Origin of the sequence: Pseudomonas putida, from assembly GCF_028682175.1 — a bacterium.
In the GTDB taxonomy this organism is placed as follows: Bacteria; Pseudomonadota; Gammaproteobacteria; order Pseudomonadales; family Pseudomonadaceae; genus Aquipseudomonas; species Aquipseudomonas putida_AD.
The window spans coordinates 56080-113322 of sequence record NZ_JANHKS010000012.1 but is presented as its reverse complement, the minus strand read 5'-3'; the positions used below and the strand labels follow the sequence as shown (position 1 = coordinate 113322).

The 57243-nt window shown below is 58.1% G+C and carries 52 protein-coding genes (2 of these 52 cut by a window edge); 32 read left to right on the top strand and 20 right to left on the bottom strand.

The features are described 5' to 3' along the window. The 12 genes from NPS29_RS11245 to NPS29_RS11190 form a co-directional block, all read right to left on the bottom strand. Positions 1–109 carry the beginning of a hypothetical protein gene (locus NPS29_RS11245; protein WP_274132611.1) on the bottom strand. 314 nt of this gene lie to the left of the window's left edge, so the window shows 109 of its 423 coding nt (coding positions 1–109); its start codon is at positions 107–109; the stop codon falls past the left edge of the window. Positions 110–406: 297 nt separating this feature from the next. Beyond that, positions 407–811, bottom strand: a complete 405-nt coding sequence (locus tag NPS29_RS11240; RefSeq protein WP_274132610.1) for an anti-sigma regulatory factor — start codon at positions 809–811, stop codon at positions 407–409. A 459-nt stretch (positions 812–1270) separates the two neighbouring features. Next, on the bottom strand, positions 1271–1681 hold the full coding sequence (locus tag NPS29_RS11235; RefSeq protein WP_274132609.1) for a response regulator: 411 nt from the start codon (positions 1679–1681) through the stop codon (positions 1271–1273). Positions 1682–2421: 740 nt separating this feature from the next. After that, positions 2422–2616, bottom strand: coding sequence for a hypothetical protein (locus NPS29_RS11230; protein ID WP_274132608.1), 195 nt, complete (start codon positions 2614–2616; stop codon positions 2422–2424). A gap of 175 nt (positions 2617–2791) precedes the next feature. Beyond that, positions 2792–4711, bottom strand: a complete 1920-nt coding sequence (locus NPS29_RS11225; protein WP_274132607.1) for a UvrD-helicase domain-containing protein — start codon at positions 4709–4711, stop codon at positions 2792–2794. Positions 4712–5037: 326 nt separating this feature from the next. Beyond that, positions 5038–5886 carry a hypothetical protein gene (locus NPS29_RS11220; RefSeq protein WP_274132606.1) on the bottom strand — a complete coding sequence of 283 codons (849 nt, stop codon included), beginning with the start codon at positions 5884–5886 and terminating at the stop codon, positions 5038–5040. 498 nt (positions 5887–6384) lie between these two features. Continuing rightward, positions 6385–6765, bottom strand: a complete 381-nt coding sequence (locus tag NPS29_RS11215; protein ID WP_274132605.1) for a hypothetical protein — start codon at positions 6763–6765, stop codon at positions 6385–6387. Continuing rightward, positions 6758–7000 (bottom strand): hypothetical protein, encoded by a 243-nt coding sequence (locus tag NPS29_RS11210; RefSeq protein WP_274132604.1) that lies wholly within the window; start codon positions 6998–7000, stop codon positions 6758–6760. Before NPS29_RS11210 ends, NPS29_RS11215 begins: the two co-directional genes overlap by 8 nt. 128 nt (positions 7001–7128) lie before the next feature. After that, positions 7129–7809 (bottom strand): hypothetical protein, encoded by a 681-nt coding sequence (locus NPS29_RS11205; RefSeq protein WP_274132603.1) that lies wholly within the window; start codon positions 7807–7809, stop codon positions 7129–7131. Between the two features lie 12 nt (positions 7810–7821). Next, the gene (locus tag NPS29_RS11200) at positions 7822–11217 is read right to left on the bottom strand and encodes a hypothetical protein (protein ID WP_274132602.1); all 3396 of its coding nucleotides are present in this window, start codon (positions 11215–11217) and stop codon (positions 7822–7824) included. After that, positions 11214–12659 carry a site-specific integrase gene (locus tag NPS29_RS11195; protein ID WP_274132601.1) on the bottom strand — a complete coding sequence of 482 codons (1446 nt, stop codon included), beginning with the start codon at positions 12657–12659 and terminating at the stop codon, positions 11214–11216. The genes NPS29_RS11200 and NPS29_RS11195 overlap by 4 nt, the downstream gene beginning before the upstream one ends. Positions 12660–13294: 635 nt before the next feature. Continuing rightward, a complete protein-coding gene (locus NPS29_RS11190) occupies positions 13295–13993 on the bottom strand; it encodes a TetR/AcrR family transcriptional regulator (RefSeq protein WP_274132600.1) in 699 nt (232 codons plus the stop codon). Positions 13994–14673: 680 nt separating this feature from the next. Between NPS29_RS11190 and NPS29_RS11185 the strand changes: the two genes are divergently transcribed. The 5 genes from NPS29_RS11185 (at position 14674) to NPS29_RS11165 (ending at position 19036) form a co-directional block, all read left to right on the top strand. Beyond that, positions 14674–15210 carry a hypothetical protein gene (locus NPS29_RS11185; protein ID WP_274132599.1) on the top strand — a complete coding sequence of 179 codons (537 nt, stop codon included), beginning with the start codon at positions 14674–14676 and terminating at the stop codon, positions 15208–15210. 187 nt (positions 15211–15397) lie between these two features. After that, on the top strand, positions 15398–15847 hold the full coding sequence (locus NPS29_RS11180; RefSeq protein WP_274132598.1) for a hypothetical protein: 450 nt from the start codon (positions 15398–15400) through the stop codon (positions 15845–15847). Beyond that, positions 15816–16610 carry an ABC-three component system protein gene (locus NPS29_RS11175; RefSeq protein WP_337993889.1) on the top strand — a complete coding sequence of 265 codons (795 nt, stop codon included), beginning with the start codon at positions 15816–15818 and terminating at the stop codon, positions 16608–16610. The genes NPS29_RS11180 and NPS29_RS11175 overlap by 32 nt, the downstream gene beginning before the upstream one ends. A 3-nt stretch (positions 16611–16613) precedes the next feature. Further along, entirely contained in the window at positions 16614–17099 is a 486-nt protein-coding gene (locus NPS29_RS11170; protein WP_274132596.1) for a three component ABC system middle component, read from the top strand. Next, positions 17096–19036: a DUF3732 domain-containing protein gene (locus NPS29_RS11165; RefSeq protein WP_274132595.1), complete on the top strand. Its 1941-nt coding sequence runs from the start codon at positions 17096–17098 to the stop codon at positions 19034–19036. Before NPS29_RS11170 ends, NPS29_RS11165 begins: the two co-directional genes overlap by 4 nt. 419 nt (positions 19037–19455) lie before the next feature. Here NPS29_RS11165 and NPS29_RS11160 read toward each other — a convergent pair whose 3' ends face one another. The 3 genes from NPS29_RS11160 to NPS29_RS11150 form a co-directional block, all read right to left on the bottom strand. After that, a complete protein-coding gene (locus NPS29_RS11160; RefSeq protein WP_274132594.1) occupies positions 19456–19791 on the bottom strand; it encodes a type II toxin-antitoxin system YafQ family toxin in 336 nt (111 codons plus the stop codon). Then, the gene (locus NPS29_RS11155) at positions 19748–20047 is read right to left on the bottom strand and encodes a type II toxin-antitoxin system RelB/DinJ family antitoxin (protein WP_274132593.1); all 300 of its coding nucleotides are present in this window, start codon (positions 20045–20047) and stop codon (positions 19748–19750) included. The genes NPS29_RS11160 and NPS29_RS11155 overlap by 44 nt, the downstream gene beginning before the upstream one ends. 203 nt (positions 20048–20250) lie before the next feature. Then, positions 20251–20952, bottom strand: a complete 702-nt coding sequence (locus NPS29_RS11150) for a pirin family protein (protein ID WP_274132592.1) — start codon at positions 20950–20952, stop codon at positions 20251–20253. 345 nt (positions 20953–21297) lie between these two features. Between NPS29_RS11150 and NPS29_RS11145 the strand changes: the two genes are divergently transcribed. From NPS29_RS11145 to NPS29_RS11110, 8 genes are all read left to right on the top strand, one after another. Next, complete coding sequence (locus tag NPS29_RS11145; protein WP_274132591.1) at positions 21298–22227, top strand: LysR family transcriptional regulator; 930 nt, start codon at positions 21298–21300, stop codon at positions 22225–22227. Between the two features lie 126 nt (positions 22228–22353). Next, positions 22354–22848: a hydroxyquinol 1,2-dioxygenase gene (locus tag NPS29_RS11140; protein WP_274132590.1), complete on the top strand. Its 495-nt coding sequence runs from the start codon at positions 22354–22356 to the stop codon at positions 22846–22848. Between the two features lie 46 nt (positions 22849–22894). After that, complete coding sequence (locus NPS29_RS11135; RefSeq protein ID WP_274132589.1) at positions 22895–23914, top strand: hydroxyquinol 1,2-dioxygenase; 1020 nt, start codon at positions 22895–22897, stop codon at positions 23912–23914. A gap of 82 nt (positions 23915–23996) precedes the next feature. Further along, complete coding sequence (locus tag NPS29_RS11130; RefSeq protein ID WP_274132588.1) at positions 23997–25460, top strand: aldehyde dehydrogenase family protein; 1464 nt, start codon at positions 23997–23999, stop codon at positions 25458–25460. An 8-nt stretch (positions 25461–25468) separates the two neighbouring features. Next, the gene (locus NPS29_RS11125; protein WP_274132587.1) at positions 25469–26536 is read left to right on the top strand and encodes a maleylacetate reductase; all 1068 of its coding nucleotides are present in this window, start codon (positions 25469–25471) and stop codon (positions 26534–26536) included. 66 nt (positions 26537–26602) lie between these two features. Continuing rightward, complete coding sequence (locus tag NPS29_RS11120) at positions 26603–27475, top strand: intradiol ring-cleavage dioxygenase (protein ID WP_274132586.1); 873 nt, start codon at positions 26603–26605, stop codon at positions 27473–27475. A 3-nt stretch (positions 27476–27478) separates the two neighbouring features. Then, positions 27479–27796 (top strand): YciI family protein, encoded by a 318-nt coding sequence (locus tag NPS29_RS11115; protein ID WP_274132585.1) that lies wholly within the window; start codon positions 27479–27481, stop codon positions 27794–27796. Further along, a complete protein-coding gene (locus NPS29_RS11110; protein ID WP_274132584.1) occupies positions 27793–28134 on the top strand; it encodes a Rieske (2Fe-2S) protein in 342 nt (113 codons plus the stop codon). Before NPS29_RS11115 ends, NPS29_RS11110 begins: the two co-directional genes overlap by 4 nt. A 198-nt stretch (positions 28135–28332) precedes the next feature. Here the strand turns inward: NPS29_RS11110 and wrbA are convergent, their stop codons facing one another. Then, positions 28333–28959, bottom strand: coding sequence for an NAD(P)H:quinone oxidoreductase (gene wrbA, locus NPS29_RS11105; protein WP_274132583.1), 627 nt, complete (start codon positions 28957–28959; stop codon positions 28333–28335). A gap of 430 nt (positions 28960–29389) precedes the next feature. Here wrbA and NPS29_RS11100 point away from each other — a divergent pair, with 430 nt between their 5' ends. The 5 genes from NPS29_RS11100 to NPS29_RS11080 all read left to right on the top strand — a co-directional run bounded on the left by NPS29_RS11100 (position 29390) and on the right by NPS29_RS11080 (position 37558). Next, positions 29390–30622 carry an FAD-dependent oxidoreductase gene (locus NPS29_RS11100; RefSeq protein ID WP_274132582.1) on the top strand — a complete coding sequence of 411 codons (1233 nt, stop codon included), beginning with the start codon at positions 29390–29392 and terminating at the stop codon, positions 30620–30622. Between the two features lie 339 nt (positions 30623–30961). Next, positions 30962–32599, top strand: a complete 1638-nt coding sequence (locus tag NPS29_RS11095; RefSeq protein WP_274132581.1) for a DUF1302 domain-containing protein — start codon at positions 30962–30964, stop codon at positions 32597–32599. 19 nt (positions 32600–32618) lie between these two features. Continuing rightward, positions 32619–33968 (top strand): DUF1329 domain-containing protein, encoded by a 1350-nt coding sequence (locus NPS29_RS11090; protein WP_274132580.1) that lies wholly within the window; start codon positions 32619–32621, stop codon positions 33966–33968. Positions 33969–34028: 60 nt separating this feature from the next. Then, positions 34029–35147, top strand: coding sequence for a WD40/YVTN/BNR-like repeat-containing protein (locus NPS29_RS11085; RefSeq protein ID WP_274132579.1), 1119 nt, complete (start codon positions 34029–34031; stop codon positions 35145–35147). Next, positions 35144–37558, top strand: coding sequence for an efflux RND transporter permease subunit (locus tag NPS29_RS11080; RefSeq protein WP_274132578.1), 2415 nt, complete (start codon positions 35144–35146; stop codon positions 37556–37558). The genes NPS29_RS11085 and NPS29_RS11080 overlap by 4 nt, the downstream gene beginning before the upstream one ends. Positions 37559–37632: 74 nt before the next feature. Here the strand turns inward: NPS29_RS11080 and NPS29_RS11075 are convergent, their stop codons facing one another. Then, positions 37633–38589 (bottom strand): LysR family transcriptional regulator, encoded by a 957-nt coding sequence (locus NPS29_RS11075; RefSeq protein WP_274132577.1) that lies wholly within the window; start codon positions 38587–38589, stop codon positions 37633–37635. 370 nt (positions 38590–38959) lie between these two features. Here NPS29_RS11075 and NPS29_RS11070 point away from each other — a divergent pair, with 370 nt between their 5' ends. Further along, on the top strand, positions 38960–40303 hold the full coding sequence (locus NPS29_RS11070) for an FAD-dependent oxidoreductase (protein ID WP_274132576.1): 1344 nt from the start codon (positions 38960–38962) through the stop codon (positions 40301–40303). Positions 40304–40353: 50 nt separating this feature from the next. Here the strand turns inward: NPS29_RS11070 and NPS29_RS11065 are convergent, their stop codons facing one another. After that, positions 40354–41340, bottom strand: a complete 987-nt coding sequence (locus NPS29_RS11065; RefSeq protein WP_274132575.1) for an NADP-dependent oxidoreductase — start codon at positions 41338–41340, stop codon at positions 40354–40356. Between the two features lie 397 nt (positions 41341–41737). Here NPS29_RS11065 and NPS29_RS11060 point away from each other — a divergent pair, with 397 nt between their 5' ends. The 4 genes from NPS29_RS11060 to NPS29_RS11045 all read left to right on the top strand — a co-directional run bounded on the left by NPS29_RS11060 (position 41738) and on the right by NPS29_RS11045 (position 45440). Beyond that, on the top strand, positions 41738–42559 hold the full coding sequence (locus NPS29_RS11060) for a hypothetical protein (RefSeq protein ID WP_274132574.1): 822 nt from the start codon (positions 41738–41740) through the stop codon (positions 42557–42559). A gap of 184 nt (positions 42560–42743) precedes the next feature. Further along, complete coding sequence (locus NPS29_RS11055) at positions 42744–43922, top strand: GGDEF domain-containing protein (protein ID WP_274132573.1); 1179 nt, start codon at positions 42744–42746, stop codon at positions 43920–43922. 181 nt (positions 43923–44103) lie between these two features. Continuing rightward, positions 44104–44337, top strand: coding sequence for a hypothetical protein (locus NPS29_RS11050; protein ID WP_274132572.1), 234 nt, complete (start codon positions 44104–44106; stop codon positions 44335–44337). A gap of 104 nt (positions 44338–44441) precedes the next feature. Beyond that, on the top strand, positions 44442–45440 hold the full coding sequence (locus NPS29_RS11045) for a bile acid:sodium symporter family protein (protein WP_274132570.1): 999 nt from the start codon (positions 44442–44444) through the stop codon (positions 45438–45440). A 56-nt stretch (positions 45441–45496) separates the two neighbouring features. On the opposite strand, the gene NPS29_RS11040 is transcribed toward NPS29_RS11045, so the two are convergent. Beyond that, positions 45497–45940 (bottom strand): hemerythrin domain-containing protein, encoded by a 444-nt coding sequence (locus tag NPS29_RS11040; protein WP_274132568.1) that lies wholly within the window; start codon positions 45938–45940, stop codon positions 45497–45499. 185 nt (positions 45941–46125) lie between these two features. Between NPS29_RS11040 and NPS29_RS11035 the strand changes: the two genes are divergently transcribed. The 3 genes from NPS29_RS11035 to NPS29_RS11025 all read left to right on the top strand — a co-directional run bounded on the left by NPS29_RS11035 (position 46126) and on the right by NPS29_RS11025 (position 49385). Next, positions 46126–47067 carry an aliphatic sulfonate ABC transporter substrate-binding protein gene (locus tag NPS29_RS11035; RefSeq protein ID WP_274132564.1) on the top strand — a complete coding sequence of 314 codons (942 nt, stop codon included), beginning with the start codon at positions 46126–46128 and terminating at the stop codon, positions 47065–47067. A 15-nt stretch (positions 47068–47082) separates the two neighbouring features. Then, on the top strand, positions 47083–48408 hold the full coding sequence (locus tag NPS29_RS11030; protein WP_274132563.1) for an LLM class flavin-dependent oxidoreductase: 1326 nt from the start codon (positions 47083–47085) through the stop codon (positions 48406–48408). A 251-nt stretch (positions 48409–48659) separates the two neighbouring features. Then, the gene (locus tag NPS29_RS11025) at positions 48660–49385 is read left to right on the top strand and encodes an alpha/beta hydrolase (RefSeq protein WP_274132562.1); all 726 of its coding nucleotides are present in this window, start codon (positions 48660–48662) and stop codon (positions 49383–49385) included. A gap of 18 nt (positions 49386–49403) precedes the next feature. On the opposite strand, the gene NPS29_RS11020 is transcribed toward NPS29_RS11025, so the two are convergent. Next, positions 49404–50258, bottom strand: coding sequence for a LysR substrate-binding domain-containing protein (locus tag NPS29_RS11020; RefSeq protein WP_274132561.1), 855 nt, complete (start codon positions 50256–50258; stop codon positions 49404–49406). A 354-nt stretch (positions 50259–50612) separates the two neighbouring features. Between NPS29_RS11020 and NPS29_RS11015 the strand changes: the two genes are divergently transcribed. From NPS29_RS11015 to metC, 6 genes are all read left to right on the top strand, one after another. Next, positions 50613–51455: a transporter substrate-binding domain-containing protein gene (locus NPS29_RS11015; protein WP_274132559.1), complete on the top strand. Its 843-nt coding sequence runs from the start codon at positions 50613–50615 to the stop codon at positions 51453–51455. Then, on the top strand, positions 51452–52186 hold the full coding sequence (locus NPS29_RS11010; protein WP_274132558.1) for an amino acid ABC transporter permease: 735 nt from the start codon (positions 51452–51454) through the stop codon (positions 52184–52186). Before NPS29_RS11015 ends, NPS29_RS11010 begins: the two co-directional genes overlap by 4 nt. Then, positions 52176–52859, top strand: a complete 684-nt coding sequence (locus NPS29_RS11005; RefSeq protein ID WP_274132557.1) for an amino acid ABC transporter permease — start codon at positions 52176–52178, stop codon at positions 52857–52859. Before NPS29_RS11010 ends, NPS29_RS11005 begins: the two co-directional genes overlap by 11 nt. After that, positions 52846–53685 carry an amino acid ABC transporter ATP-binding protein gene (locus NPS29_RS11000; protein WP_274132556.1) on the top strand — a complete coding sequence of 280 codons (840 nt, stop codon included), beginning with the start codon at positions 52846–52848 and terminating at the stop codon, positions 53683–53685. Before NPS29_RS11005 ends, NPS29_RS11000 begins: the two co-directional genes overlap by 14 nt. Positions 53686–53830: 145 nt before the next feature. Continuing rightward, positions 53831–54427, top strand: coding sequence for a cysteine dioxygenase family protein (locus tag NPS29_RS10995; protein ID WP_274132555.1), 597 nt, complete (start codon positions 53831–53833; stop codon positions 54425–54427). Positions 54428–54587: 160 nt separating this feature from the next. Continuing rightward, positions 54588–57243 carry the 5' portion of a cystathionine beta-lyase gene (metC, locus tag NPS29_RS10990; protein ID WP_274132554.1) on the top strand. The gene runs 86 nt beyond the window's last position, so only the first 2656 of its 2742 coding nucleotides appear in the window; its start codon is at positions 54588–54590; the stop codon falls past the right edge of the window.

Genomic DNA, 57243 nt, shown 5'->3' with positions numbered 1-57243 from the left:
TGAGCCCGAGAATCATGCTCGCGAGGCCGCTCAGTTTATTCATGTAGCGGTATGCAGTCTGCATTTCGGGTGTGGTGATGCGAGGGTCGATGCCCGTTACCGGCGTCATTATGTCTTTGCTCCATTTTCCGTGGTTAATGCCGGAAGCCCGGCTTCACCAAAGTACTTGGGCTGTAGGATTTGGTTCTACTCAACTCGGTGTAGTTGCTTCTTATCGCGCGCTTCGGAGAGTGACTGGTGCAATCGGGTGCTTACTGGTCTGGCGGATTGATCGCCTCATGACTGGATCAGATATCACTCCGAGGACTTTGGAAGTCCTAGGGTGCGTCTGATTAGCGCTTTTCCCGCCACTGCCACCTCATGGGTAAGGGACGTTGCAGTTTCTCGCGTTGGAAATCAAAGACGGTCATGTCCACTTGCAAATCGTTACTCGCGTGCCTGCACCGGGCTTTGTATCAAGAGCGAAGTCATCGACGAGCCGTTTGGCACCGGTCAGGCCCAAACCCATGCCATTACCCGACGTCCAGCCATCTGTCATAGCCATTTTGACATTGGATATACCCGGGCCGTCGTCTCGAAACGTAAGGCGAACACCTGTGCGAATACCGTCTTCGACGATCTGCCAGTCCATGTCCCCACCCCTGCCATAAACGATCGTGTTGCTAGCCAGCTCGCTGACGGCGGTGACCAGTTTCGTCAGGTCGATCAGGCGCATCTCGCAACTCTCTGCGAGCCTCTTGGCATGCTGACGAGCCCGTACAACGTCATCTTTGGACTGGATGGGCTGGGTGCCGTTACTGCGTACCTTCATGAAAAAGTAGCTCACTCCTTACAGGTATTCGTCACGTAGAACTCAACTGGATATTCATTCGCAAACTTGTTTACTGGGCGCAGCCACAGGCGCACTTACGCTGGCTCGTTTTTGGAGTCAGTAGTCCCCAGATTTTGCCGATCATGAAAGGTGCTGAGAGCGTCGTTTACGCCAATAACCACGATCAAGGTGGTGGCTCATGGCCTCTATGCAGATTCGGACTGCAAGACGAGAGAAAAGTCCCATATTTTTTATGTGGTCAGAATCGTCCACCCCTGAAGTCGGCGGAGCTTGTCAGCAGGCGCGTTTGGCTGAACCGTGGCGCTCGGGTTGGATGCAGCGTATGAGTCATGCCCTCGATATCGAGGAATGCCTATCCACTGGTGAGGTGGGTGGCCGCTGCACCCACTTGGCAAAGAGGTAGCTCAGACGAGCGAGGGCGTTGTCATATCTGGGTGATCAGACGGGAATCGGGACGATACCTGGCTGAAGTAAACTCGCAATAGTTTGCACGAGCTTTCCTACTGGCCAAGGCTTGATTAGGAAGACAACGCCCTCTGGTAGATCGGACGATTCTTGCTCGTAGCCGCTGGTCAAAATAACTGGGATTTTCGGCCATTTGCTTCTGAACATCCGAGCGAGTTGGAGCCCAAGAATCTGACCTGGCACGCCGTGTTCGGCGAGAAGCAGCGAGCAGTGCCTATGGCTATCAAGGACGTGCATCAACGCATCGTCGGCCCGTTCGAAAAGCACTACCTTGGCGCGCATACCCATGAGGATATCTGCCATCAGTTGCCTCAAGACGTCATTGTCTTCAACCACGACGACTTCGCCGCTTATGGGAAGCATGCCTGCCCAGTCTGCAATCACGTTGGTAGCCCTTGCATATGAAGGTGCGCGGATGTTGCGGAGTGCCCAGCGTGACGGGGCCAGAGGTCGAGTAGACGCTTTTAGAGAAAGTCTGAATTAAGCGTCGGTCTGGAGGGGCGAGCCCAGGAGGGAACCTACGGGTACCACCCTACAGCATTCTATTGGCAGAGCGGCGAATCATTTTCAGGGGGTGAAATATCGATTCTCGGATAGGGTTGGACTAGCCATGGGCAGCGGAAGCCAACGCATGGAGGCAAACCTATTTTGAGGAAACCCGTCTACGTTTTGTGTTCAAAGCGACGGCAAATCGCGTCTAGGTCGTCCTAGGGTGCTCGCTTTTGCCCTGAATAACCGCATCCCGCAGAATGTTCGAATTGCGCACTGCGATCTGACTCGTGCTGCCGGGCCTGACACGTTCGGCAGACGACCACCCCCGCTGAGACGCGCCAGTGGGTGTTCCACTCAATCAGATCCTCATTCGCCGTCATCATCTAGAGATCCTCCTGTCCATACACCATTGATGGATAGGTCTTCAGCTGGTTCCGCCTTTGAAAAATTGGGATGACAGGTTGCTCAATCTGCGTCGTTCGGGTCGGAAATGCTAAGTAAGGGGGGCGGTAACGATGGCAAAAGATGCCGCTTGTTGAGGTCGACAGGATTGGCCAACTCATTCACCTTGCCGTCGACGTAGCCGATCAGCGATCTGATCGGGTCTCCGGTCTAGCCAGTCAGCAGGTTTGTCAGGCGTCGAGGTTCAGCGCTATCTGCCTGACCATTTCGAGTGGCTGCTTACTGTCGATTACAAAGTAGACGAGGTCGCGCTGACTGCGAGGAAGTTTTTTGACCACATTCTTGGCTGCGGCCCTGACGCCGGCATCTGTGCCATGGATCTTCGAGGCTAAAAGCAGGACGAGGGTGGCATGGGTGAGATTCATGGTGGGTTCTGGGTACTGGCTAGCATCTGGATGGGCTTTTTAAGCGGTGTAGGATTCTTGCTTTAATGTATTTGCGGTCAACTTAGGTTGAAGAGAATGTATGATGACTATTATTGGTGATTTGCCTGAGCAAGCAACTATCCGTATCGCTCGCTCAGGCTAAGCGTCCACTGGGTTAAAGATCCTGAATTTCAACCTGGCGGAGTGCGCCGCTTAACACTGCTTGGGAGAGGACGGGGGATATTCCGCCATGCTCCTCGGTTGAGTAAATTTCCAGAATTCGCTCAGCACGGCTTGCGCCGAGATAAATCTGTGATACGAATTTTCTTTGTGCCGCAGCTGCGTAAGCACCTTCAGGAACTTCATCTTTGTTTGCTTCGATTAGGTATACAGTATCAAACTGCAATCCTGCAACATACTCAGGCATGCTGAAGATAAACTTTCTGGTGCCTTTTATTGTGGCCATGGCATCGTCGCGTGACGATATGGTAACAAAATTTTCCCTGAAGGCAGAGTACTGAAGATACTTACCGAAGAGTTCATTGCTTGCGCACAAGATTGCAACTCGGCCTGACTTCCCTAGCTCGCGTTGCTTGTTTCGTGCACGGACGAATACGTCCCGATATACAGCGTTTGTTGATGGCATATTGCAAATGATAGGCACAGGCCCATCATCGGTCTTGGATATGCCTGTGTATTGTGGCCAATCGTCATCAAGATTTTGCCCAGGGAAAGATGCATCGATTCGTGAAAGCGCCTCTGCTATCTGAGGAGTATAACGGAATACGTCCACGAGCTCGATCTTCTCAACGTTGCCAAGTTTTGCATCTCTCCATAAATCAAGCTGTTTGGTCTCAATGCTGGGAAGCTTTAGGAAAGTGTCCCTTGGAGATTGCTTCGCATCATATGCCATAAATACTGAGGGAGCAGCGCTTGACGAACGCATAAGATTTCGGAACACCATCCGCTCCTGGCGATTAAATAAATGCAGTTCGTCCACAAATATTAGATCGTAGCCATCCTCCTCGCGAGTGGCTTCCCAACGGAAACTATCCAGATGGTTCAGGAAATCAGTAATCATCTGATCCGATCCAATTGCTTTCATCTCTCTGAGCTTTAGTCGAAAGGCGTCATAGAGGTTCAGCATGACGTCCCGCTCTTCTTTAGAGTTTAGAACCATCATCCACGCTTTTCGTTTCTCGCTCAGATAGGTCGCGCGCCGATCGCTTCCGCTTTTAACTCCTTCGGCATCTAAAACGCAAGCAAACTCGTTTAGCACTTCCCATAAAAAGAAACGGCGCTCCATTGAGTCCTCAGGAGCTTCAATATATTTTATGAATGGGGTGCTACACCCTGATTTGTATGCTATCCAATTTCCAGATTTGTATTCTCTAATCACGTCGTTGAGAACATCCGCCTGGAAGCTTTTTCCTTCATATCCGTCAATTGATACAGGGGTTAAGCCGTTTAGGTCATACCGCATTTGCATATCAGCTAGCGAGTAAAGCGTATTTACCATTAAAGCTGGTTTGTCTGATGCGAGCAGCTCAATTCCAAGGCCAGGTTCCAACTCTTGGATCAATTCCTCAACTGTCTGGGCGGTGTCGTAGGCGTTTGTTAAAAACAGAGCTCGTTTGGGTTGCCCGTCCGCAAGGCTTTTCTTGAGTTCTTTAATGCACTTTATAGCCATCGCGAGCGTTTTGCCCGTCCCTGCGGGCCCGACCAGGCGAACGCTATTAGTCAGCGGATGGTCAACAAACTTTCTCTGAGCCAGTGTCAGTCTTCGGTCATACCATTCTTCAGCTGTTAGAAAGTCTCTTGTGACATTTGGAAGTGCGGCATCCAGTTCGACCTCATTTTTGGCTAAGCGTTGTTGCTTGATCTCAACCTCTTCCGCCAACGCACCAGGAACTCCATCCAGCGCTGCGTGCCAAATTTCGCGAGGAGGTACTATCTCGGCTAGTTTTTTTGTGTTTTCTAAGTCTAATTGAAATGCGAATACATGATTGTTAGCGTGTTCGAGTATTATTCGGCCCGCGTTGGTCTTCCCACCTTCATCCTTGCGAATTTGCCTATCTGCTTGAAATACTAGCAAACTTTTGTGATGGAACGGTCTCCACTTAGGCGGAATCGATCGTGTTCTGCCTGTTATTATTCTGGTCGTGCACCGAATTAGCCTCCCAAGCGCTTCCTCTCGAACCTCACTTGTCATGCACGTCAAAGGCCCCTCTGAGGCCAACGATATAGTGAGAAGTGCGTCCTGAGGTTGGAATGCGGTTGATAAGATGTACCCATGATTGCTAAATGTTACGCACTTGTGCGTGTCGGTGGAAGTTGGCAATTCCAGGTTCGTGGAAAAAACACCTATGTCAAACTGCCCGGCGCATATCGCAAATAGCGATTTCTCATCAATAGTTAAAGTTAGCATTCAGTTTTCCATCCTTCACCTGTCAGTCCATTGATCGCTGTCTTTCGTCTGGTCTCATATTCAACTGACATACCTATCTTGGAGTATAATGATCCAAACGCTTGAGATACTGCATATTTTATTTCTGGCTTCAGGCGAGCAATTCGTAATAGGTGTAAGTTAAGTGTCGCGTCAGGAGCCTTTAAACGAATCATATTAGGATCTAGCCCGATGATTTCTCTGAGCAGAATTACTGCGCTATGTCCAGGGCGCTCAGGGATCTCAGGCAAAAAAAAAGCGTCATCCGGCAATGACTCTTTCTGTGCGGAGCTTACAGTGGTAGCGATAACTTCATTAACAGATATCCCCCCGCTGAGGGATTTGAATACTATATATTTTTCCAAGTCGGAAAGGCTAGCCTCTTTCTCCAACTTTCTAAAGGCTTCGTAAGAGGGTGTGAGTGAGTTTATAAAGCGCTCTTTACGATCCTCCTTCACATTAAGTTCATTGGCGACGGATTGGGGGCCGTCCCTCAAAAGCCAAGCTAGTGTGGCATCTTCTGTTAAACTGCTTTTCGCTTCGATCAGAATCGAATGCCATTTCACAATTTGTGAATGTAGCTTTGCTTTTTCATCACCAATTATTTTTAATAGTTTTTTTTCACCCCATATCTCTCTGAGATATTGATCATGGGTTATGACCTTCAAACCAGCTAGCTGGGCTCCGAATTTTTCCTTACTGATATCGCAGTCGGCAGTAATAACGAGAAAAGTCGATTCGATGCTACCGGTTTGTTGGTCACGGCAGATTAATATGTCTCCTTGCCGAACCGGTATTTCTGACCCGGGGGTCAACCATTCCATGATCTGTCCTTATGATCGTTGTTGATGGCACGATGCTATTGCTAAAACTACCCGTTCAGCAAGAATGCGTCCATACCTGACCGAGCTTATTTATCGGCCCTGTTGGTAGACCGTATCGCCTTGCTGAGAGAAGGTTGTCAGATATGCCTTTCAGCTACTTGCACAGGCCAGCGAAAGTAACTTCACCCCGCAGCGATCGAGCGAAGCGAGGAGTTCTGCACACACACACACAGCCATTTGGATAAGCATCTCAGTGATCTCCTCCTGCGAGAACCCCACGGGAGCCTACAGAATCAGGGGTCGAGGTTCAGCGCGATTTGCCAGACCATTTCGAGTGGCTGCTTGCTCTCGATGACCAGGTAGATCAGTTCGCGCTGACTGCGAGGGAGTTTTTTGGCCACATTCTTTGCTGCAGCCCTGACGCCCGCATCCGTGCCGTGGATCTCTGCGGCCAAAAGCAGGACGAGGGTGGGGCCTCAAACTAGGGGGAGCTTTAGCTTAGATGCCAAGATCCAGCGCAAATTTTGTGTCTCGTAGATGTGGTGGCACAAGCGTAGGTGGACACAAACCTAACGCTGCCGTGGTCAGGTGGTACCACACCGGCGTTTGAATATAGAACGCGTCCTGAGCGGCATTTTTGGCGGCCACACCCATCGGGCGCAACACGCGCATCAAGATCTTCATTATGCCGCGTGGGTAATCACCACGCCCGTTACAGTCCGACACCGCTTCAAACGAAAAGCAGCCCAAGTCAATTTTGTGGCTCGTCACGGTTCGAGTTATCCAGGCATGAACCTGCTTTTTGCTGTAGCACGCGGCAACAGTAGCCCATACCCATTCAACATCCCCGAGATCCCAGCCATCCGACAAATCAAGCATGGTTTGTGCTCGGCGCGATGGTGATTGGTGTCTGGGTCGCGAGTGCTCTGAGATTTAGGATGTCGAAACTCGCCGACTTGGCGTGCTCGACGCGCTGCGCAGTCCGCACGTTCAAGACCGTGAGTTCGGCCAAGGTCTCTTGTGACCACCGAAAGACCTCGCGCATTTTACGGATGAGCGCGGCGAGTTTTTCAAGGTTCAACTGGCGAGGTTGGCCAGACGTGGTGCTGTTCATTGTTTCGCTCCATCGGAAGGTTGGTAGGGCTCATGATGAAGAAGCTACCAATGACTGGACAGGAGCCCGACAGGCGCCTGGTCGAGCAGCCAGGCGCAATTTCCTCCTGGCTGGTATATGCCGACGACTTAAGCGTCGTCGGTTCTGGGCAGCTGACTCAGGAATTTCCGCCCATCCTCGATTTCATGTAACGCTTCTTTATCCGCGATCAAACCATAGGAGCTCCAAAGCCCAGGAATGTCTTTCGCCGGAACGTCAAATATCTTAGCCACTCCTTTGAACTGTTCGCGCATTGTGCGGTAGACCGCGAGCGTCGTGTTTAGATACAGACTTAGCTTTCTGATGGTCTCCTGGGCGTTTGCATCCACCAACGCATTCGACTGATCCCCCGTTTTGATGCTGCTTAGCCTGTCTTTCAACAAATTGATCTGAGCGTTGAGACTTGAAATCTTCAGCAATGCCTCTTCTGAAACCATTTCGGGTTGCTCAAGCGCCTCGCGGCTCTGATGGAAAGTCGCGTCGACCATGCGCCTATAGTCATCATTACGCAGCAGCGTGATGTAGCTGAATTTGCGCACTCGTTTGTTGTAAAAAGGCGTAGTGGGATCCCCGGCTTTAGCCTCGCGCACATCCGAGATGACAGCTGCCAAGGCTTTGCAATAGTCAGTAACGTTGCCGTACTTTTGAGCATCTACGTACCGCAAAGCCTGTTGGAGCATCTTCTCAATCTGAGCAGACCGGGCAGCTACATACTCATCGAACCTGGAGGGCTTCTTTGAGGGTTTGCCCTCACGATTATTCTTCTTCATTCGTAAGCCCTGTTACGCCACCATGTGCGTGAGTTGAAGCATAGAGTCAGCGCCTGAGACCAGTCGTTTGATGGTGTTGACATCGCCGGAGCTGGCAGCGAATACGTCGAATTCGCTGATAGCCCCTGACTTGACCATGCTACTGATCTGAGCTGCCAATCTGGTTGCGATTGGTTTCGCGCTGTCAGGATCCACCCCGAGAATTTTGGCAATGTCGCCTTCCTTCATTAGCAGGATGTGGCGCAGCTGAGCCAGTCTCATGCTCAGGTCTTCGGAGGATGTGTCCGGGAAGTTTTGGACGTCAATCAATCGCTTGAGCACTCGTGCCTCCTCCGGCAGGGACATATGCTCGTAGTGTTGTTGAACACCTTCGCGGTCTTTGACAATCAGCTCCTCGTCGAGGCCGTGCTCATGCATGTAAATGAGCTGGTTCTCGATAGCTTCCAGAAGACAAGCTTCGCGGGCGAATCGGTCGTTCTCGGCCTCAAGCTGATCGAGTTCCGTACTGATGCGCGCCGAGGGCTTGCGTGTCAGATACTGCTGGATAAGAGTCAGCGTGCTCGCCATCAACTCACGGTACTTGTCCTTCTTGGCGGAGATCGCTGGAAGGTGCATGACGCCCCTGATTGCAAAATGACACGCAGAGCAGCAATTGGGCTCGCCGAACAGGTCAAGCACCTCTTTTGGGCAGATGTTGCTGAAGGGACAAATGTGAGTGGTGTTGAACGCGAATTCGCTCACTTCTTTGGCGATGATCCGGTCAAGGCCAGTGTCAGACTCGCGTTTGACGCTCGATAGGCTCATCAGTCTGTGCTTGGCAATAGCGCCTGCCGGGTCAGCGGCAATGTCCTGCTGAAGCGTTTGGTTGAGCCTTGCGATTGTTGCTGCCAGGTCAGGGAAGTCACCTGCGGTGAGTTTGTCTTGATTGCTCATGAGTGACATGCAAAGCATCTGTTGATGCGTCATCCCGAGGTCGTTCTCATCGAAGATGGAGTAATAGGACACTAGCGCTTCAGACTGACCAGTGAGCCATTGGCCCACGATCGACGGAGGCAGGAACTTGATGGCCTCTGAGACGAATCCGGCACGCAGACCATGCGGCGTGTAGTCAGAAGTCAGGGTACTTGCGGTGATCGACGATAAGCTCTCTACAGTGTGGTTCGTGAGGTATTGACGCTCATCTGTCGAGTCTGCAGAGGGTTTGCACCACACGATGTCAGGGCAGCTTACGTCGCCCTGTTCGGCTTTGATGAAGTACTGCAGACAGAGCAGCAGGAGTCGGAAGGGGTCATAGTTCATCCAGTTCTTCGGGGTAGTCGCAAGTCTGAACAACGGACGAAGCCGACCAAATTTTGAGCCCTCGTTCTCGTTGTACCAAATCTGTTCTTGGAAGCTGGGGCAGGTGCACCGACGGTACCATGCGTTTTGCCTGTCCAGAATTTGAATGACGCGGTCTGAAACGATAGATGTCCATTCGCCATGAGCTTTGTCGGTACTCACCAACAGCGGCGCTAGAGGCCTCTTCATCTGGCGCTCCACGTAGTTCGCATAGCGGTCAAGATCCAGCCATAGCAAGTGTTGCTGACGGATGCCTGTCTCGCACATCAAAAGCGTGGAGCGAACATCATTCATGACGACGCGTGGCTGTACTTCACCGTTGATGTGCCTGTCGGAGATGCGATAGAAACGAGGGATATAGGTGAAAGGGCGAGGTTTGCCTTGAAAATAAAAGATAGGGGTATAATTCAAAGCCTTGAGGTCAACGCTCGCGCAGCTCATTTGGCCTGTACCCCAAAGTCCCGCCCATTCCGAGCTGTGGACAAGTTCGCTAAGATTTGGCCACTTGAGCTTTCCGGCGACAACACCTGGCTCGGTGCCGTCCGCCATGCAATTGAGGTGCATAGTCAGGTACTCAAGCGAGTACATCATGCTGATGAACGTCGAGAAATACATTCGAGGAATCGGCTTTTTTACCGTCCCCCACTTTTTGGACTGCGGCGGGTAGCAGTCGGCTGAGAAACTATTTCTGACTTTGTCAGCGTTCGGGATGACAGCGGATTGTCCGATGATGTATTCGAAGAATTTTTCGATGGGATAAATCTTGGCGTAGTGGGTGTCCGGTGTGTTCTGGTTGATGCCCACGATGGTGTTGATCATCGTCAGAAGCGTTTCTGGAAGCTCCTTCTCATAATTTCCGACCTCCTTTAACAGATCGGCATCGGCTGTGACGTAGATAGCGCAGGTAAAGTCGTTGAACGTAGTTGGGTATGCATCCAGGTTCCCATCACGATCCATAAAGAACTGATAGAGGTAGGGGCCGCAGTAGGCGATCATGTGGTACAGGGATGACCTGTGGTTCTTCTTGCTTTCAAGCCGTTTGGACTTGAGAAATGCCCGATAGGTCGCGTTGATCAGCCTGCAAAACTTGACGACCTTCTCGGGAAGCAGCTCCAGGCCCGGCGGCAGTGTGTCCACGCCGTCCATCCGAAAGGCGCGGTTTAGAGCATTAGCATCGGAGAATAGAGCTGCAAATGTTGGGATGCCATGCACCGAACCTTCCAAGTATGAACGAGTTTTCTCGACAAGCTGGGCGTGGTATCGGCTGACCTGATTCTGCTTGCCCGTCTCCTGTCCCTGCTTGCGTGCTTCGCGGGACTTATCGCGACTCTCGGCGAGAATGCGATCGACTTGCTCGCGCATCCAAGGGTTGTCCGATGCATCAGCGAAGAATACAGAGAAGTCATCTGTGTAGAATCGTGCGAGCTCGGACTTGTACCCGAAGCTACGCTCCTTCAGATCACGAGCGAGCTCTGCAGTGAAGCTTGCAGGGTTGTGCAGGTTGGAGGCAACCAGCAGCCTCAGCCACCCGGTCGACCTCAGCTCGCGATTTTTATCGCTCATGGTGCCGTTGAAAACGAGTGACGACTTGGGATTGAGCGCTCTGATCTTAAACAGCATCGGGCAGCGCTCTTTATTCTCCTCGATCAACTCATCCAGCAATCCGTCGCTGTTAATGGGGTTATTCCAACCTAGAGGGAGAACGACCTTTTTCTCGATCCAGAGACGCAGGAAAGTCATTTTCAGCATGGAGGTCAGCGGCGCGATCAAAGAGGCGACCACCGAGGCCGGCATATCTGGAATGGCCGTTTTGATGATCTCTTCGCGCTCTCGGGTTCCCGAAAAGCAGCAGATGAGCAACTGCTCGACCTGGGCACGGCGGATTGCAAAGAAAGGACGTGGGCCCAAGTCGTTCAGAGCCAACAACGCCTTCAGCGTTCGTCCACCGTCCGGGTTGTTGTAAAGCTTCCAGTAACGGTGGCGCACATCGATCATTGCCAAGTCGAAAGCTGGGCCAATTTCTTTGTTTTTGATCAGCCAGATGGGTTTTTCGTGCGAAGGATTGATCATGCTGCCTCCAAGGCGAGTTGCTGTAGTTGTTTGATTTCTTGCTGGTGATAAGCAATTCGCGCTTGAAGGACTGTTTTGGGCCCTCCGCTCAGCCGTGCGAAGTTTGCAGCGGCCATTGATGCGTATAGAAGATGAGCATCTTGGCGCGCGTAGCGTTTAGTCGTTTTTACCCGTGCATGCCCCATGAACTGTTTGACCCTGTCGAGTTCCAGTCCATATTTACGGTTACTGTGAGGGCTTGGGTTCGGGCAGTGATTGACCAGGTAATATCCATACATGTGCCGTAAGGAGTGAAAACCGTACGAGCGACCAGTAATCTTCTGCGCGGCTTTACTGAAGCGCTCATACAATCCTTGATAACCGTTATGCATTGGCTCGCCGTCCTTCAGGCTTCGCACCAGAAAGTCATGTCTTACGGGGGCCATGAGGGGCTGCTCTCGCATTTCTGCCTTATATCGATCCAGGGCTACCCAGAACATCGAGGCGAACGGTTCAATCAAGAAAGTTTCCGAATGGGCTCTTCCCTTATGAGGTAAACCGTCAATTTCTGTCGCTGTCATGTACTTGATGAGCACGTTGCGCCTGGTGTTGGGGTCAATAATGTTCACGCGGTTCAACACTGGATCAATGTCAATAACGATGTCTTCATTGAGCATGGTCAGCGCTTCAGACACGCGGGCTCCCGACGCCGCAAGCAGACTCCAAAGCATCTTGTCCCTGAAGCTTGGGGCCGACTCGATGAGCTCCTTACAGCGGTCGATAGGGAAAGCGAATTCATCTCCGCCGTAGATGTCGGTGTGAGCGATTTCTGATGGCTTCGAGACGGGTGATAGGCCCGCACGTTTGATTCGTTTGGCACCACCAGCCAGACATCCAGCTAACCAGCTATTTTTCTTGATTGCGCTCCTGACACTTGCGGTGGTATCCACCTTAACGGCCTGAGCCAGAGAGAAGCCTGACAGGGTGACTGAGGAGATGTATCCCTGGGCTTCCAGTTCCAACATGCCCAGGCGAAAACGCTCGCTTGCGTCAACAAAGCTGTTAAGTGCAGCCAGAGCAACACTAACGGAACTTCCCGATAAGTTACGATCGCCTAACAAAGATGCAGCTTGTGCAATTAGGGGGATATCGCTCGCTGAACCGAATACCAGATAGCTCTCGTAGTTCTCGATAGTCTGACTCAGGAGTAACGGAGTCAGACCACCACTGAGCTGGGCGACACACTGTAGTAATTCCAAGAAGATACGGTTATAGCTGGCATAGGATTTAACCGTTTTAAACTTCCTTCTCTTGCTCAGGCCATAACACCAGCTTTCGAAAAAGTCGTCCATGAGCTTGTCCGTTGAGACAAGCGTATAAATGTTTTTCTCATTCCTAGTGGTGGGGATAAGAATTGGCGGGGCGAACGAATACAGCTCGCGACGTAATGCGATGGCGTTCATCTTAGGTTCCAATACTGCTGGGATGAACAAATGGTTGCATAGGAGATTCTAAGTGCGCAAGTGCACGCTACTGCATACTTAATTAACTAAAATGGTTGATTATCGGAATGGCGATTTCAGCGTTATATTAATTTATATAACGGTGTTATGCGTGGCTGTCGACGGGTTGCCGCTGCCTAGGCCTTGTGTTCCGACGGGGGAGGTGAATCGGGCGGAACGCTTCAGTGACGGCTGGTGCACGCAGATGGCATGCGAATCCATTTTTGAAATCTCACGGAATGCGCGCGACTGAAAATGTCAACCTGATCAAAAAAATTTATATTCTTTTCAGAAACCCAGCTTTTCGGGGGCTGAATGCCAAAAAAGCAGGCGAGGAGAGTCGGAGTGCACGAGACCGGATGGCTTTTTCACCGCGTTGCTGATTTCGGTGATGTGGAGCCCTAGCACGAGGGTTTGCGACGTCAGGCGTGTTGCGTGAAAGCAATCTGCGATATTTGAGGCCAGGGTTTGCCGCATCGCTAGAACCAGTCATCCAAGTGTGCAGTTGGCTTGGGAGCTCGATTGAGGGATTACTGCAGGTTGAGGACGTATGGCTTTGGCTGCCGTGCCCGATTAAACAACCACCGCGCCGCAGATTAACCAGACGCAATTCTTTCTAACCATTCTCCGAGCATCCAGCGCTCCCTCGTGGTGAGTACTTTCACCTCGCCAAGATTGGCATTCAGCTCTGATGCGAGGCTAGGGACTCTACGGCTTTCATCAGGCTTTAAATCCTCGGGTGCCTCCATCGTTTTTATTGCGCTTTTCTTAAGCAGAGGCTTAATCGACTCCCATGCGAGCCAGCTCGGATCATGAGGGCGACTCGCCTCATGCAACCAGGTGAATATCATCCCCACGCTAAATGGAAGAATGAAGTCAATGGCTTGTGTTTTTCCAACCTTTAGCAAGCCGGCTTTAGCAACCAGGTCGACAGCGGTTTTCAATTCATCGGCCTGTCGACGCCATTGAGTCGTGAGTTTACCCGGACGCGGCTTGCTGATATGTAGAAAGATATCCGGGTTGTCTATCCCAAATATGATCAGATCTTGAATCGCATGAAGCAAACCGTCGACCGGGAGATCGGATTCCGTACGAGTTCGAGGTCGAGCTTGCCAGAGATGAAGCGCTACATCGTCCAAGAGCTGCTCGATACTCCCGACATGCTTGTAGATCTGGGGTGGCAGGACGTTGGCATGCCTTGCAATATTTCGGATGGTTGCAGCCGCCATCCCTCCCTCTGCGATCAACTTCGCAGTGGTCGTGATGATTATTTCGGCCAGAGGGCTGGAGTACATTTGATAGTCAGCCTTCTTAGGCAGGTAGAACGAGGCACTGCGGTATGCTGATGCGCTGGGGGGCTGGATGATACGTTTGCATGCGAAGGCGGGCAAATCGGGTCAGGCTCGATATTGTTGTTTTGATCCCTGTGTTTTTGCTTCAACCGTCAAGGGTTAGGCTGTATGCGTGTCCGGATAGTCTTCAGTGTAATGGCCCCATTTCGTCCAGCCTCCACTAGCCTCCGAGGCCATCAGGGTTATTGCAGATCCGGTGCAGGTTAATCGGTAAAGATGCTTACGAACGCAGGTGGAGCCCGTAGGCGGCAGACGCTGTAGATGTGCAGCTGGAAGCCTGAAGGGCCAAGGCAGCAATTCCAGATAACTGGCCTGGTTTCAACCCTCATCCCCTCAAGAGCCTAGGCATGACGACATGACCCGGCTGTGTCATACAAGCGTTGGCGACGCGGCCTTCAAGGCCTGCAGGTTTACCTGAACGACAACTGGGGCAATGATGACACGCTGGCATCCGTTCTCTAGGTGCGACAGCATTAACGCGATTATCTCTACTATTGTGTCTTGCAGCGTCTGGTCAGCGATCAACTGGCAACTGATGAGATGAGTGATGCACGATTCGCGGTAGACCTCGGGTTGTAGGGCGGGCATGCTGGACGCAGGCGCAATCCTTGGGGGCTTAATCAATGGTTTGGGAAAGTGAAAACTGGAAGCTACCTCTGCTGAAACTGGCTAAGCGCCTCGCAGCTCTTAAGGGATCTAGAGAGCTATCTGAAGATCAGCTTGCCCAGATCGAGCGAGATATCTTCATAGGGTTTTACTCGGTCAGAAGGTTGACTGAAACCCCCACGAAAGTGACGGATCAGACACGAGCCATGCTGCTCGCCGTCAGCAAGTTTCCCAACCTCAAGCGTGTGACCTGGCGTAATAATCATAGGCTTGAAGAGCTCTATGACTTCAACCAAAGCAATCAAGAGAAGCGGAGTATTCCCTTCGTTTGCGGCGTGGTCATACACAGCTTCATTTTTGCACCCTGTGTTTCGGAACAGGGCGGGCTGTGTGGGGTGTTTTTCACCTCTGATCTTGATAAAGACAAGTTTTTGCTCTTCATGGACATCGATGAGGTGATCGCGCTGTTCAGGCAAGTCGGCAACGACAACCCCAGCGTGATCGAATCCTCTCGTGATCTGGTCACGGGCGTCGAGACGCTGATCGTCAAATGAGCTTAAAGCTCGACTCCGGCGCGTCGAAGGTGAAGGTGAAGACGGTTTGCCGAGTTTCTCCGGTTGCCTAGTCGACCTTCGTCCTTACCTAGCCGGTGTCAGCCTGTGAATTGACAATGGCACTCTGGTATCATTTTGCGATTAAATTGGATCGCATTATTGCACCAGGGAGGCGTTTGTTCGGGTGATGGAAGGTGCAGAATCAAACACGATTCATGAGGCGTCCGCAGCCGCTTTGGGATTTTATTTCCAGAGCCAGTTCGCTCTACTGACGCTGATATCGCAGACGAATGATGACGCTGCGGTGGCAATCGAAAGGCTGGACGACGTAGAGCTCACGGCTAACGGCCAGACCCTTCTGTACCAACTCAAGCATTCCGTCCAAGAAAATCCGCCCCCCGTCACACTGGCATGCGTGGCGTTGTGGAAAACCATCAAGGTATGGAGTGATGCCATCCCACTCGTATCACTGGCTGATACGACCTTCTGCCTTGTTTCAGTCGGCACCGTACCCAGCGACTCTCCCTTGATGACTCTGTGTGACCCCCAGGCGAATCGAGAGACCTTGCTCAATGCGATGCTTGAGGAAGCCAGCCGTGTCGTTGATGAGCAGCACCGCTGCGAAGGCCGCAGGTGACAAGCTTCCGCACGCACCACGTGCTGCGGGCTGTGAGGCATTCCTCAACCTTGACCCATCAACCCGATCGAGCCTGCTACGACGAATCCGCATTCAGCATGGCACTGTCACGATTGGGCAGATCCCTGAGGCGCTGTCCAAACACCTGCACCTGCTCCCGAAGGATCAGCGTTCCCAAGCGGCTGAGCGACTGCTTGCGTGGTGGGATCAGCAGGTGGTGTACACCCTGTGTGGCAAGCGCGATCGGGTGATTCAGCGCAGCGAAATGGAACACAGCATCTCCTCCATCATCGCGCATCTGGACGACGAAAAGCTGATCGCTGATTTCGACATGGTCAACCATCCCGATGACTATGAGTCTGACGGTATGCTCTATCGCCAGATCGCTTTGGTTCGGGGAAGACCCTCTGACGTCACCAAGGCTGTCCGTGAGCAATGGAGGGCCACGCAGCAACGGGCGAAGTGGATTGTCGAAAAACCTCAGATGCGATCGAAGATCGTCAGTTATGACGCAAAACTCACCGAGCGTTGGTCGGATCTCCACTCTCGAATGGCAGAAGATTGCGAGGGTTTAGATCCTCTCGAAGTCGAGGCCAAAGGGCTGGAGCTTCTGCGCTGGGCTCATGACCATGCCCCCACGGATGTCGAGCCGATTGCGCCGAGCTGGAGCGGGCACTATTACGTGCGGGGCACTTACCAAGTGTTGGCAATCGACCAGATGGTTGGGTGGCATGTCGACTATCTGAACCTCCTCAAGGATTAGAGTATGGCCATTGCCCACGACATCTATGCCGAAACCAACCCGGCCTATTGCGCTGCGTTACTGACCCACTTTGTTTCAGGGTACTGCTCTCGCAGCAACGCGCCGCCAGACCTCACGTTGTGCTACGCAGCCTTGCCGCTGGCGCTGTCAGGTGACCTAGCGTCGACATTTGCGGGTACCGATCGAAGGACGGGCCTATTGGAGTGGCTGCATCGCAGCCCCTTCATTCAGATCCGGCTTGCAGATCGACTGAATGGCTCCCTGGATATCGTTACCGAGGCGATCCAGTTTGGATGCTTCAGCCAATTGCTCATGGTCAATGCCGAGGGTCGACTCGTCTTGGGCGCAGCCTCGTTGCCCAAAGTCTTCACCAAGCAATTGATTGAGGAGACCCGGAACATTTTCAAGAACATTGACCGCCTGGGCTGCTGGTTTGCCTTGGCCGGCACTACACGGACTGTATTCGACATGATGGGGCTAGAATTGTGAGCCGCTGGAACATCTCAAACATCTTTTTCATCGGCGAAGGCGGGCGGGTTCGCATCCTTGATCTGCGCCTGGGTGAGGTGAACATTTTTACCGGTGCCTCCGGTACCGGTAAATCCACCCTGATCAAAGCCATCGATTACTGCCTTGGCTCCAGCAAGTGCGAACTCGCAGCTCATGTGAAACGCCACAGTGTGGCGGTCGGTGTGAAGTGGGTGCTGGATGGCGCACAGATGATTACGGCTCGCCTCGTCCCGCCTGTTGGACAAGGTACCAGCACGAAGATGTTCGTCAGCAATGGGCGGAATTTGCCAATTCCTGACACTGTTGATCAGCTCCAAGGTGCTACGACGGTCGATGCGGGTAAAGCCTTCATCGAGCGAGCCTTTGGCATCGGCGGTGTGTCTGACGTCTCCGATGACAAGATCGCCCGTAAATGGCGCCCAACGGTGCGCCACGCCACGGCCTATATGTTCGTTCCCAAGGATGTGATCTATAACGAAACGGCTTTGCTTCATGGGTTGGATCAGGCTGACGAGGCTCCAGCGATCATCGAGACGATGCCCTTTTTCTTGCGGGTCGTGAACGAGGACACCGTGCTCCAGGAGCGGCGTTTGCGCGATCTACGCAAACAGCTTGAGCGAGAGGAACGAAAGCAGCGAACTCGCCAGGCAGCCGGCAGCGAGTACAAAAAGCACGCCATGCGCTTGCTGCTCGATGCGAGTCGCAGTGGCCTGTGCGACCTCCCCTTGGACGACGCTACCGAGCAGGAATTGGAAGCCATCCTGCAGCGGGTAAAACGGATCAATGCCAAAGGGGTGTCGAATCCTAACGAAAGCGAGCTAGGTAACCTGTACGAAAAACGGCGCAGCGTGCTGGGTGACATCGAAAAAGCGCGCAGGCAATCCCGTGCGACCCGTTCGGCGCTCCAGGATATGGTGGGTTTTCAGGGAGCCGTCCAACGCCAGTACGAGAAGCTGAAGATCGCCGAGCACCTTCAGCCGGCTGCTGGCATTTGTCCATTGTGCGACACACCGACTGAGCGTGGCATTGCGATCTCTGAAGCGATCCACCAATCCATCAAGATCGTGCGATCGGAAAGCGTGGCGGTCGAGAGTGTCAGGCCGCGCCTGATTGAACATGAAGACTCGTTGCAGATCGAGATCGATCGACTGAATATCAAGCTGCGTGAAACCGATGAGCGCATCAAGACTTGGGTTCGGCAAAGTGATGAAGCCAAGCAAATGGATAGCTTGGCCCGATACCATTCCCATCTGCTGGGTAAGGTGTCGCAGTTTTTGGAGATGAATCCGACCAGGCCGCAGCCCGGCTCTGACCTCAGTGTCCTGCATGAACAGATTCACAGACTCGAAGCGCTGATCGACAGCAACTCCAAGCAAGTGTTGCTCTCTCGCGCCGAACGCAAGGTGTCGCAATACCTGTCAGAGGCGTTCGCCAAGTTGCCTACGGTTGCGCCATGCATTGGGGCAGACCTTGAGTTTTCCTCCAAGCCGCCGGAGGTGGCGATAATCGAGGAGGGCACAGGAGCCGTTCTCCGACTGCATGATGCAGGGTCGGATGAGAACTACCTGGCAATCCATATTGCCCTGTCCTTCGCGCTGCAGAAGTACCTGGGTGAAATCAATGCTCCAGTACCAGCCTTCCTCGCGTTCGACCAGATTAGCCGACCTTACTACCCGCAACGTGGGGAAGACGAGTCGACGATTGGAGAAAACGAAGAGGTATCGGCCATGCGTCGACACATCGACTTCCTGTTCAAGGAGACGGCTGCCCAGGAAGGTCTGCAGGTGCTACTGATCGAGCATGCCTTCTTCGGGGATGACCCTCGCTACGTAGCGGCTACCCGCAAGCGGTGGAACAAATTGTCAGAGGATGCCTTGATTCCTCGGGATTGGCCGAAAAGGCCGGACACTCAATGAGGAGTTTGACCCTTTCAATCTTTATGCCATGAGTTACTACAAGCGATGGCTGTTCTAGGGGAAGGCAGAGCTCTTCATGGTAGGAGTATGGCGCTCAACAGTTCAGGGCCATGACAGACAACAGGCTTTTTCGAGGCGTTTTTTGAAATCGAGAGTGCTATCTCTCTGGTTTGATTGGCATTTTGTAGCATGCAGTCAGCTGCACGCTCGCGGGATTTCTGGAGGTTGTGTACAGGGCCCGGTTTTGCTATGTTCATGGCCTGAGCGATGTCGACCGACTCGTTAGGAACTCTCGATATTAGTAGGGTACCTAGGATAAGGGTTCGAATCTCTGCGCCTCCGCCATATTTTGTACCGCAAAGCCCCGTTTTTACGGGGCTTTGTCGTTTCCGGGGTTTGTGGTCCTGAGCGGTGCCAGACTACCTGAACAGCTCCGAATGAGTGCCAAGGTCAACAAAGACCACTTCGCGTTCGGTGGCTTGGTAGATGAGGAGAAAATCCCCACCGACATGACACTCCCGCGTTCCTTCCCATTCTCCTCGAAGTTCGTGATCCCGGTATGAAGGGGGCAGTGGCTGTCCCATCCAGATCATTGTCATCACTTCGCGCATCGCCTTCATGTCACTTCGACCGGCGCGATTGTGCCGTTCCCATGACTTCCCGAATTCTGCCGTGTAGTCGACACGTCGCGGCAACGCTGCCCGTTTAGGATCAGGGGATTCGTTTTGCGCCTGCTTCGGGGGCTTCTTTGCCATCCAGATCCTCTAACAATTCGTCCATTGATTCGAAGCGGCTGCGGATTTGTCTCGCCTGGGCCAGAGCCCGGGCGGTTTTTTCCGAGGGGGCGCGTACTTCGAAGGGCAATCCCTGGGTTTCTACGACCTGAAGCAAAAAAAGCCGCATCGCTTCACTGATCGTCAGTCCGCAAGCGCTCAGCACTGCGGTCACCTGGAGCTTGAGTTCTTCGTCGATGCGGCAACGCACGTCGGTGTTCTTGAGTAATGCGGCCATGGTCTCACCTGTATTCAGAATGTAGCTACATTGTGGCTACGTAATGAGGCCAATTATTCGCTTCTGGTGGAGGTAGTGCAACACAGTAAAAAATTTTTGTGTGAAGGACTCATTCAGGACATTTCATGAGGTGGTGCCGCGTGCAGGAGGTCGAGTCGCCAGCGCCAGTGCCTCAAGATGCCCTGAACGTCTCCCCGCAGGAATCAGCCCGCCACATCCACCAGCACGATCTCGCTGCGTCGATGGGCAAGGAATCTGAGCACTGATTCGTTCTGTACGGCCGCTCCGTCGCCAGGACCCACGGTCACGCCGTTGACTTCGATCTGCCCTGACGCCACCACCAGGTAGACCTTGCGCGCGATGTCCAGCGTGTATTCGGCGTGGCCGCCTCGATCCAGCGTTGCAGCGGCCAGGCGGGCTTCGGCGCGGATGCGCAGGGCGTCGTGGTCTTCATCGAAGCCGCTGGCCAGTGTTTCGAATTTGCCCCTGGAGGGTTGCTTGGGGAAAGGCCGCACGCCCCAGCTTGGCGGCAGGCCCTTGAGGTCCGGAAAGATCCAGATCTGGAAGATTTTCGTGTCTTCGCTTTCGAAGTTGTACTCGCTGTGCTGGATGCCGGTGCCGGCGCTCATGACCTGGACGTCGCCTGCGGCGGTGCGCCCGCTGTTGCCAAGGCTGTCCTGATGGGTAATCGCGCCCTGGCGGACATAGGTGATGATTTCCATCTCCTGGTGTGAGTGAGGGGCAAAGCCTGTTTGCGGGGCGATGGTGTCATCGTTCCAGACTCTCATCCGCCCCCAGTTCATGCGCTTGGGATCCTGATAGTCGGCGAATGAGAAATGGTGTCGCGTATCCAGCCATCCGTGGTTCCCGCCACCCAACTTTCTAAACGGACGTAGTTCAATCATGTTCCGGTCTCCGAGGGTATTCGAACGAGCTCAGGCTCATCGGTCCGCTAATGAACATCGGCCCGAACTCACCGGAAAAGCCAAATAATTCGAACGAAGTTATCTAATTAATTGATCAGAAGGATCATGACTTAGTAAATGCGCGACATTGGCGTGACGTGGCGCAAAGTGCGGGGAGGTTTGCAAAATACAAACACCAGGTTCGCGATATTGATAGAGGGCAGGTTTAACGGCGTTCCCCGAATCATCCCCTGTTACACGGGACCTTTGTCGCTATGGCTAATCAGGCCGGCTGCGGTTTACCCTCATTCTTTGAGAACAATAAGATAAATCCAGGACCCTGCCATGGATCGTTTACTCAGTGTCGAAGCCTTTGTGCGGGTTGCCGAGACCGGCAATTTCGCGAAGGCTGCATTGCAATTGGGCGTGACCCGCTCGGTTATTTCACATCGCATTCAGCAGTTGGAACAGTTCATCAATGCACCGCTGTTTCATCGCAGCACGCGACATGTGCGCCTGTCCGACGTCGGGGAGACCTATTACAAGGAATGCTCTGACATGGTCGCCAACTTCAACTCACTGACCGAGCACATGCGCGAGCTGCGTGCCAAGCCCACCGGAAAGTTGCGGATCCAGATGCTTCCAGGCTTTGCCATCGGTCATTTTGGCCGGATGATGGCTGAGTTCAACCGGCTGTACCCCGATATCGAGATCGATGTGGTGGTCAATGACCGGGTGGTCGATCCCATCGAGGAAGGCTTCGATGTCGCCTTCCAGATGTTTCCGCCGCTGAGTGAAACCCTGATCGAGCGCAAGCTGTTTTCCGTTCGCCGGTTGTTCTGCATGTCCCCGCAATATGCCGCCGAATTTGGTGTGCCTCGCCATCCCGACGATTTACTGAACCACAAGATCGCGATGTACGCAGGTTACCCCTCGCGAAACCGCTGGGTGTTCACTCACGAGGGCGAACAATTGAATCTCAGCCTGCCGGGGCATATGCGTTCCAACTCGGTCCACTTGTTGCGTGATTATGCCGAGACGGGCGTGTGCATTGTTTGCCTGCCGACGCTGGTGGCCAGCGATGACCTGCTGGCGGGGCGACTTATTCCCGTACTGCCCGAGTATCACCTGTCTTCGTTCAACTTCTCCGCCGTGTTCCCGGCCACTCAGCGACGGGCCCTGAAAGTGCGCACCCTCATTGAGTTTCTGGTCGAGCATTTTGCTGATGAACCCAGTTGGGATCGACCGTTGCTGGAGCGCGGCTGGATTGTTTGAACCAGGCTCGTCGGCGAACAGTGTTCGCGTTTCGCAAACACTGTTGTCGGCCCCTGCGTAATTGTTCCCGGTCAGTCATCGCCGTACCGTGGCTTCACCTCAATAACAACAAGTGCGGTGAACGCGATGAGTACTGCTGCAATCAAGACGGTCTTCGGCTCGCTGGAAAACTACACCAAAGGGTCGGTGGAAATTATCAGTGGTGAAGCCCGCCACTATGCATTTTCGAACATCTTCGAAGTGGCTGAAAAATCCCCTCCCTACCAGAAAGTCGTGGTGGGCCTGAACCTTGGCTATGTGATCGAAACCCTGCGCGCTGAAGGTCAGTCGCCCTGGTTCACCGCCGCTCATGACGAATTCGCCATCGTGATGGACGGTGAAGTTCGCGTCGATTTCCTCAAGCTGGATACGCCTCAGGTGGACGGCGAGGGCACTCGCCTGGCGGGTGAAGTGCCGGTCGGCAAGCCCATGGGATACGTGCTGCTCAAACGCGGCCATCAGTGCCTGCTTCCTGCCGGCACTGCGTACCGCTTTGAATCCAGTCGCCCGGGTGTGCTGTTGCAGCAGACCATCAAAGGTCCGCTGTCGGTCGAGAAATGGGCAGACATCTGCCTCAAGTGATTCGTTGATCGCCACTCATCCCCACCCAGAACAAGAGGAATTTTCCATGGCCATGCTGGAAACCGCCGTTGAGGCACCATCGTTCGCTGACGACGAAGTCAGCGCAAGCGCACCCCATCCGGTCACCGGTTATCGCTCCTACCGGCTCGGTGCTTTCGAACTGTCGCGCGATGAGTATTTCGCCCGCATCACCTGGCCCGCCAAGGGCGAAACCCGTTCGCACCTGATCCCGGCCGACATCTTTCTGCGTGCGCTGATGCGTGACGTGGCCTGGGGCTTTTTCTACGGCTGGGTCAACTTCGACAACGTCATCGGTACCCGCAACTATTACGGCAGGGTCGACCTGTACGCCGGTACCTTCAACGGCGTGTTGAAAGAGGCCGGGGTCAACTACACCGAGAACTTTGAAACTCCGCTGATCATGGCGACGTTCAAGGCCATGCTGCGCGACTGGGTGAACTGCACCTTCGACCCGTTCGCCGCGCCACAGGAAACCGGCACCGCCTTCGGGCGCAAGAACGGTGAAAACCTCGAAGCCATCGAGCGTTTCCGCATCGCCACCAAACGCATGCCTGGCATGCCGGATGATTCGCCGCTGCGCAACGATCTGGACATCAACCGTCACTTCGCCGATGTCAGTCAGGATGAGCCGCAGATTCACACGGCTGAAGGTTTCGAAGGCCAGTTGCATGCCTTCAGCCTGTTCAAGTACCTGTCGCGCTCCGACGTGACCTGGAACCCTTCCGTGACCTCGGTCTGCAAAGCCAGCCTGTTCTGCCCGACCACCGAAGAATTCATGCTGCCGGTGTTCCACGGTAACGATCGGGTCGAGTGGTTCCTGCAAATGTCCGATGACATCGTCTGGGACGTCGCTGACAAGGACGAGGGCAATCCGCGTGCGCGCATCACCATGCGTCCTGGTGACATCTGCGCCATGCCGGCCGATATCCGCCACCAGGGTTACTCGACCAAACGCTCGATGTTGATGGTCTGGGAAAACGCCACGCCCAACCTGCCAGAGCGCTACGAGAGCGGTGAACTCACGCCGTACCCGATCGAGTTCTAAGCCTTGTTGGGCCTGACCGGGTCAGGCCCGTTTCCAGTCAGTTGCAAGCGCCGTGCAGGTCATGCGGCGCGAGGAATGCACCATGCACAACCAGCTGTTTATCGATGGTCGATTCGTGGACGCCGTGGACGGCGGCACGATCGATGTGGTTTCACCGCACGATGGCTCGCTCATTACCAGGATCGCCGCGGCAGAGGCGGTGGACGTTGACCTGGCAGTGGATGCCGCCAAGCGCGCGTTTCCGGCCTGGGCGGCGATGGGGGCAGCGCAGCGTGGGCGGTTGTTGCTGAAACTTGCCGACAAGATCGAAGAGTGCGCCGAAGAGCTGGCGCAACTTGAATCCCTCGACACCGGTCACCCGATCCGCGACTCACGCGGGCTCGATGTGCCACGCACGGCTGCCTGTTTCCGTTACTTCGGCGGCATGGCCGACAAGGTCGAAGGCTCGGTCATTCCTGTCGATCCAGGTTTTCTCAACTACGTGCAGCGAAAGCCCGTGGGCGTGGTCGGGCAGATCGTGCCGTGGAACTTTCCGCTGATGTTCACCAGCTGGAAGATGGGCCCGGCATTGGCTGCCGGTAATACCGTGGTGCTCAAGCCTTCTGAAATCACCCCATTGTCGACCCTGCGCATCGCCGAGCTGATGAAAGAGGTCGGCTTTCCAGACGGTGTGGTCAACATCGTGCCCGGTTACGGCCACACGGCCGGTCAGCGCCTGGCCGAGCATCCGGATGTCGGCAAGATCGCCTTCACCGGGTCCACTGCGACCGGTCGCCGCGTTGTCGAGGCGTCCCAGGGCAACCTCAAGCGCGTTCAACTGGAACTGGGTGGCAAGGGTGCGAACATCGTGTTCGCCGACGCCAACCTCGACGCGGCGGTCAATGGCGCGGCCTGGGCGATCTTTCACAATCAGGGCCAGGCCTGTATCGCAGGTTCGCGTCTGATCCTGCACAAGGACATCGCTGATGCCTTCCTGGAGCGTTTCATCACCCTGGCGCGGTCGATTCGCCTGGGCGACCCGATGAACCCGGACACCGAAATGGGCCCGCTGACTTCGGCCCTGCACCGTGACCGCGTGCTGGCGTACGTGGACATCTGCCGCGAGCAGGGCGGCCGTGTGCTTACCGGTGGCAAGGCGCCCGCCGATCCTGCATTGGCGAGCGGGTTCTATGTCGAACCGACCGTGGTCGAGGCGGCGCCCGGGGACCGTGTCTCCCAGGAGGAAGTGTTCGGGCCGTTCGTGACGGTGCTGCGCTTTGAAACCGACGAAGAAGCGCTGGCCATTGCCAACTCGACGGAGTACGGCCTGGGCAGCGGTCTGTGGACGCAGAACCTTGCGCGGGCCCACAAGATGGCCGATTCGATCCACGCCGGGATGTGCTGGATCAACTGCTACAAGCGCGTCAGTCCAGGCAGCCCGTTCGGCGGTGTAGGGCGGTCGGGGTATGGCCGTGAGATGGGCTTCGAAGCGATGCATGACTACACCGAGGCGCGCTCGGTGTGGGTCAATGTTGACGCCACTATTCCCGCTCATTTCAAACGCTGAGGCCGGCCATGAATCCATTTGTCTACCAAAGCCTGCCGACGCGCGTAGTGTTCGGCTGGGGCAAGCTGTCTGAACTGGCGCAGGAAATCGACCGGCTGGGTGCGCGACGTGCGTTGATTCTGACCACGCCGGAGCAACAGGACCTGGGCGAGCAGGTTGCAGCCCTGTTAGGTTCGCGCTCGGCGGGTGTGTATCCGAACGCGGTGATGCACGTGCCGATCGAAGTCGCGCAGGCGGCCCGGATCGAGGCAGTCCGGCTGGGTGCAGACTGCTGCGTCGCCGTCGGTGGAGGCTCGACCATCGGCCTGGGCAAGGCGATCGCCATGGACTCGGGCCTGCCGATTCTGGCAGTGCCGACCACCTATGCCGGCTCGGAAATGACGCCCATCTACGGGCTCACTGAAGATCGCCTGAAACGGACCGGGCGTGACATCCGGGTGCTGCCGAAAACCGTCATCTACGACCCGCAACTGACTCTGTCGCTGCCGGCGCAGGTGTCTGCGTGCTCGGGGATGAATGCCATGGCCCATGCGGTCGAGGCGCTGTACGCCCAGGACGCCAATCCCATCATCGGCTTCATGGCCGAAGAGTCGATCCGGGCACTGGCCGCCTCGTTGCCACTGATCGTCCAGGACCCTGAGCATCCCGAGGCGCGAGGCCAGGCCCTCTACGGTGCCTGGCTTGCGGGCATCTGCCTGGGCTCGGTGGGCATGGCCTTGCACCACAAGCTTTGCCATACGCTGGGCGGCACCTTCAACCTGCCCCACGCTCAGGCCCATGCAATCGTGCTGCCGCACGCGGCGCACTACAATTGCGAGGCGGCGGCGCAGCCCCTGCAACGTGCCGCCCGCGCGCTAGGTGGTGACGAGGCTAAGGACGTTGGCCAGTTGCTGTTTGCGTTGAACGAAAAGCTGGGCATTCCTCTGTCGCTGGCAGAGCTGGGCATGCCCAAGGATGGCCCCGCCGAGGCCGCCCACATCGCCTGCGCCAGCCCGTACTACAACCCCAGACCGTTTGAACAGGCGCCCATCGAGGCGCTGCTGACGCGGGCCTGGAACGGTTGGTCACCCGCTTGAAAAACGACGCCGGAGCACTCAGTGCCCCGGCGTTTTGCTTTCCCCAATCCCATCGGAATAACAACAATGACCGATCATTACAAAGCCGTGGAAGCCTTGATCTCCGAACAGGCTGTCAGCAGTTTCGAGACCAGCCCCAATCCGCGTTTCAAACAGATCATGCAAAGCCTGGTGCGCCATCTGCACGACTTCGTCAGCGAGGTCGAGCTGACCGAACAGGAGTGGTTCGAGGGCATTCGTTTTCTGACCGAGACCGGACAGAAGTGCGACGGCAAGGTGCGTCAGGAATTCATCCTGCTGTCGGACACCCTGGGGGTGTCGATGCTGGTGGATGCGATCAATCATCGGCAGAGCACCGACGCCACCGAGACAACGGTGTTCGGCCCGTTCTTCATCGAGGGCATGCCAGATCGCAGTTATGGCGAGAACATGGCGTTGACCGACGGCGTACCGGCACTGGTGCATGGCCGGGTGCTCGATGTGCTGGGCCGGCCAGTGGTCGGGGCGGTTCTCGACGTCTGGCAAACCGCAGACAACGGCATGTACTCAGGGCAAGATCCGGATCAGCCGTTCGGCAACCTGCGCGGGCGCTACCGTAGCGACAACGACGGCTGCTTCGCCATTCAGACCACAGTGCCGGTGTGCTACCCGATTCCCACCGATGGCCCCGTGGGCGAGATGCTGGATGCGGCCAATCGTCATGCCTGGCGACCTGCCCATCTGCATTTCATGATTCAGGCGCCGGGCTATCGCAAGCTGGTCACGCACCTGTTCAACAGTGATGACCCTTACCTGGGTTCCGACGCCGTGTTCGGCGTCAAAGGGTCGTTGCAGGTGACCTATGAAGATCGCCCGGCCCACGACGAGGATGCAGCAGGGCTGGACATGGCCTATCCGTACAAGCGCGCCTACTACGATTTTGTCCTGGAGGCCGCCTGAGTCATGGGACAGTTTTTCGCCGTTTTCGCCACTGACCACGAAGGCTCTCAAGCGCTGCGCGAGAAGTTGCGGCCCACCCACCGGGCGCATTTGCGAGCGCCAGGGATGCATCACGTGGTGGTGCGCCTGGGTGGCCCGACACTGAACGATGCGGGCGCTGCAATGAATGGCACGCTGCTGGTGATCGAGGCCGCCAGCCTGCCTGAGGTCGAAGCCTTCCTGCAGGACGATCCCTACGTCCAGGCCGGGCTGTTCTCGCGGATTGAAATTCGCCCCTGGAACTGGAGCCTGGGCAACCCGGCTCTGCGGGATTCCGTATGAACACCATCACGCTGTGTCAGCTTGAAGACATTGCCGATGGCGGCGCCCTAGGGCTGCCGGATCACACTCAGCTTCACCCCTCGGGGCTGGTTGCCGTACGCCAGGCGCAATCGGTGTGGGTGTACCTGAATCGATGCCCACACTTCTCCGTGCCCTTGAACTATCGGCCGCAAACCTTCTGTACCTACCGCGGCAAAGTCCTGATGTGCGCCCATCACAGTGCCATGTTTCGTTTTGAAGACGGCATGTGTGTGGAAGGCCCTTGTCAGGGCGCGCGGCTGGATTCTGTGCAGGTTCGCGTCGAGGCGGGCAGCGTGGTGATGGACGTCCAGGACTGAGCGCACTGCGTAAAACAGAGGCCTGACCCGCAAGGTTCCGTTGGGATGCCTTGCCGGTCGGGCCTCTGTCTTTTCACGGTGTGAACATCAAGCCGAAGTGCCCTGTGGGGGGGAGGGGACAACCACTTCCCGTGAGTGAGAACGTGGTTGTCTCTGTGTGATCGGTGCCCCTCGGCATGGCGGGCACACCGCAGTGAATCAGTTGAGGTTTTGCTTCAGACGCTTGGCGATGCCGGCGACGTGCTCGCCCTGGAAGCGCGCGATCTGCAGTTCATTCTCGCTTGGCTGACGAGAACCGTCAGGGCCTGCCAGCGTCGAGGAACCGTATGGGGTACCACCGGAAATTTCGCTCATGTTGACCAGTCCTTGCTCGGAGTACGGAACGCCGACGATGACCATCCCGTGGTGCAGCAGGGTGGTGTGGAAGCTGGTGATGGTGGTTTCCTGACCGCCGTGCTGAGAGGCGGTGCTGGTGAACACGCTGCCCACTTTGCCGATCAGTCCGCCGGACATCCACAGGCCGCCGGTCTGGTCGAGGAAGTTACGCATTTGCGAGCACATGTTGCCGAAGCGGGTCGGGGTGCCGAAGATGATGGCGTCCGCTTCTGCCAGCTTTTCCGGCGTCGCGAAAGGGATGGAGGCGAAGGCGGCGCGATAGCCCTTGATGCCGCTCTTGACCAGGACTTCTTCCGGCATCAGTTCCGGAACCTGCAGCAGTGTGACCTCAACATCCCCGACCGAACGGGCGCCAGCGGCGATGGCTTCGGCCATCTTGTAGATGTGCCCGTACGAGCTGTAGAAAACGATCTGGATTTTAGTGGTCATGTGAATTTCCTGAAGACGTCATTGTTAGAAGAAACTGCAATCAGCGAGCCATTAAACTTACCGATTGCTCAATGCAGCATGAGCAGGGCAAGAGGACAAAACAACACTAAGCAGGTTGTCGATTCGCAAACGTGGTGATTGTAAAAGGCGAACGATCGCCGCCAGACATAACGGGCAGAGTTCTGAGTGTTAATAACGCGCCAGGAATGAGCTAAGTGGCTGGTTTCATGAACTATTAAGTTGGGCATCTCATGCAGGATGAAGTCGATGTCCTCTCAAAACCCGATCAGTCTGTTCGCGTTTGCCAAACGTCGCTGTATTGCCTCTCCAATGTCGGGTGATTAGTCTGAAGTCACTCGCCTGATTAATAGCTTCAAACAAGAAGGATCAGGCGCCTTCCCAGCAAATGGGCCGTGATAGGAGACACACGATGGAAACAATAGAGGGCGTGGTAGTTGTCGGCGGAGGCCCGGTCGGGCTGCTCACCGCATTGAAACTTGGCAAGGCCGGTGTGCGGGTAGTTGTCCTGGAGTCCGAATCAGGCGTTTCACCCTCGCCACGGGCAGTCGCCTACATGCCACCCACCGCTGCTGCACTGGACCGTTTCGGTTTGCTCGACGACATTCGCAAGCGCGCCGTGTGGTGCCCGGACTTCGCCTACCGTCACGGTAACGGCGAACTGATCGCGAAGATGGATTGGGCCGTTCTGGCGCAGGACACCGATTACCCTTACATGCTGTTGCTGGCGCAGAACCATGTGTCCAATGTGATCGTGGAGCATCTGCGCAAGCTGACCAACGTCGAAATCCGTTGGAATCACAAGGTCGAGGAGATCGAGCAGGACGACGACTACGTGACCATGGAAACCAGCGGTCCGGCCGGCAAGGCGCGTTTGCGAGCGAAGTGGGTGGCGGCCACCGACGGCGCACGCAGCACCGTGCGCGGGAAGATCGGACTTACGTTCGACGGGATTACCTGGGGCGAACGCCTGGTTGCCACCAACGTGTTCTACGACTTCTCCCTGCACGGGTATTCCCGGGCCAACTTCGTGCACGACCCGGTGGACTGGGCCGTGGTCGTCCAGCTCGACAAGACCGGACTGTGGCGCGTTTGCTACGGCGAAGACCCGGACATCTCCGAAGCCGAAGTCCGCCGCCGCCTGCCGGAGCGCTTCAAGCGCCTGTTGCCCGGCGCGCCGACGCCGGATCAATACCGGGTCGACTACCTCAACCCGTACCGGGTCCACCAGCGCTGCGCGGCTGAGTTCCGTCGTGGTCGGGTGATCCTGGCCGGTGATGCGGCCCATGCCACCAACCCGATGGGCGGGCTGGGGCTGTCCGGTGGTGTGCTCGATGCCGAGCATCTGGCCGAGGCGTTGATTGCGGTCATTAATGAAGGCGCTTCCAGCAAAGTGCTGGATGAGTATTCGGTTGACCGGCGCAAAGTGTTCCTCGAGTTCACCTCGCCCACCGCAACCGCCAACTTCACCTGGATGAAAGAAAGCGACCCTGCGCAACGGGCCCGTGATAACGCAATGTTCGATCACGCGGGCAAGGACCTTAAAGTCATGCGCGAAATCTTGCTCGACTTCGAAAGGCTCAATGGCCGACGGGTGATCAAGCCATTGCAACATACTGCAGAGCGTGAAGCCGTGAGTGCATGACGTTCGCCCTCTGAGTGTTGTAACTCGTAATAAGCAGCAGTAACCATCGAGCGTGCAGCATGGCTGTGCGGACAGCCCTGCGTGATTGTCTGTAGGAGCGCGCTTGCCCGCGACGGCGGTGTTCAAGGCACACCGTCATTGACTGAACTATCGCAGTCGCGGGCAAGCGCGCTCCTACATAAGCGGATGCTGTTGCGCTCGATTCAAGATCAGATGGTTAAAGAATACGTTAAGGATTTTTCTATAAAGCGACCGCAGTACTGTCTCGTCTGAAACTTTCAGGCAGTGAGAAAGTTTCCGAGTGTCCAAACAATAAAAATTATAAGTCAGGGTTACTCTATGAGCGTGAAAGCGAACATCAGCGTTGTACCCGCAAGACCCTCGTTATGTTACATGCACGTTGCCGTGGCGGCTGCTGTGTTCGGCATTCAGAGCATCCCGTCAGCGCAGGCTTTCCAGATTGATACCGGCAGTACCGATTTCTCCGTGGCGTGGGACAACACGCTCAAATACAGCGCCGCCTGGCGCGTGGAGAATCAGGACCACGCTGTTCGGCCTTCCTACAACCCGAACCTCGATGACGGCGACAACAACTTCAATCGCGGATTGATTTCTGATCGCCTGGATCTTCTCTCCGAACTGGACATGAGTTATCGGCACACCTATGGCGTGCGGCTCAGCGGGGCGGCCTGGTACGACGATGTTTACAACCGGGGTAACGACAACCACAGCGACACGGTCAACAGCTCGTCCGTGCGCAACGATCAGTTCACCCATGACACCCGGGATCTGCAGGGCCGGGACGGAGAGCTGCTCGACGCCTTCGCCTATGGCAAGTTTGCCCTTGGAGACATGTCGTTGTCGCTCAGGGGAGGGCGCTACAGCCAGGTCTACGGTGAAAGCCTGTTCTTCGGCGGCAACGGCATCGCGGTTGCGCAGTCGCCGGTCGACATCATCAAGCTGCTGTCGGTGCCCAACTCCACGTTCAAGGAAATCATCCGACCGGTCAATCAGGTGGGCGGCACGCTGCTGGTCAACCAGAACCTGACGCTGGGCGCTTATTACCAGTACCGCTGGGAGCCTGCACGCCTGCCGGGGGCCGGTAGTTACTTCAGTTACGCCGACTTTGTCGATGAAGGCGGCGAGCAGTTCTTCATCGGACCCGGGCAGGCACTGCGGCGCGGCAAGGACATCGATGCCTCCGATTCCGGACAGTATGGTTTCGAGGTCAAGATGCAGTTCGGTGACTTCGAGTACGGCCTCTACGCCGCTCGTTACCATGACAGGTTTCCGCAGTTCTACCTGCGCCCCGAGCAAGGCGATTACGAGCTTGTCTACGGCGAGGGCATCAGAACCTTCGGTGCCAGCATCAGCACCCTGGTCGGCGAGACCAACGTCGCGGCCGAAGCGTCTGTGCGGCGCAACACGCCGCTGGCCGCCACCGGCAACGTGGTGCTGGACCTCAGCGGCCGAGGCGACGGCGATCACGACCCGTTGTATCCAGTGGGCAACACCTTCCACGCGCAAATCTCGGCGATCAGCGTCGCGCCCGGAAACTCGCTCTGGGACGGCGCAACGCTGCTCGGTGAGCTGGCCTACAACCGCATCACCAGCGTCGATAAAAACCGCGACCAACTGGACCCCAACGTCACCCGCAACGCGAGCTCGCTGCGGGTGCTGTTCACACCGGAATACTTCCAGGTTCTGCCCGGCGTCGATCTGAGCGTACCCATCGGTATCGGCTACGGCATCAACGGCAACACCGCAGTGCTGGGCACCGGCTTCTCGCCGGAAGGCGGTGGCGATGTAAGCCTGGGCTTGCAGTTCGATTACCGCAAAACCTGGCGCGGCGGCATCAGCTTTACCCACTACTACGGCAGCGCGGGCGGGATCGTCGATTCATCCAACGCCCTGTCAGGCGATCAGGTTTACGCCGACCGTGATTTCGTTTCCGTGTCGTTGCAGCGCACTTTCTAAACCCGAAAGGATAAGAACAATGAACAACAAGACATTCCTTGGTTTTTCACTCGTGGCGAGCCTGGTGACAGGCGCGCCGGTCTGGGCGGCGGTCGGTGCGCAGGAAGCGGCGAGTCTGGGGGCCGCGTTGACGCCCCTGGGTGGTGAGAAAGCCGGCAACGCCGACGGCAGTATCCCGGCCTGGGACGGCGGCACCCGACAAACCCCGGCGGCGGGGAATAACTTCATTCCCGGTGACCTGTTTTCCACTGAAAAACCGGTGGTGAAAATCACCGCAGAGAACATGGACAGGTACAGCGACAAGCTCTCCGAGGGTACGCGTGCGCTGCTGCAGAAGTACCCGCAAAGCTTCCGTCTGGATGTCTATCCAACCCACCGCACTGCCTCTGCGCCGGACTATGTGTACAAGAACACCGCGCTCAATGCGCAGAACTGCAAGCTGACCCAAAACGGCCAGTCGGTGGAGGGCTGCTTTGGCGGCATTCCCTTCCCTGTGCCCAAGAGTGGTCTGGAGGTGATCTGGAATTTCCTGCTGCGGGTTGAACCCGAGGCGGTGGAATACGGCTTCAAGAACGTGGTGCTGACCAGCGACGGCGGGCAGACCTTGGCGACGCGCAACGACAACGCCTGGCAGTACCCGTACTACTACCAAAAGGGTTCGGCGCAGAACTGGTCCAAGGAATACTTCCTGCAGCGTTTCAGCACCACGGCGCCGCCGTTCAAGGCCGGTGAAACGCTGGTGATTCGCGACAGCGTCGATCCGCAACAGTCACGCCAGGCCTGGCAGTATCTGGTCGGACAGCGGCGAGTACGGCGCGCACCCACCGTGGCCTACGACACCCCTGACTTCGTGGCCTCCGGCGCCAACTACTTCGACGAAGTGCAGGGCTTCTTCGGCATGCCTGATCGCTACGACTGGAAAATCGCCGGCAAGAAAGAAATCTACGTCCCCTACAACACCAATGGCCAGGTGACCGCAGCGGCTGACAAGGCGTTTGCGCCTCACCATTTGAACCCCGACACCCTGCGTTGGGAACTGCACCGGGTGTGGGTCGTTGAAGCGACGCTGGCCAGCGGCAAACGCCATGCGGTGCCCAAGCGCACGTTCTACTTCGATGAGGACACCTGGCTGCTGACCCTGCTCGACGGCTATGACGCCGAAGGCAAGCTGTGGCGCACTTCGCAAGTGTTGCCGTTCGTGGTGCCGTCGGTGCCGGCCGTCTTGGTCAAACCGGTCGCGGTGTTCAACCTGCAGGCGGGCACGGTCAGTAACGTGCAGGCATTCAACGGCGAAAACTTCCGGGTGGTGCCGCTCAAGCCTGAGTCCTACTTCACCGGTGACGCAGTGGCTGCCGAAGGCGTGCGCTGAATCACGAAGACCGCGGCCCGGTCAGCGGGCCGCTTGCCAACCGAGCGGTGGAATCAAGCGATGACCAGTCTCAAATTTCATAATGTGCGGACGACGCTCCGGCACATCGGTTTGTCGTGCGTGCTTGCCGGCGCTGTGTGCGATCTCGCGTGCAGTGCCTCGACGGACCTGCTGGACACACCGGCAGCACCCGATCAACACGCCCAACAGTCGGTTCTGCTGGCCATTACCCGCGCGGATCAGCGCCTGGTGGCCGTCGGCGAGCGGGGCATCGTCCTGCTGTCCGATGACATGGCTCGCACCTGGCGGCAGGCGCGCTCGGTGCCCAGCAGCGTTGCGCTGACGGCGGTGGACTTCGTCGATGCCCATGACGGCTGGGCCGTGGGGCATGGCGGGGTGATCCTGCACAGCGCCGATGGCGGCGAGACGTGGGAGCGTCAGCTGGACGGCAACCTGGCTGCCGGGCTGGAGCTGCAGGCGGCGCAGGATCAGGTTGCGCAGGGCGCCGAAGGTGCGCAGCGACACCTGGACATCGCCCGGCGGTGGGTCGCCGATGGTGCCGACAAGCCGTTTCTGGATGTGCATTTCTCCGATGCTCAGCACGGCCTGGCAGTGGGCGCCTATGGGATGGCGATGCTCACCGAGGATGCCGGGGCGCATTGGCGTTCGGTGACCAGCGAGCTGGACAATCGCGCCGGTCTGCACCTTTACCGGATCGTTCAAGGCGACCAGGGCGTGACCATCGTCGGAGAGCAGGGCACTGTGCTGCGCGCGAGTGGACTAGGGGCGCCCTTCAGGCAAGTCCCGATGCCCTACCACGGCACCTGGTTCGGCGCACTTGAACTGGGCTCCGGCCAGGCACTGGTGTTCGGGCTCAAAGGCAACCTCTATCGCAGCGCCGACGCCCTTCAATGGAACGCAGTCGCCACCCGTGAAAGCAGCAGCCTCACGGCGGGCAGGGAACTGCAGGACGGCAGCCTTGTGCTCGCCAGTGAAGCGGGGCGGCTACTGCGCAGCCTCGATCATGGCGAGCATTTTGCGCCGCTGCCGAGCCGCGACCTCGATGGGTCCCCCATCACCGACCTGGTGCAAGCCACCGATGGAGTGCTGGTGGTGACTGGCCTGCGAGGCGTCAAGCGCCTGGATACCCTCGTCATGAATAAAGAGAATGAACTATGAATGCGCACCATGAGGTCGCCGCAGACGACGTTGACGTGATGGCTCAACGAGGGTCATGGGTCGAGCGTTTGCTGTTCGGTCATCGCGGGCTCTTCTTGCTGGCCTGCGTGCTTGCAACGTGCTGGTTCGGCTACAAGTCCATGGGCCTGGAGCTCAACGCGGCGTTCGAGAAGATGCTCCCCAGCGGCCATCCCTACATCGTCAACTACCTGCAGAACCGCTCGCAACTGGCGGGCGCGGGGAACACGCTGCGGGTGGTAGTGGAGGCCAGGGAGGGGTCGATTTTCGATCCCGGCTATCTGGATACCGTGAAGAAGCTGACCGATGAACTGTTCCTGCTCCCGGCAGTGGATCGGCCGTACATGAAGTCGATATGGACCCCGGCCGTGCGCTGGACAGCCGTGACCGAGGATGGCCTGGACGGCGGACCGGTGATGCCCGATGACTACGACGGCTCGGCGCGCAGCCTGGCTCAGGTCAGGCAGAACATCGAACGATCCGGTGAGATCGGCCAGCTCATCGCCGACGACTTCAAGTCCAGCATCATCCTCGTCCCGCTTCAGGAACAGCGTGCCAGCGATGCCGCGCCCATCGACTATCAGGCCCTGTCCCAGCGCCTGGAAGCGCTCAGAACCCAGTACACCTCGGCCCGGATCGACATTCACATCACCGGGTTCGCCAAACTGGTGGGGGACCTGATCGAGGGCATGCGTCAGGTCATGGTATTCTTTCTGGTCGCCGCAGCGATTTGCCTGGTCATCCTGATCGGCTACACACGCTGTATTCGCAGCGCACTGGTGGTACTCAGTTGTTCGCTGGTGGCGGTGGTCTGGTTGCTGGGCGCGCTCGCCAGCCTGGGTTTTGTCCTGGACCCTTATCTGGTACTGGTGCCGTTTCTGGTGTTCGCCGTGGGCTTGAGCCACGGCGCGCAGAAGATGAACGGCATCACCCAGGACATCGGGCGCGGGATCAGCCGCCAGTTGGCCGCCAGGCTGACGTTTCGCCGGTTGTTTCTGGTGGGGCTTTCGGCGCTGGTCTGTGACGTCGTGGGCTTCGCGGTACTGATGGTGATCGACATCCCGGTGATCCAGGACCTGGCGATCTGTGCCAGCATCGGCGTCACCATCCTGATTGTCACCAATCTGATGTTGCTTCCGGTGCTGTTGTCGTTCATCGGCGTCAGTGAGACAGCCGCACAGAGAGCGGCGGCGGTGGCTTCCACCGACCTTGCCGACCTCTATCTGAGCAAGCATGCGGTCTGGGCCTTCCTGGATCATTTCACGCACCGTCGCTGGGCCGCCGTCGCGTTGCTGGCCGGCATTGCCCTGGCGCTGGTCGGTGTCGGTGTTGGCAGTCAATTGAAGATCGGCGATACCAGTCCCGGTGCGCCGGAGCTGCGTGCCGATTCTCGCTATAACCAGGACAACGCCTTTGTCGTCAGCCATTACTCGGCCAGCAGCGATGTCTACGTGGTGATGGTCAAGACCCCGCAATTCGCCTGCGCGCTTTATGACACGGTGCGCGCCGTCGATCGTCTGGAATTCGAGCTGTCGCAACTGCCTGGCGTCGAGGGCACCAAGTCCCTGGCAGGCCTGGCCAAGGGCGCCGCCAGTGCGATGAACGAAGGCAGCCTGCGCTGGTACGAAATCCCGCGTAACCAGGACATGCTCAACGCCATCATCACCCGTGCGCCGCGGGAGATGTTCAACCAGAACTGCGACCTGCTGAGTGTGTACGTTTATCTGCGTGACCACAGGGCCGATACGCTGACCGATGTGGTCAATGTCGTCGAATCGTTTGCCAGGCGCAACGACTCCACAAGCTACCGCTTCCTCAATGCCGCAGGAAACGCAGGGATCGAAGCCGCGACCAATATCGTGGTCAAGGAAGCCAATCGCAAGATGCTGTGGCTGGTCTACGCCGCCGTAATCCTCATCAGCCTGGTGACGTTCCGCTCATGGCGCGCGGTGCTCTGCGCGGTCCTGCCACTGATGCTGACGTCGGTGCTTTGCGAGGCGCTGATGGTCTGGCTGAACATCGGCGTCAAGGTGGCAACCTTGCCGGTGATCGCCCTGGGTGTGGGGATCGGGGTGGACTACGCGCTGTACATCATGACGGTGATGCTGCGGTATCTGCGTGAGGGCGCCAGCCTTTCCGAGGCCTATTACCGTGCCTTGATGTTCACCGGCAAGATAGTGGTGCTGACCGGCGCGACCTTGGGTATCGCGGTTGCCACCTGGTATTTCTCGCCCATCAAGTTTCAGGCGGACATGGGGGTGCTGCTGGCGTTCATGTTCATCTGGAACATGCTCGGCGCACTGATTCTGTTGCCGGCGCTGGCGTACTTCCTGTTCCCTTCAGGCAAGTCGCAGCCGTTGCCGGCAAGGGTATCGGCGACTGCAGCGCGGTAAAGGGAGACAACGCGAGGTGGAGGAACACTGCAGGTCGATCCTGCAGTGTCGTTGCCGGGGAGGTGAGAATGGATTCAGCAACTTGCCAGGGCAGGGGTGGTTTCGGTGTCGGGCGACAGTCCCAGGCGTCTGTCCCATTCGGGCTCCATGGAGAATGTCGAGGACAGCAGGTCCAGGAACAGTTTGACCTTGGCGGTCAGGCGATGAGACGTCGGATACACGGCGGAAAAGTAGGGCGTGTCCGTCTGGTAGTCCGGCAGCACGCGTACCAGGCGCCCCTGCAGCAGGTCTTCGCAGGCCACCATGGTCGGGAGGTAAGCAATGCCCATCCCGCGACGTGCAAACTCCTGAATCAGGTGCACGCTGTTGGAGCGCAGCGCCGGTGTCAGGGTCACCTCGCTCTGTTGCTGCTGCTCTTGATTGTTCAGCGACCACCGCCGCCATGGGTAGTAGCGGTAACAGGCAAAGTCGTGCAGGCAAAGATCATCAGGCGTCTCGATGGGAGGCTTGCCTTGCAGATAACCTGGCGTGGCGACGAAAACACCGCGCATCAGAAACAGCCGTCGCTCGATCAGCGAGTCCGAGGCCGGGGGGAAGATCTGCAGGACGATGTCATAGCCTTCCTGAACGGGGTCGACGACCTGGTCGTTGGCGAAGACATCCAGCTGCACGTTAGGGTGGCTCTTGCGGAATGTCTCGATGACTTTCGGCAGGTGCTCCAGGGCGAAACCATTCAGCGCCGCCACGCGCAGCGTCCCGCTGACCGATGCGCAGGTGTCTCGCGAGCGCTGCGAGAGCGCTTGCATGTGATCGATCAGTTCCTGGCAATCGGTGTAATAGGATGCGCCGACTTCGGACAGTTTCACCGCCCGGCTGGAGCGATGAAAGAGCGACACACCCAGATGCTCTTCCAGCTGCTGGACCCGGGTGGTGATGACCGATTTTGCAACGCCGATCTGCCGGGCGGCGTTGGCAAAGTTTCCTGCTTCCGCAGCACGCACGAATGCTTCGATACTCAGATAAATGTCCATGCTGTGCCTCTATCTTTTTTGTTTTGAGGGCCGGCGGACCGGTATCGAACATGGATACCGGAGCGGTCCGTCTGCTGGCTTGACGAGCACTTTCCTTGAAACATGGCACGTCTTGCGCTTCAGCTTGAGCAGTCCCTGGCGACAAGACAACAGCGTCGTGGTTCGTGATTCGCAAACCCTGCGATTGCCAAATCAGCACCAGATTACGTGGGAAACCGATCACCCACAAATCGCGACCGGCGTGTTTGCGAACCGCAAACCCTGCCGTGTTGCCTCGTCAAATGCCGCTGGTTAGCCTTTGTCGATGCGTCTGGTGCTTGTGCTTGTGCGTCAGATACCTGTGTGCCGCTTGCTGATGGATAAAAACAATATGGAAAGTATAGAGGGGGTGGTGGTAGTTGGAGGCGGGGCCGTTGGCCTGCTGACCGCGTTGATACTGGGCAAGGCCGGCGCCCGGGTGGTCGTGCTTGAATCGGCGGCGGATGTTTCGTCCGCATCCTGGGCGGTTGCCTACACCCCCGCCAGTGTTGCGGTACTGGAAAGGGCCGGATTGCTCGCCGACATCAGCAAGGCCGCCATACGCTCGGACGACCTGGCCTACCGCCATGCTGACGCCAGCCTGATCGCCACGATGCAATGGAATGTACTGAGTGAGGACAGCGAACATCCGTACATGCTCCTGCTCGCGCAACATCATGTGCGTGCCGTGATTGTCGAGCACCTGCGCAAGCTGCCCAATGTCGAGATCCGCTGGAATCACCGGCTCAAGGAGCTGGAGCACGAAGGGTCCTGGGTCACGCTGACCCACTGCACTCCGGGAGGCGACAGCGACCTTCGGGCGCGTTGGGTGGTGGGCGCCGACGGTGCGCAAAGTACCGTACGCCAACAGCTGGGCGTAAGTTTCGATGGTGTCACCTGGCCCGAGCAGATGGTCGCGGTGAACCTGTTCTACGACTTCGCCCTCAATGGTTATTCCAGGATCAACTTCGTACAGGATGCAGTCGATGCCGCAGCGGTGATCCAGCTCGACCGAAGCGGCCTGTGGCGCGTGTGCTACGAGGAAAGTCGTGGTTTGTCCGACGCTCAGATCTCAAGGCGCGCAACCGAACGGCTGGTGCGCATGCTGCCGGGCACACCGACACCGGATCAGTTTCGCATCGAACGCATCCAGCCCTACCGTGTACAGCAGCGCTGCGCCGGAGCGTTTCAGCGAGGGCGGGTGATTCTTGCGGGCGATGCGGCCCATGTTGCCAACCCGATGGGGGGCTTGAGCCTGTCCGGTGGTGTCACCGATGCCGAGCACGTTGCCCTGTCGCTGATAGCCCGGCTGCACGATGCGGACCCGCAGGCTGATGCGGCGCTGGAGCAGGCGATGACGGTTCATCGCGAGGCCCGGCTGGCGCTGACATCACCGGGCGCCACGCCCTACTTGAGCTGGCTCAGGGATTCCGACAAGAAGCGTCGGGCACGGGACATGCTGCTTTTTGAAGTCGCCGGCCAGGATCGAGCCGTCATGCGCAACTTTCTGCTGGATTTCGAAAGGATCAATGGCCGTCGCCCCTGGACCCTGACGGCATGGCTCAAGGCCTTACCCGGCCTGACAAGAGGGGCGGCCCGTGCGGCCGTGCAATGGCTGTCACAGGTCACGATCCCGGCTGCGCCCCTGGCCCGCAACGGCAACAGGGCCGACATCGGCGCCCAGTATTTCGAATAGAGGCAGGCGGGTCGGTGCCTGCAAAAGGCGGGCACCGACCCGGAACTGGGTCAGCGCATCTTTATGATTATCTTGCCCTCTGGCCGTGGCTGCTTGCCGTCGAGTATCTCGTGTATCTGCCCGACCTCATCAAGGTCGAACACCGGTCCCAAGCGGGTTGTCAGCTTCCCGGCATTTACAAGCGTTGCAATCTCGGTCAGCGCGTCGGTCGTCACGTCCACCAGAAAGAAAAAGGCCGTTACGCCATGCCGGGCCGCTGCGTCCTGATCGGGGTTGGAAACGGCCGACACGAGAAAGCCGCCGGGCTTGAGCACGCTGAATGATTTGTCCTGGGTGTCGCCTCCCACGAGATCCACCACCAGGTCGATATCCTTGACGGTGGTTTCGAACGGCTCGCTCTTATAGTCGATGACCCGGTCGGCGCCCAGCCCCCGGACATAGTCCTGATCCTTTGCCGACGCGGTCGTGATGACCTGGGCGCCGGCATTTTTGGCGAACTGAATGGCGTACGCCCCGACACCCCCGGCCCCGCCATGGATCAGCACGGTCTGGCCCGACTTCAGGTGACCCTTGTCAAATAAAGCCTGCCACGCCGTCACGGCAATAACAGGGACAGAGGCTGCCTGCACCGCCGTCAGGGCATCGGGTTTGATCGCGATCATGCTCGCCTGGGCAAGTGCATAGTGCGCATAGGCGCCGGTGAAGTTGGAGTTGGTCACGCCAAAGACCGCATCGCCGACTTTCAGGGTTGCCACCTCAGGCCCGGCCGCGACCACGACGCCCGCAAGGTCCGAGCCCAGCGTCAAAGGTAAAGGCTGGGGCAGGGCGCTATTGCCTGACCGGATCCAGCCATCCCACGGCCCAACCCCCGCAGCCTCTACTTGAACCAGCACCTGGCCAGGGCCCGGAGAAGGGGTTGGAACCGTTTCCACACAGATGCACTCAGGGCCACCGAATCGATGCACCCGGGCGGCGAGGGTGGTTGCAGGAACTTCCACAAAGGGCTGGCCGCTGGCTGTTGCGTTGGCCTCGTTCATGGCACACCTCTGTAATGGCTGGAAAGGTCACGGGACCCGAAAATGCTCAGTGTAGCTCGCCCATTGAAGAGTGAAGTTGCCAACAGCCGCTAATGAGTTCTGGACCTGTATTAAAGTTATTGTTCTGATCAGACAGTCCAATTGAAAAGTTATCAAGGAGACCAATTTACAACAATGCTTCACTAAGCGTTATTTGCCTTGATGAAGGGCCCCGGAGCTAGTTACCCTCAAGTAACGCGATAAATGGCCGAAACACTATTTGGCTTGTATGACCATTAAATAATTTATTTCGTGCAACAAACCTCTGCACAGGTCCCGACGCATTCGCGTGTCGCGGTCCGTCGTGCATCCAATTTCGAGGCGCCCGGTTTGGCGCCCATTTGCCAAGGAAGCCAGGATGATCGTCAATAACGCTTCAGACACCGCCATGTCGGCTTACGCCAATGCCTCCCTGCGCAAGACCTCTTCCAGTACCGATAACGCCAGCACTGCGGCCACTCAAGCCAATCAGAGCAATCAGGCGGATGACAGCACCGGCTGGGTGAGCCTCTCCAGCAAGTCAGTGGGCTACAGCCATTCCATCGCCAACTACACGCCATACTTTCCAGCGCGCTCGGGCATGACCGCCGACGCTCTGGTACTGGGTGTATCGCAGCCGGGCGCGGTTTCGAGTTCCAAAGGGCTGTCTTTTCCGGATGTCGCCTCGGATGCGCATTCACGCATGGACAGCAAGTACGCGTTGATGAAGAGCGGCGGCAAACCGTACGACGGCAGTGACACCGATCGCAATTCGTTGATGGGCGATCTCGATCGTCGCTCGCTGTATGCCGTGGCCACCAATCAGGGCGGCCAGTTCAGCGCCGAGGAGCAGGCCGCCGCCAATGGGTTGATGCGCCAACAGGAGCGCCTGGCCACCGGTTATTACAGTGGCCCGGCCGACCAGCAGAAGAACTTCACCGACCCCTATGCCAACGACCCGGTCGGGCGTGCCAAGGCGGCACTGGCGTTTCTGGAGAACATGAGCCCGGAAGAAAAAACCGCGCCGCAATGGCTGGTACAACACCAGACCCTCAGTGACGCCCTGGCGCAAACCGGCAGCGACACCGACACCTCGGAAACCAAAAAGGACAAGGGGCATTTTCACAATCTGTCCGAGATCCTTGCCGGGATCGACACTGACGGTTCCCACGAGGATCAGTCCGCTGTGACAGTTGATTAAGGCTGGAGATTGTCAGGGGCCGTAACGGATGTGGGATAGCCGTTCGGCCAACCCCTGTGTATCAGCGCTTGGTACCACCCCCGATACAACAATTCGTCACGACACATGCGCCAAACTCTCGAAAAAACGCCCTGAACGTTTACAATTGCGCCTCCCTCTTGCACCTCAGATATCCAGGCAGTACATGGCACTCGATCCCACCACGATGCTTACCCTTTCGATTGCCCTGGCTGCGGCGGCGTCGTTGTATCTGGCGATCGAGTGGAGCAATGTGCGCGAGCCTTCGCTGGTGTTCTGGAGCGCGGGTTTTGCCACCATCAGCATCGGCTGCATCCTGGCGCTGTTGCGCAACAGCGGCATCGTGGTCATCGGGGTCTGGTTCGCCAATGGTTTGCTGATCATGGCGCACTGGCTGTTCCTGGTGGGAGTGGCGCGGTTTACCGCAGCGCGGCTGTCCAGGGGGTGGTTGCTGATCATTCCGATCTGGCTGGCGATGCTTTTCCTGCCCGCCGAACCCTGGTGGTCGAAGGTGATGCTGGGGATCCAGTCGTTGATCATCACCGTGCTGACGCTGCGGGCCAGCTTCCTGCTGCGGCCCCACGGCAAGACCATCAGCGTCGGGGCGGGGCAGTTGCGGTATGTGCTGCTGATTCACGGGCTGTTCTATCTGTGCAAGGTCATCACGGCGGTGATTCCCGGTACCTTGATCGATCTGGCATCCCTGCGCGGGGAGATCATTCAGATTTCCCTGGTCGAGGGGGCGATGGCGATCATGTTGATCGCGCTGTCGATGACCGGTTCAGAGCGCTATCGTCGGGAAAAACGCATCGAACGTCTGGCGGCGCGTGATCCGTTGACGGCCTTGTACAACCGTCGCGCCCTTGAAGTCAGGGCGCCGCGCCTGCTCGAAGATGTGTCGCCCTCGCGGCCGGGCGCGTTGCTGTTGATCGATATCGATAACTTCAAGTCCGTGAACGATCTGTACGGGCACACGGCGGGGGATCGGTTGCTGATTACGTTGAGCGAGATGATCCGCTCGATTCTGCCTGACGGTTCGCTGGCGGCGCGTCTGGGCGGGGACGAGTTCGTGCTTCTGCTGAGCAATGCATCGAGCGAGCACATCCATGAACTGGGCAGCACCTTGCGCGAGCGCTTCCAGATGGCCGCAGCCCAGGGTTTTTCTACCCCTGAAGCGGTGACGCTGAGCATCGGCGCCAGCCTGTTCGACCAGCCGCCCGCCAGCCTTGGGGCGTTGATCGAGCAGGGCGATGCAGCGCTGTATGAATCCAAGCGCGGCGGGCGCGACAGTATCCGCCTGGTCGATCGCACGCTGGCCACTGACGAACCCGTGCAAGCGCCCTGAACCGCGGTTCTTCAACCGTTCATCAGCCAGTTTTCGCGCCGCAGCCCGAGCCTGGACTTGTGGTCTGAACATTGCTGTAACTGTGCTGCAGGGCCGCGACAACCGAAAGTTGACGCCATCCTGCGCTCATCCCCCGCAGCTATGTTCGGCATGCCACGACGCGCGTGCCATGGAGCCCACCTTGAGTACCCTCTCGGAAATTGCAGCAAACCTGTTGAAGCGTGAACGTATGGCCGAGGGTTCCAACGCAGTCACGACTGCGCAGCAGGCGGTGGGCCTTGAGCAATTGATGGCGCTGTCCCGTGAAAAAGACGTGCACAAGTGGCAGGAAGCGCTGAGTCAGTTGATCGCCGATAACCCTGGCAAACGTCGCGTCACCGTCCTGCGCGTGATCGAAGGCGGCCTTTCATCCTGAATGTTGTCCGTTAGCCGCTATTCATCGGCTTTCTGGCGTTAGCCGGTCGTGTGCCAGGCGTGTATCGTTGCGATCATGTTCCTGGCACCTCCGGAAAAAATAAGATGACTCGTCCTCGTTTCTTGCCCGATAACTTCACCCTGACCTTGGTCACGGTGGTCATCATCGCCAGTTTTCTGCCAGCCAGTGGCCAGGTGGCCGTAGGCTTCAGTTGGCTGACCAACATCGCCATTGCCCTGCTGTTTTTCATGCACGGTGCCAAGTTGTCCCGTGAGTCGATCATTGCCGGTGCAGGCCACTGGCGTCTGCACCTGCTGGTGTTCGGACTGACGTTCGTGATCTTTCCGCTGGTGGGCCTGGCGCTCAAGCCTGTGCTCTCACCGCTGATCGGCAAAGACCTGTACATGGGCATCCTGTACCTGTGCGCTTTGCCTGCGACGGTGCAGTCGGCCATTGCCTTTACTTCTCTGGCTCGCGGCAACATTCCGGCGGCCATCTGCAGCGCGGCGGCGTCGAGCCTGTTCGGGATTTTCCTGACGCCGTTGCTGGTGACCTTGCTGCTGAATGTGCATGGCGATGGCGGCTCGACCGTGGATGCCATCGTCAAGATCAGCATTCAGTTGCTGCTGCCGTTCATTGCCGGGCAGATTGCGCGACGCTGGATTGGCGAATGGGTCGGCCGCAACAAGAACTGGCTGAAGTTCGTCGATCAGGGCTCGATCCTGCTGGTGGTGTACGGGGCGTTCAGCGAGGCGGTGAACGAGGGCATCTGGCACAAGATCCCGGCGTGGGATCTGGCGGGCCTGGTGCTGGTGTGCTGCGTGTTGCTGGGTGTGATCCTGATGATCTCCAACGTACTGGGCAAGATCTTCGGTTTCAACATCGAAGACCGCATCACCATTCTGTTCTGCGGCTCGAAGAAGAGCCTGGCGACCGGCGTGCCGATGGCCCAGGTGTTGTTCGCGGGCAGCACCATCGGCGTGCTGATCCTGCCGCTGATGTTGTTCCACCAGATTCAACTGATGGTCTGCGCGACCCTGGCCCAGCGTTACGCCAAGCGCCAGGAGTCGGTGCCGGAGTTGATGGCCCAGGTCGATCCATAAGTGCCACGACATATAAAAAAGCCCCGATCATTCGGGGCTTTTTCATTCATGGCTTGTCACTCTTCAGCCAGTTGTTCTTCATATTCCTTCACATAACTGCCGGCAAGTTTTTCCTTCTGTGTGTCATCCAGCAACTTCCCCGCCATCTGGAAGAACTTCTGTTCTTCTTCTTTCAAGTGATGATGCACCTTCTCTGACAGCTTCTTGGCAGTGACCAGCCAAGCCGGGCTGGACATGTCGGTTTCATCCAGCTCTTCCATCAGTTCGTCCATCTCGTGGTGTTCGGAGATGGCATGGCGACTGAGGTCTACGCCGTTATCGAACTTCATCAACGGCACATAGAAAAAGCGCTCTTCGGCAGTTTCATGGGCCTGCAACTCGGCTTTCAACTGCTTGTAGGCCTCGACGCGGGCCTCGCTTTCGCCGTGGGTTTGGATCAGGGCATCGGCGTATCCGCGCTGGCGGTCGTGGCTTTCTCTCAGGGCTTCGAAGATGTTCACGGTGAGGTCCCTCAATTGACATGTGAGCTACTAGGGCTAGACCGTTCCCTGTGAACAGACGTTCCATCGGCTTGCGCGGCATAAGCTTAGATCTATACGTTTCTTTCATAATTTCTGACTGTTTTTATAATCAAAACGACTTTAATCATCTGCCCTCATGCCGTTTCGTCATTTCAAGGATCCCCATGCCCCTTCGCAGACTCTTCGTTGCCGCAGCGCTGATGCTGGCTACGGTTACCGCCCACGCCGAGCAGGTCATCAGCATTGGCTACCAGCGCTCTTCCACCCTCTGGCTGTTGCTCAAGAATGACGGGCAGATCGAGCAGCGGCTCAAACCCCTGGGTTTTACCGTGCAATGGCATGAGTTCAGCAGCGGGCTGTTGAGTGCGATGAACGCCGGCAGCGTCGATCTGCATGCCGATGTGGCGGATGCATTCGCGCTGTTCACTCAGGCCGCGAATACGCCATTGACCTATTACGCGCGGGAAAACCCGTCGCCCAGTGCCCAGGCGATCATCGTTCAGGACGGCTCGCCGATTCACAGCGTTGCCGATCTGAAAGGCAAGCGCGTGGCGGTATCCAAAGGTTCGCGCAGCAATTTCCTGTTGATCTCGGCGCTGAAGAAAGCCGGGCTGACCCTGGCCGACATTCAGCCGGTGTACCTGGAAGCACCGGATGGCGTCGCCGCATTCTCCAGCGGCAACGTCGATGCGTGGGCGATCTGGGACCCGTTCCTGGCCACCCAGCAACGCGAGCATCACGTCCGCGTACTGGCCGACGGCACCGATGGCGTTGCCAACTACAACCGTTTCTACGTCGCCAACACCAGCTTCGCCAAGGCCCACCCCGAAGTGTTGCAGGTGGTGTTCGATACCCTTCACGACGCCGGGCAGTGGGTCAAGGGCCACCCGCAGGAGGCGGCGAAGAACCTGGCTCCGCTGTGGGGCAACATCCCGCCCGAAACGGTGGAGCTGGCTAACAGCCGCCGCAGTTACGACATCGTTCCGGTGAAGGTCGATCAACTGGCAGAACAGCAACGCATTGCCGATTTCTACTACGAGTCGAAGCTGATTCCCAAGCCGCTGAAGATTTCCGACATCGCAGTCTGGGTTCCCCAGGGCAAATAACGCGGGAGTGCACGCATGAGTCGTCAAATTCACCTGTCTGCCTTCCTGCTCAGCGGCCCGGTTATCCACAGCCATGCCGCCTGGCGTCACCCTGAAACCCTGGGCAACTACCTCGACCCTGAGTATTACGCGCGCACGGCGCGGGTGGTGGAGGAGGGGTTGTTCGATTTTCTGTTCTTTGCCGACCGCCTGGCCGTGGGCGACCAGATGGGCGGCTCGCGGGAGGTAGCGCTACGTTACGGCGCCCAGGACGCGACGCGGCTCGATCCGCTGCCGATCCTCTCGTATCTGGTGGGGCAGACCCGCAAGCTGGGCCTTGGCGCCACGCGATCGACGACCTATTACGAGCCTGCGCACATCGCCCGGGAATTCGCCACCCTCGACCATCTGTCCAAGGGGCGGGCGGCGTGGAACATCGTCACCTCGATGAACGACAGCGAAGGCCGGCTGTTCGGCAAGGACAAGCACCTGGAGCACGATCTGCGCTACGACCGCGCCGATGAATTCGTCGAGGTCGCGCTCAAGCTCTGGAAAAGCTGGGCGCCGGACGCGCTGAAGCTGGATCGGGAAAGCGGCGTGCTGGCCGATCCGTCGAAGATTACTTCGGTGGAGCACGTGGGCGAGTGGTTCAAGGTGCATGGCCCGCTCAACATCCCGCGCCCACCTCAAGGCCGGCCGGTGCTGATCCAGGCCGGCTCGTCCGGGCGCGGGCGGCGGTTTGGTGCGCGCTGGGCCGAGGCGATCTTCACCATTCATCCGCACCTCAAGGCCATGCAGGCGTTTCGTGAGGATGTGCGCGGCCAGGTGGTCCAGCAAGGGCGCCACGCCGACAGTTGCAAGGTGCTGACAGCGGTGATGCCGTTCATCGGCGGCAGCGAGGCCGAAGCGCGGGCCAAGCGCGACCGGCACAATGCGCTGGCGCGTCCGGAATTGGGGCTGGTGACGCTGGCGTCGCAGTTGAATGTCGACCTGTCGCCGTTTTCCCTGTCATCGACCCTGGCTGAGATTGCCCGCGCACCGTCAATTCATCCTGCTGCGGCCGAGAAATTGCTGATGCAGGGGCCTGATACCACACTCGAAGAGTTGGGCCGGATCTTCGCCAGCAGCGTGCGGGTACCACAATTGGTCGGCACCGGCGCGCAGATCGCCGATCAACTGGCTGAACTCTTCACGCAAGGCGGCTGTGATGGCTTTGTGATCTCTCCGGCGTACCTGCCGGGGTCGTTCAGCGAGTTCGCCGAGAGCGTGATCCCGCATTTGCAGCGCAAGGGGCTGTTTCGCACGGCGTATGAAGGCTCGACGCTGCGTGAGCACCTGGGGTTGCCAGACTTGAAGGATTGACCATGTACGCGGTCCTGTAGGAGTGAGCTTGCTCGCGATGGCGATAGATCAATCGCTAATGTGTGACTGACACACCGCCATCGCGAGCAAGCTCACTCCTACAGGGTTTTCAGCGTCCAGCGGGCCGAGCCAGGCGGGTTATCTGCAATCGGTACAGCAATCCGACAGCATCCCCTGATCGATTAGCGGCTGACATCCAGGTCATGCTGGGTATGATGGGCCCGACGTTTTTATGAAAGGGCCTGTTCCCAATGATGAAGTTTTTCGCCGCGCTGCTCTGTGTCTTCACCGGGCTGGCCCATGCCGAACCCGCACTGCTCACTGACCTCGCCTTGCCTTACCTCGCTGCGGCTCCCGCAGACTCCAAAGACAAACCGCTGATTATCTTCCTGCACGGTTACGGCAGCGACGAGCGTGATCTGTTCGGCATCAAGGACGATCTGCCCAGGGACAGCACCTACCTGTCGGTGCGTGCGCCAATGGAAGTCGATGGCGGAGGTTACAAATGGTTCTCCCAGGACACCGACCAGGCCGACTACGAAGGCGTGACCAGTGACGTGGACAAGAGCACCGACCTGCTGCGTACCTTCATCGAGCAAGCCACGGAGAAGTACGCGACCCAGCCAGACAAGGTGATCCTGATCGGCTTCAGCCAGGGCGCCATGATGAGTTACCAGATCGGCCTTGAGCACCCTGAGCTGGTGCGGGGGATTGCGCCGTTGAGCGGCAAGATTCTCTCGGCGCTCAATGGCCGGCTCAAACCCGAGGAGCGCTTGAAACCACTGAAGGTGTTCATCGGCCATGGCGAGGCGGACAACCGCGTGGCCTACACCGGCGCCACCGAAGCCCGCACGGTGCTGGAGAATCTGCTGATCAACCCGGAGTTTCATTCCTACCCCGGAGCGGGGCATACCATCACCTCGGCGGAAGTGACCGATCTGAGTCGCTGGGTGCAAGCGCAGCTTTCTCGCGGCTGACGCTTCTGCGGGGTGGGGTCACAAACCCTGGCTGGCGCGAATCAACTCGTATGCCCGCCGCGCCAGCGGGTTCACGGTGTTGGGCCTGATCCACAGGTGATAGGTCACATCCGGCAAGCGCGGCAGTCCGTCCGCTTCGCCGAGTACGCGCATGTCCGGCCCGAGCATTTCCATGCTCCGGGCCGTCACCCCCAGGCCTGCGCGGGTTGCAGCCTTGATACCGATCAGGTTTGACGCAAGATAGGCCTGGCGCCAGGGGATGCTGGCCCGCTCCAGCGCCTCGATGGCGTAGCGCCGGTAGATACTGGGCTCATCCACCAGAATCAACGGAATCGGCTCGTCCGGTACGTGCAGGTACTGCGCCGAACAGATCCACCACACCGGCGAGGTGCGCAGCGCAAAGCCCTCAAGGCCCGGATCTTCACGGGTTGAAATCACCATGTCGACCTTGCCCCGGTGCAAGTCTTCCATCAGGAACGGACTGCGCCCCACATCGATTTCCAACCGAAGTTTCGGCGCCGAACGGGCGATGTGGCTGAGGATCGGCGGCAGGATGGTGTCGGCGATGTCGTGGGGCGAACCGATACGCAGCACACCGCTCATGCTGCTCTCCCGAAGCGAATTGAGCGCGTCATCGTTGAGCGAGAGCAACTGGCGTGCGTGACGCAATAACTGGCGTCCCGGTTCGGTCAGCTGCTTTTGCCGGCCCTGCTTCTGAAACAGGCTGACACCGATTTGCTGCTCAAGCCGTTGCATGTGCTGGGTCACCGAAGACTGCGTGCGCGACAGCCGCGCGCCGGCCTCGGCGAAGCTGTGATGATCGACGACAGCGACGAAGGTGCGCAGCAGTTCGAGGTCGAGGGTGGTGGACATGGGGGCGTACTCAGTCAGGGCAGAACGCAGTACCTGTAGGAGTGAGCTTGCTCGCGATAGCGGCGGGTCAGTGACCTATCTGGTAAATGACACACCGCCATCGCGAGCAAGCTCACTCCTACAGGTTCGGGTAACATCAGCGAGAGTGATTAATACATTACGAATTTTTATGTTTTTAAAAAGGTATTTGTAAAAGTATCCCGCAAAGGCTAACAAAATCGAGCTTATGCCATTTTTTGATGAAACCTGGAAAGCAGAAAGTTATAACCATATTTGATATTTGAATTTCCGTCCGCAGCGTTCCCTCCCTAGGATGCGGGTCATCAAGTGACGATGACCATCGAGGGAAAATCCATGCCATACACGCGCTCGCCCATTACCCGTTTGCTGCCCTTGTTCGTCGGTACGCTCGCTGCGCTGGGCGCAAGTTTTGCCGTTCAGGCCGATGCCACGCTGGACAAGATCGAGCAGCGTCATCGTCTGGTGGTAGGGGTGTTGCTGTCGGGCGGGCCGTTCGGTTCCATCGATCCGGGCAACCAGAAACCCAAGGGCTTGAACGTCGATATGGCCGAAGACCTTGGCCGTCAACTGGGCGCCGAGGTGGAACTGGTTCCGGTGCTGCCTGCCAACCGCGTGCAGTTCCTGCAACAGGGCAAGGTCGATCTGTTGATCGCCAACATGGAATGGACTGCCGAGCGCGGCCAGCAACTGGGGTTCGTGCCGACGCCGTTCTACCGCGTCGGCGGCACGGCGGCGGTGCTCAAGGACAGCAAGATCACCCGCTGGGAAGACCTCAAGGGTCAGCCGGTGTGCACCTCCCAGGGCAGCAGCTACGTCAAGCCGCTGACTGAATTCGGCGCCGAATTGAAAGCCTTCAAGAGCTCGTCCGAATCGCTGCTGGCGCTGCGTGGCAACAACTGTGTGGCCGCCGTTCACGACGCGACGCTGATCAATCCGCTGGTGGCCGACAGCCCCGAGTGGCAGAACTATCGCGCCATCACCCCCGAGCTGAACCCGGCGCCGTCGGTGATCTGGACTCGCCCCGGCGAAACCGACACCCAGGCGAAACTCGACACCATCGTCAAAGGCTGGCACCGCACCGGCTGGTTGATCGAAGCCGAGAAACGCCACCACATCACCCCGGCGTCGCCTGCGCTGGTGGAGTTGCATGACAAGTTCCAGGCCAGCGGTGCATGAGTCACTGGCTTGAAGTGTTCGTGCAGTGGGCGGCCAGGCTCGGTCTGAACTACAGCTTCGTGCTGGACGCCTATGCCCGGGGCTCGCTGCTTCAGGGTGCGCTGACGACGGTGTGGCTGTGCCTGTTCACCCTCGTCGGCAGCCTGCTGGCCGGCGTCGCCCTTGCTGCCATGCTGACCAGCGGCAAGCCCTGGCTGGCGCGGCCTGCGCGGGTGTTCGTCGAGGTCACGCGCAACACCCCGACGCTGGTGCAGCTGTACTGCGCGTTTCTGGTCCTGAACATGTTGCTGACCCAGGCCGTGGGCACGGCCAACCCCCTGACACCCTTTGCCTGGGTGGTGATCGTGATCTCGTTGCACAAGGGCGCGTTTCACGCAGAAGCCTTGCGCGCCGGGATCGAAGCGGTGCCGGCGGTCACCCTTGAGGCTGCCAGTTCCCTGGCCTTCAGCAGCCGCCAGTTGCTGTGGAATGTGCAGATGCCGCTGGCCATGCGTTTTGCCTTGCCCTCGTTGATCAACAACCTGATCGATCTGGTGAAGATGACGGCCGTGGCCTCGGCAATTGCCGTAGGCGACATCACCTACGCCTCGATCATGATCTGGACCCAGAGCGACAACGTGCTGGAACTGATGATTCTGCTGCTGGCGTTCTTCGGCCTGCTCAGCTTTGTCGTCAACTGCGTGGGCAGGTTTCTCGAAGCCCGATTGAGGATGCCCGGTTATGGTCATTGAAACAGTCGGCGCACTGTGGGAGTGGTCCCCGGCCCTGGCCACAGGCTTCTGGCAGAACATTCTGATCAGCCTGCTGGCGATCGCCCTCGGCTCGCTGCTGGGTTTGCTGATCGGTGCGCTGGCGGTGTCGCCGCTGTGGATCACCCGCTTGCCGGCGCGAATCTGGGTCCAGGTGTTTCGCAACGCACCCTGGCTTGTGCTGATTTATTTCACCACCTACGTGTTCCCGTTCGAGCTTCACATCGGCGGCCACTGGGTGGCCTTTCCGGACTGGGTGAAAGTCACCATCGGTCTGGCGCTGCCGGCCAGTGCCAACGTTGCGGAAATCTTCCGGGGAGCAATCGGATCGATTCCCGGCACACAGTGGGAAGCGTCGCGCTCTTTGGCTTTCACCTGGGGGCAGATCTTTCGCTCGATCATCCTGCCGCAGTGCTTCAAACGCATGCTTCCGCCCTGGATGAACCTGTACGCGGTCATCACCATGGGCACGGCGCTGGCCTCGCTTGTGGGGGTGCACGACCTGATCGACACCGCGCAGATCGCCAGCAATACCGTCAACCGCACCGGCTTTACCGTGATGATCTATTTCAGCGTGCTGGCGCTGTTCTTCGTCTATTGCTACCCGATTTCGCGACTTACTCAACACCTGGAGCGACGTTATGCCTTCTCTTGAAACGCGCACCGAGCAGCCTCTTGTCAGCCTGCGCGACGTGCATCTGTCGTTCGGCAGCAACCCGGTGCTCAACGGCATCGACCTTGAGGTTCAGCGGGGCCAGGCGGTGTCGATCATCGGCCCGTCGGGCTCGGGCAAGTCGACGATCCTGCGTTGCATCACCGGCCTTTTGCAGCCCCAGCGCGGCACGATTCGTGTGGGCGACACGCAAGTGCACACGCTCAACGCCGAAGCCCAGCGCATCGAGTTGCGCAAGCGCGTGGGGTTCGTGTTTCAGCAGTACAACCTGTTTCCGCATCTGTCTGTACTGGAAAACCTGGTGATCGCTCCGCGCAAGGTGTTGGGGCGCAGCTCGAAGGATGCGGAGCAAGAGGCGCGCGCTTTGCTGGCCAAGGTGCGCATGGAGCACAAGGCCGATGCGTATCCGGGGCAGTTGTCCGGCGGGCAGCAGCAACGGGTAGCGATTGCCCGTGCCTTGGCGATGCGCCCGGAACTGATCCTGTTCGATGAAGTGACCTCCGCCCTGGATCCGGAAACCGTGGGCGAGGTGCTGGCGGTGATCCGCGAGCTGACCGAGGAGGGCATGACCTGTGTGCTGGTCACCCACGAGATGCGCTTCGCCGAGGACATCAGCGACGTGGTGTATTTCACCGAGAACGGCCTGATCGTCGAGCACGGCAGCGCCGAACAGATTTTTCAGCACCCGACCAGCGAGCGTACCCAGGGGTTTTTGCGTCACGCGCTGGGGGATGCCGGGCGTCGTCCGGTGGTGAGCGGCGACCCGTATCTGTTGAGCAATATCGGGCGGTATAGCCTGTCCGTGTAGCCGGCTGGCAAAGCCCTGTAGGAGTGAGCTTGCTCGCGATCGCGGAGTGTCAGTCACTGGATATGTCACTGATACACCCCAATCGCGAGCAAGCTCACTCCTACAGGAAGCGTGTTGTATTTGAATCTAATAAAAGGAGCACCTGATGAGCATTGAAACCCGCAGCCCCGTGATCGAGGCATTCCTGCAACAGATTCGCCTGATTCACCAGCGCGGCGTCGATCGTGAAGCGCTGCAGCAAATCGTCAGCCTGCTGGAAGGTCTGGCCGAGCGGCGGGATCTGTTCAATTTCGACACCTTTCCCGCGCCGGTGCCGGGGGAGGGTGACACGGCGTTTCGTTATCGCCTGAACGACGACGGCGACACCCCGACGCTGTACATGAATTCGCTGCTGCCGGGCAAAAGCACCCTGCCGCACAACCATGAAACCTGGGCGGTGATCGTTGCCGTCCAGGGGCAAGAGATCAACTACGTGTGGGCCCGCACCGACGATGGCAGCGACCCGGCCTTCGCCCGTCTTGAACTGGAAAAAGAAGTGGTGGTGCAACCGGGCACCTCGATCAGCTTCCTGGGCGAAGACCTGCACGGCATCAAGGTCGATGGCGACACGCCGACCCTGCATTTCCACCTCTACGGTCGCCCGCTTGAGTCTCTGAACGGACGTTACGGGGTTAATACCGAAGGCAAGGTCCTGAATTACAACGCCTCGCAAATGGCCCCATCGATCAAGGCCTACGCTTGATATGAACCAGGCCTCGACCCGTAGCAGCACGGCCGGGTGGCGCTCCGCTTGCCGGCGGGGGCGGTGTACCTGTGACGAATTCATCGTCTGACACACCGCTCCCGCCGGCAAGCCGCGCTGCTACGGGAGAGCGTACCGTCTGATTAGCACTGAGAATGCCATGACCCAGAAAGTCACCCCGCACCACCTGCAAGCCTGGCTGTTCGACGGGCAGGAAATCGCCCTGTTCGATGTCCGCGAGCACGGCCAGTATGGCGAAGCGCACCTGTTCCACGGCGTGAACCTGCCCTATAGCCGCCTCGAACTGGAAGTGCGTCGGTTGGCCCCCAACCCTGCCGTGCGACTGGTGGTTTACGATGAAACCGGCAGCGACGTTTCCATCCGTGCCGCGCAGCGGTTACAGGCGCTGGGCTATACCCAGGTGCATGTACTCGAGGGCGGTGCCCAGGGTTGGCAGGCGGCAGGGCTACAACTGTTCGCCGGCGTGCACGTGCCGTCCAAGGCGTTCGGTGAGCGGGTCGAAGAAGCGAGCCACACGCCCCACATCAGCGCCACCGAACTGGCGGCATGGCAGGCCAGCGGCCAGCCGCTGGTGCTGCTCGATGGTCGGCCCTTCGATGAATACCGCAAGATGACCATCCCCGGTTCCATCTGCTGCCCCAACGGCGAGCTGGGGTATCGCCTGCCTGAGCTGGTGCTGGATGAAACCACCCCGATCGTGGTCAATTGCGCGGGCCGGACTCGCAGCATCATAGGCGCCCAGACCCTCATCGATCTGGGGGTGAAGAACCCGGTGTACGCGCTGGAGAACGGCACGCAAGGTTGGTACCTGGCCGACCTTGCCCTGGAGCACGGCAGCACCCGACGCTACCCGGCTGTTCCGGCCAGCGCCTCGCTGACTGCGCAACAGGAGTCCGCGCAGCGTCTGGCCCGGCGCGCTGGCGTGCAGACGGTGAATGCCGAGCAAGTGAAGGCCTGGGCGCAGGACGCGGCCCGCAGCCTGTTCCTCTGCGATGTGCGCACCCCAGAAGAATTCGCCGAAGGCAGCTTGCCCGGCGCGCAACACACGCCGGGCGGGCAACTGGTTCAATCCACCGACCTGTACGTTGGCGTACGCGGGGCGCGGCTGGTGCTGGTCGATAACGATGGCGTGCGCGCACCCATCGTCGCCAGTTGGCTGCGGCAGTTGGGGCATCAGGCTTATGTTCTGGAGGGTGGCCTGCAGAGTGGTCTGGCGCTGCCTCTCAATACTGCTGACGCGGCCCAGGCGCTGACGGAAATCGATGCCGCCGAGCTGGCTGATCTGCTCGCTGACAGCGCAGTTGTGCTGCGGGATTTGCGCGCCAGCATGGCCTATCGCAAGGGGCACATCGCGGGCTCGCGCTGGTCTATCCGCTCGCGTCTGGCCGATGATCTTCAGGATGAAACCCGCCCGCTGGTGCTGGTGGCCGATGATCCACAGGTGGCGGCCATCGCCGCGCTGGATTTGCCCCAGGCGCAGCGCCAGTCAGCCCGCTGGCTGAGCTTCGAAGCCTGGCAGGCTGCGGGTTTTCCAGTGAGCGCGAGCCCTCAGGACCCGCCGAACGAGCAGTGCATCGATTTTCTGTTCTTCACCCATGACCGTCACTCCGGCAACAAGGATGCCGCCCGCCAGTACCTGGCCTGGGAGATCGGCTTGCTGGGGCAGATGACCCAACAGGAGATCGACAGCCTCAAGCCTTTGGCAGCGAGTGCCGGGGAAAACAGGGTGCGTACCCGGCTGGTGCATGCCGCAAGGGGCGAGAAAGGCAGCGGCGTGCGCGGCGTCAATCCACCGGTTTCGCGCATGAGCACGGTGTTGTTCGATTCCCTGAGCGAGATGCGCGAGGCCCGCAAACGCCGCGACACCGAGCGCGTCCTGACCTACGGCGCCCGTGGCAATCCCACTGCCTTCGAACTGGAAGACCTGGTCACCGAGCTTGAGGGCGGCTATCGCACGCGCCTGTTCAGTACCGGGCTTGCGGCGGTGGCGCAGGTGTTCCTGACCTACCTTCGCCCGGGCGATCACATCCTGATCACCGATGCGGTGTACTCGCCGGTGCGTCAGGTCGCCGAAGAATTCCTCAAGCCGTTCGGCATCCAGTACAGCTACTTCAATGCCGATGGCAGCGGCTTGCACGAACGGCTGCAGGCCAACACCCGTATGGTCTACGCCGAGGTGCCGGGCTCGCTACTGTTCGAGCTGGCCGACCTGCCGAAAATCGCCGCGCTGTGCAAGTCGCGCAACATTCTGCTGGCGGTGGATAACACCTACGGCTCGGGCTATCAGTACCGGCCGCTGACACTGGGCGCGGACATTTCCATCATGGCCCTGACCAAGTATCTGGCAGGGCACAGCGATGTGATGATGGGCAGCGTGTGCACCACCCAGGCGGTGTGGCAACCGCTGGCAGTGATGACTGATACTTTCGGCAGCACGGTCAGCCCGGACGATGCCTACCTGGTGTTGCGCGGCGCCCGCACCCTGGCCGCGCGGCTGGACGTGCACCAGCGCCAGTCCCTGCAGATCGCTCGCTGGTTGCAACAGCATCCAAAGGTCAGGCGCGTGTTCCACCCGGCGTTGCCCGATCATCCTCATCACGCCTTGTGGCAGCGGGACTTCAACGGCAGCAACGGCCTGCTCACCTTCGAACTGGCCGACAGCAATCCGGCGCACCTCGAACACTTCATCGACGCCCTGCAGCTGTTTGGCCTGGGCGCTTCATGGGGCGGCTTCGAAAGCCTGATCATCGTCGCCAGCGTGGGCGACCGCGATAACCCCGCCGACAGACAGCTCA

What these genes read in the sequence shown, in the direction of transcription:
- NPS29_RS11010 (WP_274132558.1), top strand. Translation starts at nt 51,452, where the DNA reads ATGAGTCACTGGCTTGAAGTGTTCGTGCAGTGGGCGGCCAGGCTCGGT.
- NPS29_RS11240 (WP_274132610.1), bottom strand. Translation starts at nt 811, where the DNA reads ATGAAGGTACGCAGTAACGGCACCCAGCCCATCCAGTCCAAAGATGAC.
- wrbA (WP_274132583.1), bottom strand. Translation starts at nt 28,959, where the DNA reads ATGACCACTAAAATCCAGATCGTTTTCTACAGCTCGTACGGGCACATC.
- NPS29_RS11175 (WP_337993889.1), top strand. Translation starts at nt 15,816, where the DNA reads ATGAGCAGCACCGCTGCGAAGGCCGCAGGTGACAAGCTTCCGCACGCA.
- NPS29_RS11220 (WP_274132606.1), bottom strand. Translation starts at nt 5,886, where the DNA reads ATGGAATGGTTGACCCCCGGGTCAGAAATACCGGTTCGGCAAGGAGAC.
- NPS29_RS11025 (WP_274132562.1), top strand. Translation starts at nt 48,660, where the DNA reads ATGATGAAGTTTTTCGCCGCGCTGCTCTGTGTCTTCACCGGGCTGGCC.
- NPS29_RS11110 (WP_274132584.1), top strand. Translation starts at nt 27,793, where the DNA reads ATGAACACCATCACGCTGTGTCAGCTTGAAGACATTGCCGATGGCGGC.
- NPS29_RS11205 (WP_274132603.1), bottom strand. Translation starts at nt 7,809, where the DNA reads ATGAAGAAGAATAATCGTGAGGGCAAACCCTCAAAGAAGCCCTCCAGG.
- NPS29_RS11230 (WP_274132608.1), bottom strand. Translation starts at nt 2,616, where the DNA reads ATGAATCTCACCCATGCCACCCTCGTCCTGCTTTTAGCCTCGAAGATC.
- NPS29_RS11005 (WP_274132557.1), top strand. Translation starts at nt 52,176, where the DNA reads ATGGTCATTGAAACAGTCGGCGCACTGTGGGAGTGGTCCCCGGCCCTG.
- NPS29_RS11085 (WP_274132579.1), top strand. Translation starts at nt 34,029, where the DNA reads ATGACCAGTCTCAAATTTCATAATGTGCGGACGACGCTCCGGCACATC.
- NPS29_RS11070 (WP_274132576.1), top strand. Translation starts at nt 38,960, where the DNA reads ATGGAAAGTATAGAGGGGGTGGTGGTAGTTGGAGGCGGGGCCGTTGGC.
- NPS29_RS10995 (WP_274132555.1), top strand. Translation starts at nt 53,831, where the DNA reads ATGAGCATTGAAACCCGCAGCCCCGTGATCGAGGCATTCCTGCAACAG.
- NPS29_RS11075 (WP_274132577.1), bottom strand. Translation starts at nt 38,589, where the DNA reads ATGGACATTTATCTGAGTATCGAAGCATTCGTGCGTGCTGCGGAAGCA.
- NPS29_RS11180 (WP_274132598.1), top strand. Translation starts at nt 15,398, where the DNA reads ATGGAAGGTGCAGAATCAAACACGATTCATGAGGCGTCCGCAGCCGCT.
- NPS29_RS11195 (WP_274132601.1), bottom strand. Translation starts at nt 12,659, where the DNA reads ATGAACGCCATCGCATTACGTCGCGAGCTGTATTCGTTCGCCCCGCCA.
- NPS29_RS11130 (WP_274132588.1), top strand. Translation starts at nt 23,997, where the DNA reads ATGCACAACCAGCTGTTTATCGATGGTCGATTCGTGGACGCCGTGGAC.
- NPS29_RS11045 (WP_274132570.1), top strand. Translation starts at nt 44,442, where the DNA reads ATGACTCGTCCTCGTTTCTTGCCCGATAACTTCACCCTGACCTTGGTC.
- NPS29_RS11055 (WP_274132573.1), top strand. Translation starts at nt 42,744, where the DNA reads ATGGCACTCGATCCCACCACGATGCTTACCCTTTCGATTGCCCTGGCT.
- NPS29_RS11215 (WP_274132605.1), bottom strand. Translation starts at nt 6,765, where the DNA reads ATGCTTGATTTGTCGGATGGCTGGGATCTCGGGGATGTTGAATGGGTA.
- NPS29_RS11035 (WP_274132564.1), top strand. Translation starts at nt 46,126, where the DNA reads ATGCCCCTTCGCAGACTCTTCGTTGCCGCAGCGCTGATGCTGGCTACG.
- NPS29_RS11155 (WP_274132593.1), bottom strand. Translation starts at nt 20,047, where the DNA reads ATGGCCGCATTACTCAAGAACACCGACGTGCGTTGCCGCATCGACGAA.
- NPS29_RS11170 (WP_274132596.1), top strand. Translation starts at nt 16,614, where the DNA reads ATGGCCATTGCCCACGACATCTATGCCGAAACCAACCCGGCCTATTGC.
- NPS29_RS11210 (WP_274132604.1), bottom strand. Translation starts at nt 7,000, where the DNA reads ATGAACAGCACCACGTCTGGCCAACCTCGCCAGTTGAACCTTGAAAAA.
- NPS29_RS11135 (WP_274132589.1), top strand. Translation starts at nt 22,895, where the DNA reads ATGGCCATGCTGGAAACCGCCGTTGAGGCACCATCGTTCGCTGACGAC.
- NPS29_RS11200 (WP_274132602.1), bottom strand. Translation starts at nt 11,217, where the DNA reads ATGATCAATCCTTCGCACGAAAAACCCATCTGGCTGATCAAAAACAAA.
- NPS29_RS11095 (WP_274132581.1), top strand. Translation starts at nt 30,962, where the DNA reads ATGAGCGTGAAAGCGAACATCAGCGTTGTACCCGCAAGACCCTCGTTA.
- NPS29_RS11030 (WP_274132563.1), top strand. Translation starts at nt 47,083, where the DNA reads ATGAGTCGTCAAATTCACCTGTCTGCCTTCCTGCTCAGCGGCCCGGTT.
- NPS29_RS11020 (WP_274132561.1), bottom strand. Translation starts at nt 50,258, where the DNA reads ATGTCCACCACCCTCGACCTCGAACTGCTGCGCACCTTCGTCGCTGTC.
- NPS29_RS11090 (WP_274132580.1), top strand. Translation starts at nt 32,619, where the DNA reads ATGAACAACAAGACATTCCTTGGTTTTTCACTCGTGGCGAGCCTGGTG.
- NPS29_RS11015 (WP_274132559.1), top strand. Translation starts at nt 50,613, where the DNA reads ATGCCATACACGCGCTCGCCCATTACCCGTTTGCTGCCCTTGTTCGTC.
- NPS29_RS11145 (WP_274132591.1), top strand. Translation starts at nt 21,298, where the DNA reads ATGGATCGTTTACTCAGTGTCGAAGCCTTTGTGCGGGTTGCCGAGACC.
- NPS29_RS11115 (WP_274132585.1), top strand. Translation starts at nt 27,479, where the DNA reads ATGGGACAGTTTTTCGCCGTTTTCGCCACTGACCACGAAGGCTCTCAA.
- NPS29_RS11100 (WP_274132582.1), top strand. Translation starts at nt 29,390, where the DNA reads ATGGAAACAATAGAGGGCGTGGTAGTTGTCGGCGGAGGCCCGGTCGGG.
- NPS29_RS11160 (WP_274132594.1), bottom strand. Translation starts at nt 19,791, where the DNA reads ATGGCAAAGAAGCCCCCGAAGCAGGCGCAAAACGAATCCCCTGATCCT.
- NPS29_RS11120 (WP_274132586.1), top strand. Translation starts at nt 26,603, where the DNA reads ATGACCGATCATTACAAAGCCGTGGAAGCCTTGATCTCCGAACAGGCT.
- NPS29_RS11060 (WP_274132574.1), top strand. Translation starts at nt 41,738, where the DNA reads ATGATCGTCAATAACGCTTCAGACACCGCCATGTCGGCTTACGCCAAT.
- NPS29_RS11140 (WP_274132590.1), top strand. Translation starts at nt 22,354, where the DNA reads ATGAGTACTGCTGCAATCAAGACGGTCTTCGGCTCGCTGGAAAACTAC.
- NPS29_RS11065 (WP_274132575.1), bottom strand. Translation starts at nt 41,340, where the DNA reads ATGAACGAGGCCAACGCAACAGCCAGCGGCCAGCCCTTTGTGGAAGTT.
- NPS29_RS11185 (WP_274132599.1), top strand. Translation starts at nt 14,674, where the DNA reads ATGGTTTGGGAAAGTGAAAACTGGAAGCTACCTCTGCTGAAACTGGCT.
- NPS29_RS11125 (WP_274132587.1), top strand. Translation starts at nt 25,469, where the DNA reads ATGAATCCATTTGTCTACCAAAGCCTGCCGACGCGCGTAGTGTTCGGC.
- NPS29_RS11190 (WP_274132600.1), bottom strand. Translation starts at nt 13,993, where the DNA reads ATGTACTCCAGCCCTCTGGCCGAAATAATCATCACGACCACTGCGAAG.
- NPS29_RS11150 (WP_274132592.1), bottom strand. Translation starts at nt 20,952, where the DNA reads ATGATTGAACTACGTCCGTTTAGAAAGTTGGGTGGCGGGAACCACGGA.
- NPS29_RS11080 (WP_274132578.1), top strand. Translation starts at nt 35,144, where the DNA reads ATGAATGCGCACCATGAGGTCGCCGCAGACGACGTTGACGTGATGGCT.
- NPS29_RS11000 (WP_274132556.1), top strand. Translation starts at nt 52,846, where the DNA reads ATGCCTTCTCTTGAAACGCGCACCGAGCAGCCTCTTGTCAGCCTGCGC.